Origin of the sequence: Halomonas sp. ALS9, from assembly GCF_001651035.1 — a bacterium.
GTDB lineage: Bacteria > Pseudomonadota > Gammaproteobacteria > Pseudomonadales > Halomonadaceae > Vreelandella.
In genome coordinates, this window is sequence record NZ_LXRG01000076.1 from 1 (window position 1) to 57,671 (window position 57,671).

Sequence of the window (57,671 nt, forward strand, 5' to 3'; positions counted from 1 at the left end):
CAAGTTTATGGGGTCAGTTCAATTTCAGCGGGCTTCGTTTTGCCATGATCAATTACGAATTAAATAGTCGAAAGCACCCAACGATGCCTTGGCACCTTCGCCCATGGCGATGATGATCTGCTTATAGGGCACCGTCGTCACATCGCCTGCGGCGAATACCCCGGGCACGGACGTCATGCCGTGAGCATCAACGATGATCTCGCCGCGTGGCGTCATCTCAATGGGTGAACCTTTCAACCACTCGGTATTAGGCACCAGTCCAATCTGAACAAAGATACCTTCCAGCGCGATAGATTTGCTCTCATCAGACGTGCGGTCTTTATAGTTCAAACCATTGACCCGGCTGCCATCGCCCGTCACTTCAGTGGTTTGTGCGTTGAGAATAATATCGACGTTAGGCAGGCTCTTAAGCTTTTTTTGCAATACCGCGTCGGCGCGCATCTCGCCCATAAACTCTATCAGCGTGACATGGCCGACAATTCCCGCCAGATCAATCGCCGCTTCAACGCCGGAGTTACCGCCGCCAATTACCGCGACCCGCTTACCTTTAAACAGTGGGCCGTCACAGTGGGGGCAGTAGGCAACGCCTTTGTTGCGATACTGCTGTTCGCCGGGCACATTCATTTCGCGCCAGCGGGCACCCGTCGCCAGCACCAGGGTTTTGCTCTTAAGCGTCGCGCCGGACTCAAAAGTGACTTCGTGCAAACCACCTTCCGCCTCGGCAGCTTTAAAGGCGGTGGCAAGCTGCAAGTTCATGACATCGACTTCATACTCTTTTACGTGCTCTTCAAGCGCGCTAACCAGCTTGGGGCCTTCGGTATGGGAAACGGAGATAAAGTTTTCAATCCCCATGGTGTCCGCTACCTGGCCACCGAAGCGCTCAGCGGCAACGCCGGTATTAATACCTTTACGCGCTGAGTAAATCGCTGCTGCGGCGCCTGCCGGGCCGCCACCAATCACCAGCGTATCGAAAGCGGCTTTTTGGCTTAGCTTTTTGGCGTCGCGTTCGGCGGCGCCGGTATCCACCTTGGCCAGAATCTGCTCAAGGGTCATGCGGCCCTGATCGAACGGCTTACCGTTCAGATAGATGCTCGGTACCGACATGATTTCCCGCGACTCGACTTCATCCTGGAACAGTGCACCGTCGATTGCGACGTGGCGCACGTTCGGGTTGAAGATTGCCATCAGGTTTAGCGCTTGAACCACGTCCGGGCAGTTCTGGCATGACAGCGAGTAGTAAGTCTCGAACAGCATTTCGCCGTTAAGGTCTTTGATTTGGTCGAGTAACTCATCAGAGGTTTTGGGCGGATGGCCGCCGACTTGCAGCAGCGCCAACACCAGCGATGTGAACTCGTGACCCATGGGGATACCAGCAAACACCACGCCGGTCTCTTCACCGGGTCGGTTAATCGCAAACGATGGCTTGCGGGCGTCCTGGCCGTCGCTGTGTAGCGTAATCTTATCGCTTAGGCTGCTGATGTCCTCAAGCAGGCCGAGAAGTTCTTGTGACTTGGCACCGTCATCGAGGGAGGCAACAATCTCGAACGGCTGAGTCACTTTTTCCAGATACGCTTTTAACTGGGATTTTAAATTGGCGTCCAGCATGACAGTAGCTTCCTCGCAGGTAACAGACGTATTGAACACACGCGTGTGACGGTGCTAATCATTAATATTTTAAAAACGGTTTTGAAAACTGGTTTAAAACAGAACGCCCGGGCGAAACCCGGGCGTTGAACCTGCACGCGCTTGCGCTACGCACATAAAAGCAAGCGCGTGAAAGCCGTAGGCGGCTTAGATTTTGCCGACAAGATCCAGCGAAGGTGCCAGTGTTTCTTCGCCTTCTTTCCATTTGGCCGGGCATACTTCATTCGGGTTGGCACGCACGTATTGAGCGGCTTTCACTTTACGCAGCAGTTCTTCGGCATTACGGCCAATGTTGCCAGCGTTGATTTCAACAATCTGGATTTTGCCATCGGGGTCGACAACAAAGGTGCCGCGTTCAGCAAGACCTGCATCTTCAATCAACACTTCGAAATTGCGTGAAATACGCAGTGTCGGGTCAGCGATCATCGGGTACTGCAGTTTGCCGATAGTTTCAGAACTGTCGTGCCAAGCTTTGTGAGTAAAGTGGGTATCGGTTGAAACACTGTAGATTTCAACGCCAAGCTTCTTGAACTCAGCGTAGTGATCAGCTAGATCACCAAGCTCAGTCGGGCAAACGAAAGTAAAGTCGGCCGGGTAGAAGAAGAAAATAGACCACTGGCCCTGCAGATCCGCTTCAGTCACATCGACGAACTCGCCATTCAGGTAAGCGGTGGCTTTAAACGGTTTTACTTCAGTGTTGATCAAGGACATTGAGATAGTCTCCTGGTGTGATGGGTTTAGGGTTTATAAAGTATGGCTAATACTAACGGTTAGCGACTAATGTCTAAAATTAAAAAAAACCATCCAGCCAATAGTGTTGCCCTATTGGCGGGTAAAAGAACGTTGGTATCAAAGAACATCGTTTTACACGCTACTTAATGGGGCCGTTAGGGCAAAATACAAGAATTTTTCACATTGGCTTGCGGTAGCCGTCACTGCACCGCAAAATTCGCACGGTCAGCATTATGGCCTACGCTATTGTTAGCCGCTGATGGCAAGCTTTGAAGTGCATTGGGTAAGGCGTACTTGATAAGCAATACTTGGCAAATTATTTGGCTGAATTATTTAGTGAAATAGTTGGGACACCAGTCAGGACAACAGGAGCAGTGATAATGGGGAACATCCACAAACTTTCCGCGGCCGTTGCGGCTATCTCATTCGCCGCAGCGGCTAGCGCTGCCCACGCTGAAGAGGTGCGGGTGTTTAACTGGTCAGACTACATTGCACCGGAAACGCTGGAAAAGTTCACTGAGCGTACCGGCATTGAAGTGACCTATGACGTTTATGATAGCAATGAGATTTTGGATGCCGCACTGCTTGCAGGGCGCTCCGGTTATGATGTGGTAGTACCCTCTACCTACTATTTTACTCGCCAAGTGAAAGCCGGTGTTTTCCAGCCGCTTGACCATGAGTTATTGCCCAATTTAGCCAATCTCAACCCCGAACTGATGGCCAACCTGGAAACCATCGACGCCGGTAGCGAATACTCGGTTCCTTATATGTGGGGCACCAATGGTATTGGTTATAACGTTGAGCGTGTTAAAGAAATTTTGGGTGACGACGCGCCGGTAGATAGCTGGGCACTGCTGTTCGATCCGCAAATAACCGCCGCGTTGAGCGAAGCGGGCTGTGGCCTTTCGATGCTGGATTCCGCCGATGAGATGCTTTCGCCTGCCATGGCTTATCTAGGGCTAGATCCATTGAGTGAGAATATTGACGACATAGAAGCCGCGGGTGAACTGATTGCCAAGGTTCGCGACGACATGACTTATTTCCACTCTTCGCGCTATGTGTCCGATCTCGCTAACGGCAATATCTGCGTGGCAGCAGGCTATTCTGGCGATATTTTCCAAGCCGCCGAACGTGCTGAAGAAGCTGGCAGAGACTTCTCCATTGGTTACAGCATACCTAAAGAGGGCGCAGCGCTCTGGTTCGATATGATGGCTGTGCCCGCTGACGCACCAAATACTGACAACGCCCACGCCTTTATTAACTTTATTCTCGATCCTGAAATCGCCGCTGAAATTACCGAGTACGTGCGTTATGCCAACCCTAACGCAGCGGCCGATGAGTATCTTTCCGAAGAGATCCTCAATGACCCGGCTATCTACCCGGAAACCGAGGTCATGCAAAACCTATACGTCCAGGCCGAAAAGCCTCAAGATGTGCTGCGCGCCCGCACGCGTATATGGAATCGCGTTAAGTCGGGTCGTTAAACCGACCTTTATCTGACGGCGAGCCTGGGGTTGATACCCAGGCTCGTTGTTCGTCTTTTTAATGCCCGGCTTGCCGGGCCTTTTGATGGGAGTGGCGAATGGTCACTACGCCCCTGTCGAACGAGCCTTCATCTGCTTCACCCATCACGCCTTCTACGTCGCGGCCCCTGGGCAAAACCCCGCGGTTTGCTGAAGATGTGGTGCTGGAAGTTAAACGCTTAAGCAAGCGGTTTGATGATGCGCTGGCGGTGGATGATGTCAATTTGCAGGTTAAACGCGGGGAAATCTTCGCGCTACTGGGCGGTTCTGGGTCGGGTAAATCAACCCTATTGCGGATGCTGGCGGGCTTTGAAACCCCAACAGAAGGCCGCATTTTATTAGACGGTGAAAATATCACCGCGATGCCCCCGCACAAGCGGCCTATCAATATGATGTTCCAATCCTATGCGCTATTTCCGCATATGACCGTGGCGCAAAATATTGCCTTTGGCTTAAAGCAGGACAAGCTCCCCAAAGCGGATATCGACGCTCGTGTCGAGCAAATGCTCAAGCTGGTGCATATGCAGCGCTTTGCCAAGCGCAAGCCGCACCAGCTGTCTGGTGGCCAGCGCCAGCGGGTGGCACTGGCGCGATCACTCGCTAAGCGCCCCAAGTTGCTGCTGTTAGACGAGCCCATGGGCGCGCTGGATAAAAAGCTGCGCACGGAAATGCAGCTAGAGGTGGTGGAGATCATCGAGCAGGTCGGCGTTACCTGTATTATGGTCACCCACGATCAGGAAGAGGCCATGACCATGGCCGACCGAGTGGCGATTATGGCCGATGGCTGGATCGAACAGATAGGCTCGCCCATCGATATTTATGAAAGCCCGGTGAGCCGCATGGTGGCGGAATTTGTCGGCACGGTAAATCTGTTCGAAGGGGAGATTATCGAAGACGCCGCCGACCACTGTCGCATCACCGCTCCCGCGCTTGAACGCCCCATTTATATTGATCACGGTATTACTACTCAGGCGTCGAATCGTCGGGTTTGGGTCGCGCTGCGTCCTGAAAAGATCTGGCTGACCCGAGAAAAACCCACCACAGAGTATAACTGGGCGGAAGGCAAGGTGGATGATATTGCCTACTTAGGTGGTTTCTCGCTCTATTACGTGCGCACACCGTCGGGCCAGATCATTAAGGTCAGTATGGCCAATACCGAGCGTCGCGGTGATCGTCCCACTTGGGAAGACAGTGTCTATGTCTACTGGGAAGATCACAGCACGATTGTGCTCAATCGCTGATGGCCGAGTTTCTAAAGACTGAGTTTCTAAAGGCTGGGTTTTTAAAGACTGGTTACTTTCTAGGAGGAGACTGTCTTAAATGATGCCATCTCGTGTTTCAGCGTTGTTCAAGCGCTGGCAATTGGGGCGAAGGGCGGTGATAGCGTTTCCATTAGTGTGGTTAACGCTGTTTTTTTTGCTGCCCTTTGCACTGGTACTTAAAATCAGCCTCTCCGAGGCGGCGATTGCTATACCTCCTTATGGCCCGCTGCTTGAGTATGCCGACCAGACGCTGCATGTCTTTCTTAATTTAGGCAATTACCTTTTTCTACTCTCAGACTCGCTGTATATCGCTGCCTACTGGGGCTCGGTGAAGACGGCGTTTACCGCTACACTGGTCTGTTTGTTGTTGGGTTACCCGATGGCCTATGCCATGGCAAGAGCACCGGCGCGCTGGCAGTTGCTGCTACTGCTGCTGGTGATGTTGCCGTCGTGGACGTCTTTTCTTATTCGAGTCTACGCTTGGATGGGAATTCTCAGTAACAGCGGCTTAATCAATAACCTCTTGCTCGGGCTAGGCCTGATCAATTCGCCGCTGCGTATGATGAATACCCAGTTCGCGGTCACCATTGGCATTGTCTACGCCTACCTGCCGTTTATGGTGTTGCCGCTATACGCCCACCTGACCCGGATGGATAACTCGCTACTTGAGGCCGCTGCAGACCTTGGCTCGCGCAAGCTCAATACGTTTATTAAAGTCACTTTGCCGCTCTCAATGGGGGGCATCGTCGCAGGTTCAATGCTGGTTTTTATCCCGGCGGTAGGGGAGTTTGTGATTCCTGAGCTGCTGGGTGGCCCTGACACGCTAATGATCGGCAAAGTGCTATGGGAGGAGTTTTTCCTCAACCGCGACTGGCCGGTGGCATCAGCGCTGGCCATGGTGATGCTGCTGCTGTTATTGGTGCCGATTGTTTGGTTCCACCGTTACCAGTCCAGGGAGCTTGAATAATGAGCATGCGACGGCCGAACTTTTCGACGGTTATGCTGGTACTTGGCCTGCTGTTTCTTTACCTGCCTATGTTTGTGCTGGTGGTGTATTCGTTTAACGCCTCGAAACTGGTCACGGTGTGGGCGGGGTTTTCTACCCAGTGGTACGGTGAGCTGTTTCGTGATCAGCAGATATTGTCGGCGGTGTGGACGAGTCTGCGCATCGCCTTTTTTGCGGCCAGTATGGCGGTTTGCTTGGGTACCGTGGCCGCCTTTGTGATGACTCGCTACGGGCATTTCCGGGGCAAAACAGCTCTCTCTAGCATGGTGACAGCGCCGCTGGTCATGCCCGAAGTCATAACGGGTCTGTCGCTACTGCTGCTATTTGTGCAGATGGCGCAAATTACCGGCTGGCCAGCTGACCGGGGCATGGCAACCATTTGGATTGCCCACACTACCTTTTGCAGTGCCTATGTGGCGGTAGTGGTGGCCGCGCGCCTGCGTGAAGTGGATCGCTCCATAGAAGAAGCAGCCATGGATCTAGGCTCTCCGCCGCTTAAAACTTTCTTTTCGATAACCCTGCCGATCATCACGCCCGCGCTGGCTGCTGGCTGGCTGCTGGCGTTTACGCTCTCCCTTGACGATCTAGTGATTGCTAGCTTTGTCTCTGGCCCTGGGGCGAATACGCTGCCCATGGTAGTGTTCTCGTCGGTGCGGATGGGGGTGTCGCCGAAGATTAACGCGCTGGCTACGCTGATTATTTTGATCGTATCCCTGGCGACGTTGTTGGCGTGGTTTTTTATGCGTCGCAGCGAAACCAAGCGCAAGGCTGCCTTGCGAGACGTTTAACTCTAGACATTTAACTCAAGACGTTAAATTCAAGGCTAGAGAACGTCATCGTCCCGACCGGCAACGACGCTGTCGAGTTCGCCGGTGACGGGAGAGACAATAATTTGTAGTTGGATGGGCGCGCAGCACTGATGACAATCTTCCCAGGTGTCGTGACTACCTTGGGAAGTATCAATCAGGAAGGTTAATGGCGAATCGCAGTAAGGGCAGTAGAAGTCATAATTGACCAGAGCGTCGTCTTGCATGGTTGGCTTCCTTGTATAGCGGGTGCGCTGAATTAGCTGCTTATTCGTTCAGTGTAGCAGTGTGGTCGTTGGGTAGGGCATCGTGTGGTTGAATCAGGTAGGATAGCTAGGCTCTAAATTCCTAAAGCAACGCAGTGAGAGTAGCGATGATGTTACGTAACATGGCAGTAGCGGCCCTAGTGGCCTTTCCGATGGTCGCGTTGGCTGAAACCCCTAATGTGACCCCTGGCGAGTGGGAGTTTGTCAGTAAAACCAGCGTCACCGGTGAGATGGAAATTCCAGATCAAACGGAAACCGAGCGCCAGTGTATTAGTCAGGAAGAGCTTGATGATGCCGCATTCGGTTTCATCGAGGAAGAAGAAGGCTGTGAGCTGCTTGACCAAGACATGAAGGCGGATGGCCTAAGCTACAGCATGGTATGCCGCGCTGAAGGTGGCGAAGCGACTATCGATGGCGAAATGCGCTTTATGGGCGAGCGTATCGAAGGCAGCGTCGATATCCTTACCCAGTCGCCCATGGGTGAGCTAAGCATGAATACCGTGATTGAAGGCGAGTATCTTGGCGAGTGTGAGTAATCGCTGCTTGTTAGTTAACACCAGTTTTGTTGATAACTGCTCAGTTAAAAAATGGTTTAGCTAACAAATGGTTTAGCTAACAAATAGCATAGTTAACAGTTAACAGTTAACAGTTAACAGTTAACAGTTAACAGTTAACAGTTAACAGTTAGCCCGGTAGTTCATCAAAGGGGCGCTCCATTGGGGCGCCCCTTTGGTTTGCTGTCTTTAATTGTCGGATGTTCCCCCCGGTGCGTTAGCTATTTCCTCCTCTAACTGTCGCTTCACCGCTCCAGGTGAGCCGGTGTGGCGCGCTAGCAAGTCGTATGCCACAGGCACGACAAACAGCGTAAATAGCGTTGCCGAGCCTACCCCCGCCATAATCACGGTGCCGATGACCAGGCGCGACTCAGCCCCCGGGCCGGTCGAGACAATCAATGTAATGGCGCCGGCCATGGTCGTCACGGCGGTCATTAAAATGGGCCTTAACCGCGTCACGGAGGCTTCAATTAGCGCCGCTCGAAACGCTTTACCCTCGTCGCGCAATTGGTTGGCAAATTCGACGATAAGAATGCCGTTTTTAGCGGCTAGGCCAATTAGCAGTACCAGCCCCACTTGGCTGTAGATATTCAGTGATTGACCGCTAAGCAGTAGCGCCAGTAGAGCGCCGCTCATCGCTAGCGGCACCGTGAGCATAATCACAAAGGGGTGAATCAGGCTCTCAAACTGCGCGGCTAGCACTAAAAAGACCACCAGCGCGCCAAGTATCAGCAGAAAAGCGGTGGCGCCGCTGGCCTGCTGGAAATCTCGCGAGGCGCCTGCAACATTGGTTTGCGCTTCCTCCGGCAGGAGCTCCACGGCGCTCTGCTCTAAATACGTCAAGGCTTCGCCGAGGGGATAGCCATCCGCGAGATTGGCTTCAATGGTAATCGCCCTTATACGGTCAAAGCGGTTCAGGGTGCTGGCACCCGCAAAGTCGGAGAGGGTGACCAAGCTTGCCAGGGGAATCAGTTCACCTGTGCGTGCAGAGCGAACCTGTATGTTATCTAGCGTTCTCGGGCTGTTTTGGCTGGCGCGATCGCCTTCCAAAATTACGTCGTACTCTTCACCGTCATCCACGTAGCGAGTGACATTACGGCCACCCAGTAGGACTTCCAACGTTCTGCCGATCTCGGTCACGGTAACGCCTAGCGAAGCCGCTCGTTCGTAGTTTATATCGACCCGCAGCTGTGGCTGGGTTTCGTTATAGTTGCTTTCCAATGCCATTAGGCGTGGGTTATTTTCGCGCACATGATCAATCAAAATGTCGCGCCACTGGGCGATTTCTTCGTAACTGCCGCCGCCCAGGACAAACTGCACCGGCTTCTCTGTACGTTGACCAAACCCTTGGCGCATCACCGGGAAAGCCTGCACACCTGGCAGGGTGCTAAGACTTTGGCGTACCTCCGCCATAATCTCCCAAGCGCTACGTCGGCTGCCCCAGTCGGCCATATTGACGATAATAAAGCCGCTATTAAAATTCTCGATGTTGCCGTAGCCACGTGGGGCGCGAACGACCACGCGCTCCAACTCGCCGCTCTCTATTAGTGGGTTCATGCGCGCTTCGATTTCATCCATATAATCCATCATGTAGTCGAAGGTGGCGCCTTCTGGGCCGTTGACGAGCACGATGAAGTTACCGCGATCCTCTTGGGGGGTGTATTCGTTGGGTAGCACAGTGGCGAGCCAAGCGGTAGCCGCAATCAGCAATGCAAACGTGGTCACCACTAGCCAGCGCATTTTGAGCATCCACTCTAACACTGCCTGATAACGGCGCTGGGTGCCGCTGAGAAGCCACTGCACCGCTTTGCCAATACGGCTGTCGTGCATGCCCGGCTTAAGGATTTTTGACGCCATCATCGGCGTAAGCGTCAGCGCTAGCAGGGTAGAGACCACTACCGCGGCGGCCATGGTCAGCGCGAACTCGGAAAATAGCCGACCAATATCGCCTTGCAACATACTGAGTGGCACGAAGACCGCCACCAACACCAGGGTGGTGGCGATGACGGCAAAGGCGATCTGTCGAGTACCGCGAAAGGCGGCGACTAGGGGTGTTTCGCCGTAGTCGTGCATACGCCGGTTAATGTTTTCAAGCACCACGATGGCATCATCGACAATCAGGCCGATCGCCAGCACCAGTGCTAGCAGCGTCAGTAGGTTGATCGAGAAATTCATCGCCGCCAGAGCGGTAAAGGCGCCGATAACGGCAATCGGAACGGTCACCGCAGGTACCAGGGTGGTGCGCAAATTGCCTAGAAACATAAAGATCACCAGCACGACCAGCCCCATGGCGATGAACAGCGTCATAACGACCTGCTCAATGGCACCGGAGACGAATAGTGAGGCGTCGTAGTTCAGGCTCAATGACATGCCTTCTGGCAGCGTGCCCTGCAGGCGTTCAAGCTCCCCCTGCACCGCTTCGGAAAGTTCTATCACATTGGCCGTGGACTGCATGATCATCCCCAGCCCAACCATGGGTATGCCGTTGGAGCGGAATACCGAGCGGTCCTCTACCGCGCCCACTTCGACCCTGGCCACATCAGCAAGGCGCACCAGATAGCCATTTTCGCCCTGATTGGGGGAGGCGTTGCGGGGAGAATTGAGGGCGAGGCGCTGAAAATCTTCGGCACTGGCAAAACTGCGCGGGAGGCGCACAATAAACTGACGATCTTCAGATTCAATCGAACCAGCAGGCAGTTCAACGTTCTCGGCCCGTAGCGCATCTTCAATATCGCTGACGGTGAGCCCGCGTGCGGCTAAGGCGTTCCGGTCTAGCCACACGCGCATAGCGTAGTCGCTGCCGCCGCCGACACGCACCCTTGCCACCCCAGGCTGGACGGAGAGGCTGTCGACCAGAAAACGGTTGGCGTAGTCGGTCAGCTCGGTGATCGAGTAGTCTTCGCCAGAAAGGCTGAGCCACACGACGATCTCTTCGCTGCTATCGGCTTTGGTGACCTCGGGGTTATCGGCGTCGTCGGGCAGGTTGCGCAGCGCGCCGGATATGCGGTCGCGAATATCGTTGGCGGCGGCATTAATATCCATATCAATGCTAAATTCGATTTCAATCTGAGAGCGGCCATCCTCGCTTTCCGAGGTAATCAACTCAATGCCTTCAACGCCTGCAATACGGTCTTCTAACACTTGGGTAATGCGGGTTTCGACGACACTTGCCGAGGCGCCGGGGTAGCGGGTATCGATGGTGACCACTGGAGGGTCGATGGTGGGGTACTCTTGCAGCGGCAGGCGATTGAGCGCTAGCAGGCCAAAGGCAATAATCAGGGCTGCGATCACCATCGCGAGGACGGGGCGCTGAACAGAGATATCCGATAAGCGCATTAGCGGTCGGCCTCCAGCAGCGCACGTATGCCGGTCTCGTCATCGGCAATCCCGATTAACCTCGCCTCTTGCCCATCGCGAGCAAGCTGTAGGCCGTGAAAGACAATTAAATCATCCTGGGCTAACCCTTCAAGAATTTCCACCTCGCCATTACGCCGCTCGCCAATCTTGACCTCATGTTGGGCTAGGCGCGTAGTGCCAGCTTGTTGCTCAATCAACATAACGAAATGCCGATCACCGCTAGGCTCAATGGCCGCTTCAGGGATAACAATGGTGTCGCGTACGCGCTGCTGAACGATCACCTCCATCAGCATTCCAGGGCGCAAAAGCCCATCGGCGTTATCGAGCTCCGCACGAACGCTTACGCTACGTGTTAGCGGATCTACCCGCGTGCCGATGGTAGCAATTTCACCGCTAAACAGGTCGTCAGGGTAGGCGGCAGTGGTGGCATTGAGCATTAAACCTGGCGAGAGACGGCCCAGAAATACTTCGGGTACGCTGAAATCGAGTTGCATAACATCCAACTTATCGAGCGTCACCAAGTCCATCCCTGGAGTGACCAGAGCACCGATACTGATATTACGAAAACCAACGCGGCCGCTGAAAGGCGCTTTTATGCGGTAATTGGATAGCTCAGCTTCAATTGCCTGAATATCGGCGTCCGCCTGGCGCAGCCGTGATCGACTGTCTTCTACGTCGGCTCGTGCCGCAAGGTTGCGCTCTTGCAGCTGAGAAGCGCGATTTGACGCATTGAGCCGCTCTTCGCGTAGCGCTTGGGATGCCCTTAGCTGCGCCTGCTCTTCTGCGTCTTCTAAGCGAATAAGCAGACGTCCCTCTTCGACCTGCTCCCCATCGCGGAAATTGATCTCGGCAACAATATCCGTGACGGTAGCAGATAACGTAACACTCTCATCAGCACTAAGCGTTCCCAAAGCTTCCAGTGGATCCGACCACGTGGTCATGACCACCCGCGTGCCGATGACCGACGGCGCCGTTTGGGCGATTGTCACATTGGATAGCAGCAGGGTGAGCGGCACAAGCGCGAGTCGCAGTAGACATCGTCGATGAATAGGCAAAAGCATAGTGTTCTCAACGTTAGATATTATTTATACAATTATTGTATAGGATGATTTTGTCATATAGTAATTTTTAAGCCTGACCCTGTTAGAATGCCTGATTTTTACAGCGGGAGTCGCCCTCAACATGAGCTGTCCATTATGATCTATGACGTCGTCATCATCGGTGCTGGCGCCGCGGGCTTAATGTGCGCGGCGCAAGCGGGCTATACCGGCAAGCGGGTGTTAGTGCTTGATCATGCTAACAAAGCGGGCAAGAAGATTTTGATGTCAGGGGGCGGTCGATGCAACTTTACCCATCTTGGCACGACGCCACAGCATTTTTACTCGTCAAACCCTCACTTTTGTATATCGGCGCTCAAACGCTACCGGCCTGAGCACTTTGTCGAGCTGGTTGAGCGTCATGGTGTTGAACATGTCGAGAAAACACCGGGGCAGCTATTTTGTGCAACCTCGGCCAAAGAGATCGTCCGCACGTTGCTTACTGAATGCGAGTGGGCAGGGGCTGAAATAAAACTCAGCACACAGATTACTCGCCTGGAGCAGCAGGGCAGTGCCATGCGGCTAACCACCTCGATCGGTAACATTGATGCGGGGGTGGTGGTGGTGGCGAGTGGTGGGCTTTCTATTCCGAGTATGGGCGCGACGGGATTTGGCTACGCCATAGCACGTCAATTTGGCCTTGAGGTATTCGATACCCGCCCAGGATTGGTTCCCTTTACCTTGAGCGATACGTGGAAGGCGCGCGCAGCAGAGCTTTCAGGCGTCAGCCTGCCCGTGGCCGTAAGCGCTGGCAGTCGCCGCTTTGTGGATCCGATGCTGTTTACCCATCGCGGCTTATCAGGCCCTGCGATGCTGCAGATATCCAGCGTTTGGCAGCCTGGAGAGGCGATTAGCATAGATCTGCTGCCCGGTGAGAAGGTGGCGGAATCGCTGCGCGAAGCGCGCCAAGAAACCCCCAAACGCCAATTATCTACCTGGCTTGGCGAACGCTTCCCCAAACGATTGGCGCAGGCGCTGCTGGAGTGGTACCCCGACAGTGACCCGGCTAGACCACTGGCCCAATATGCCAACGCAGCGCTGGATGAGTGGGCGGGAAGGCTTAACGCTTGGCAACTGAAACCAGCGGGCACCGAAGGCTGGCGAACCGCAGAGGTGACCATGGGTGGGGTCAATACCGAAGCGCTATCGTCCAAGACTTTTGAAGTTAAAGGCCTGCCGCAACTACGTTTTATCGGAGAGGTATTGGATGTGACAGGTGAGCTAGGCGGGTATAACTTCCAGTGGGCGTGGGCGAGTGGGGTCGCCTGCGGGCAGTCCTGTTAGGCTAGGATGTACATTTCACATACATCCTAGCCTCGTACAAAAAACAGTGCAAAAAAGCCCAGTGCAAAAAAACTCAGTGCAAAAAAGCTTTAACCTAATTAGCTACAATCTAAGTAGCCACTTTGGCTAATAACTTAAGCTTTTTAAATAGCATATAGCCCGCAAGCGCTTTTCTACCTGCTGCCATGGCGCCACTTGGGTGGCGTGCTAGCTTATAAGCAGCAAAGCCGCCGACGGCGTAGAGCGGCAATTTGAAGCTTTGCCAGCTTTGGTCTAGCGGCGAGGCTGCCTGCTGCAAATATTCGCTATCCACCAAAATATCTACACGCTGCTGCTCTAATTCTGCTAGCAGCAGCGCTTTTCGCTCAGCGCGACTCAAAGGTTTTGCTGGCGGTTTAGCGGTGTCTGCGGATGGTTTCATCACTTGGCTCCTCAAGCAGTGCTCGATCAGCGGCAAGCTGTTTGAGTGTTTCTTTTAAAAGCGAGTGACGCTTTGACTGGCGAATCGCGATAACCGCGAGTAGCAAACTGGCGCCTATCAACACACCAGCACTGATTGCAATGGCGGTTAAGCGATAGGTATCCCAGAAGAGAACCACTACCAATGCCGTCAGCGTGGCAATACCTAACAAGAGCAGCAGTAAACTTGCTCCTGCTAGAAGCAGTAGAACCAGTAAGCGAGCACGCTCTTCTTCTAACTCAAACACCGCCAAACGCAGGCGGGTTTCGCTATTAGCAATCAGCGATTTCAGTAGGCGTTTGGCGGCAGAGAAGACGCGTTGGGTTGGACCCAAAGCCATTAGCGACGACCGAGCAGCATACCCACAACCATACCAGCTGCGGCACCGATGCCAATGCTCGTCCAGGGGTTTTCATGCACGTAGCGATCGCACGCATCGGCTTGGTTGGTCAACGTATCGCGGGTTTCGTCATAAATACGCTCACCGCGAGCTTCAAGACGTGCACGAGTGTCTTTCAGGCGGCGCTCGGCACGTGAACGTAGATCGTTCATCTCTCCGCTGGCGTCTTTAGCGGTCGCATTGACCAGCTCTTCAACGGTTTCACTCAAGTGACGCAGATCATCTTTGAGTTGATCGGCTTGAGTAGAGTAAGTGGGTTGACGTTTAGCCATGGAGTCTTCCTTTGACGAGTGAATGATAGGCTGTGGCCTGATACACGTATAAGCATAGCAGCCACTGATTAACAGACAAGCGAATGCGCCTATCGGTTCAGCCCTGTAGCACTAAATAAGGGATTTAAACTAAACCCAAGGCTTAAGCGGTGCACGCGATGATCATAATCGATCATGCTTTCACCATATCCGTAGTAGTACTGGACATGCGCCCGCAAGCTGTTGAAAGCTGGCCAGCTGTAATCAATCTGGGTGCCTATATTGCCTGCACTGGGGTTGCCGCGTAATTGACCACTTACCTCATGATTATTATTGAGGCGTTTGGCAAGGCGAATATCGCCGTATCCCATGTAGCGTTCGATATCTGGGTTGTCGTCATTTCCTGTGGATTCTGGTATGCGCCAATGCGGTGCCAGGGTAAATGCCCAGTCCCCGCGTTGAAAAATACTTTCAAGATAAACCCGGTTCCAGCTACGTGAGAGAGGATCTGAGCGTCCATTAGACTGGTGATTAAGGGATATTCGATTGCGAGTATTCACCCAGCCGAGCGCCTCCCAGGCATTATCAAAGTCAATAAATACTTCAGGCTCGTAGTTGGTTTCCCGAAAGGGGGACGAGGCGTCGGTGTTATAAGCCTGCCACCAACTGCGCTGGGTGTAGCCAAAGTAGACATCACCATAGTTACCGAATACCTGCTCCGCGAGATTAACTTTGGCGCTGAACTGGAATTTCAACTCGACGCTATCTGCAGGGGTGCCGTTAGCCACAGTGCGAAAGCTTTCACGGTTTTTGTTGGCATTATAACTAACTGGAAACAGGTAGTTGGTGCGGTGGGTTGTGATTGAGAACGGGTTTCGGCTTGATTCCTGTTCAAGCTCACGGCGCTCGCTTAAATCTTCCCGTGCAACTTCTTCCGGCAACTGTTCAAGCGGTAAGCCCTGCGCGGCATCTTCGGGGCTCTCAATCTGCTGTAACTGTTGATGCAGATCATACAGCTCGGCGTTGAGGGCACGGATACGTGCCTCAATCTCTTGTTGAGACTCGGCGATGGCACTCGCACTAAAAGTAGCAAGACTCAGCAGGACAAGAAGTTTCGTCAACGGCAGTTTTCGGGGGACCATCAAGGTGACTCGCAAAATGAATGAATAGGCAAATGCCAAGCTTGTTTCTATCACGCCGACTGTGGAAGTCAACAGCTCTGATTGCGCTGACTATCAGAACGCCTGACAATAACCTCATTCTCCGTCTCTGCGGAGCATTTGATGTCAGCGAGGCCCTAAGTAACGTGTTGATACGTAACGTGGTGAGATGCGCCTGTAAGTGGAGTATAACCTGTTTGTTGCTGTTGCTCATGATTAGCAGCGGCGGCGCATTTAATTCAGCCAACGCTGCACTTCAGGCCAGCATGCTTGAGCGGGTGCCTGAACAGGCTGAACTGGCATCAAGGCTTGCTCAGTTAGAAGCGCTTGAGGGAACCTTGACCGCTCAGCAGGTAAGCGATAAAGAGGCTCTGGAAGCGGCGCTTGAGGCCTATGAACGGCTTGCCTCTATCGATGAGCGCCTTGCTGCGTTAGACACCCGTGTAGAACAAGCCCCTGAAATGCTAGCACGCCTGCAGCGTGAGTTGAGTGAAGCTGAAGAAGCCTCGCAGCAGCTAAGCGTTGACGACTTGAGCGATCGCCCCCTCGACGAGTTGCAAACCAACGCCGTGGTCGAGCTACAGCAATTGCAAAGCCAACTGGCGGAAGTGAACTCGCAGCTGCTGGCCGCCCAAACACTGCCTGAACGTGCCCAACAATCCATCGCAGAAACCCTTCAGCGCACGGAGAGTTTACGTCGACAGCACGATGAGCGAGAGGCACTGCTGGCGGATCGGCAACTCTCTGCACTGAGCGATGCTCGGCTTATTCAGCTGCGCCTGGAACGGGCACTTGCCGAACGCGAAATAAGTTTTTATCAGCGCGAGCTAAGCGCTAATAGCCGCCTGCGTGAATTAGCGCAAGAGCGCCGTGATGTGCTGATGGTGCAGATCGATTATCAAGAGCAGCAGCTAACGATGTTGCAAGGGGTGATTGATCGGCAGCGTCGGTTGGCCTCTGAGCAAGCCATTGCCGATGCTGCCAGGGATAACCCATTAATCGCTGCGGGCCATCCGGTGGTGGTGCAAGCACAGCAAACCAACCAGACACTGAGCCTGGAGCTATTGCGGGCAACTGACCGCGCTAACAGTATTGTGCGCGAAAATATTGAAGCCCAGCGTCAGTTGGAGAATGTGCGCCAGCTACAGCGTAGTCTTAATGAGCAAATTGAGGCTATCCGCGGCAGCCAACTGCTGTCGCGTATTTTGCGTGAACAGCGCAAGTCACTACCCCCTTTGTCGGCACCACGAGATTTGCAGGACGAAATCGCCGACCTGCGTTTAAAACAGTTTGATTTAGTTCGCCAGCGCGACCAGCTACGCCAAAGCGAACAGTATGCCACTACGCGTTTGGCGGAGGCGGGCATAGAGGCGACGCCGGGGCTGGTCGATTCACTTTCACAGCTTTATCAATCACGCCGTGAGCTGGTCGAGCAACTAGAACAGTCTTACGGCAGCTTATTAAGCGCGGCGATTGAGTTGCAGCTCAACCAGCAGCAGCTCATAACGACGACCAGCGAGTTGCGCAAAACCATCGATGAGCAGTTGTTTTGGGTAGCCAATAGCCGCCCATTGGATCTTAATTGGGTGCGCCAATTGCCCCGCAACCTGCAGCTAGAGTGGCAAGAAGGGGAGTGGCGCGCGATTTTACCGACTCATTGGCAAGGGTTTTCATGGCAAGTGCTCAGAGGAGCACCGCTGGTGATGTTAAGCCTAGTATTAATTGTCTTGCGTCGGCGAATTAAGGCCCGCTTGGCCAAGCTGCATTCGCAAATTGGTCGATTGAAAAGCGATACCCAGCTGCATACCCCTAAGGCGGTGCTGCTCAACGCGCTGCTGGCGCTTCCAGGGCCGCTGGCATTAGCAGGTGTTGGCGTTGGGTTGCTTGGGGCGGCGGGGTCGTTGGCAAATAGTGTTGCCCCGTCGCTGCTTCAATTAGCGCTTAGCTGGGCAGCTGTCGCCTGGCTGCGTAGGTTGTTGGTCGCCGATGGCGTGGCTGAACGCCACTTTACCTGGTCGACGCACTACAATGCCCGGTTGCGTCAGCTGTTAGGCGGGTTGGGCATCGCCCTAATGCCGGTGATTGCTATTGCGGCGATGTCTGGAGAGATGGATACACCGCTGGCCTTGCGTCCTGTTGCCTTGGGGTTGTTGTCGTGTGGTCTGATGGCGATGAGCTGGTGGTTGGCACAGTTGATACTGGCGCATATCCCCATTTTTGGCGTGCGCCTGTTTCGCTTACTGTTGGGGCTAGCAATGGCGTTGGTGCCATTGATGCTGCTGGGGTTGGTCGTCTGGGGCTATGAATACACCGCGTTACGCTTGGTGGGGCGATTTGCGATTACCCTGTACTTGCTGGGTCTATGGGTCGTGGTAGAGGCCACATTGGTGAGAAGTCTCGCGGTAGCCGCACGACGACTCGCTTATCGTCGTGCGCTGGCGCGCCGTCGCGCTCAGGTGCAAGAGGGTGCGGAGGGTGGGCTCGAAGTAGTAGAAGAGCCCCCACTTGATATGGAGCAGATCAACAGCCAGTCGCTGCGCCTTTCTAAACTGATTGTGTTGATTGGCTTTAGCGCTCTGCTCTACTTGGTGTGGGCGGATCTGATTTCGGTGCTTGGCTATTTGGACAACGTATCGTTGTGGGAGTCCCAGAGTGGGGAACTGGTCGATAATGCGCTAACAATATCAGATACCTTTGCGGCCCTGCTGATTGTTGCTATTACGTTTATTATGGCGGGTAATTTACCCGGCCTACTGGAAGTGATGGTGCTATCCAGGCTGTCATTGAAACAGGGTAGCGCCTATGCCATTAGCTCATTGCTCTCCTATATCATTGTGGGCACGGGGATTGTCATGGGGCTGTCGACCCTTGGTGTTTCCTGGGACAAATTGCAGTGGCTGGTGGCTGCTCTGAGTGTGGGGTTGGGGTTTGGATTGCAGGAGATTTTTGCCAACTTTATATCGGGCTTGATCATTCTGTTTGAACGCCCGATTCGGATCGGCGATACCATCACGATTGGCAATTTGCACGGCACCGTCAGCCGTATCCGTATCCGCGCGACTACCGTCACTGATTTTGACCGCAAAGAAATTATTATCCCCAATAAAACCTTTGTGACCGATCAACTAATAAACTGGTCTTTGTCGGATAATATCACCCGTGTCGTGCTCACCTACGGCGTGGCACACGGCTCTGATATGGCCAAGGTGCACCAACTATTACGTAAGGTGGCGGATGAAAACCCGCGCGTGCTAACCGATCCTGAGCCCCAAGTTTTCTGTTTAAGCTATGGGCAGCACAGCCTCAATTTTGAGCTGCGTATTTTCGTCAACGATCTACTAGATCGCCTGTTTGCCGCCGATGAAATTAACTGCCGAGTGGATGCACTGTTTCGCGAAGCGGGCGTACGCGTGGCGTTTGAGCAGATGGATGTGTGGTTGCACCCTGATCAGGGCGAAGCGATAAAAGTGCAATCCGCTAATCAACTGACGCCCCCCACATCATCGACTTAGTCCTTTTTTTAGGCCTCTTTAATGGCGTGCAGGAGAAACTCGCGGTTGCCATCGCTGCCTGTAATCGGGCTCTCCTGCCAGTGGCGGATGGTTAGCCCGCAGACGCCGCAGGCGCTGCGAATGTTGGCTTCCACTGCTGAAAAGTGCTTAGTGTCACGTACCACACCGCGTTTATTAAGGGCGTCGGGGGATAGCTCAAACTGCGGTTTAACTAGCGAAATCAACTCTCCCCCCAGTGGTAGTAGAGCAGCAATTTCGGGCAGAATCAGCGTTTGAGATATAAATGAAACATCCATAATGGCGCTATCAATGGGCTGAACGGAGAGCACGCGGTTGAGAACCTCGCTGCTACTCATTGAGCGCGCATTTAACCCTTCCAGGCAGGTGACGCGTGGGTCGTCGCGCAGCTCAGATGCAAGTTGCCCATGGCCAACTTCTACACCAATAACATGGCGAGCGCCAAACCGCAGCGCGCAGTCGCTAAAGCCGCCGGTTGATTGACCAATATCGAGCACGACGCAGCCGTCAAATCGCAGTTCAAGCGTTGTGAGCACCGCCTCCAACTTCAAGCCCGCCCGTGACACATAACGCTCTTCGGGATCGTCTTCTACTGCAAAACGGGTATCTTCGGGCCATTTTTCGGACGCTTTGATTAACGGCTTGCCATTATCTGCAAGGCTTATTCGTCCGTGACGAATAAGCCTTTGGGCGCGTGTGCGCGAGTTGGCCAGCCCCTGGCTGACCAACAGTTGATCGAGTCGCATCATTGTGGTTTGAAAGTGTCGTGGTTCAAAATGTCGTAGTTGAAAATATCGTGGTTGAAAATATCGTAGTTGAAAGGGCCGCTAAGCGTGTCTGTTGTTACCCTTCGTTTGGGGGCGTATTGGGCAGTGATGAATCGGGCACCGATGAATTGGAGCCTTGATCCGCCTGCAGTTCAGTAGGTGGTAGGCGTGAGGCCCCCCAGCTACGGTGCAGGTAGTGTTTAACATTTTCCACCTCTTCGTTTGTTACGTCGGCTATGTCGACGCGCTCAAGAGGATCGTAGTGATAAATATACAGCCGCGATGCAAAGCGATCGAAAGGCAGCGAGGCCTCGCCAAAGCGTTCACCATTGCCCGATGTGCTGACAATCACGTCATCGCCCCAATCCTGTCCACTATCATTGTTAGGGTTATAGAAATACACCCGCATTACATCCGACGGGTCTAGGGATGCCCGCAAAATGGTAATCGCGTGCCAACCGATAAAGCGCGCTGCGCTGTCGGTGACCGCAATGCCCGCCGGTTGAGGATGAATCAGCGGCTGATTGCCATTGTAGTAGGGGTGATAGTAGGCGAAAAAGTGGCGTATAAAATCATCCACATCGCTTAGTTGGCCAGTGGCCACGTCGACGTTGATGCGAAAGCCGCGGCCTGACCACCAGCCATGAAATTCGGGATTCACCCAGCGATGTGGATCACCTTCTCGGCCAATGCAGCGCCGACCCATTTCGGCATAAATGCGATCCAAATGGGGCACCACAATCAGCGAAACCGGGTCGAGATCGATGGGCAACTGCGTCGCCACGCCTGATAGGCTCGCCATAGATGAGATGGCCTGGCCTTCAAAATGCATAATGATTTCGTCGTCGCGGGCTGCCCAAGCCACCATCTGCAGCAAATAGTCTGGATCGTTGTACGCCCACATGGAGAGCGCTCGGGCCGACTGGCAGGTGGGGTTATTGCCCTGGCCAACGCCTAGCGGCAAGCCCAACATGCAGAGCACGCCTTCAATCAAGCGTGCGCGGGGAGAAACGGTGTCGCCATAAGCCAAGGATAGCCGCGACTGCGCCCATTCTGAGAGCGGCAGATTAAGTTGACGCCACATCGCGGGGGCTACCGGCGGCTGATAGAGAATGCCGCGCTCGAGCATCAGTGCCAGGCCATACACTGCTTGCGCAGTGGCGGGATAAACGCCGCCACGAATAAGCGCTTGAACTAACTCGCGATAGCAGAGTAGACAGTCACGGCCGGTAGATGAAAGGCCCAACGCCTCGGAGAGTAAGTGGTCACCCTCTTCAAGTAGATGACGCAACAGCACGGCGTGATACGGTGATACTAGGCCGGTATCATGCATTGCCCGGGCGAAGCCGGTAGATTCAGCCTGTAGCGCCGCCTGATCCATATGCTCTAACCGTTCACGATAAATATCTACACCGGGGTCTTCGCGACAGGCTTGGGTAGGCCCGTAAAGCGAGCTGACAAGACGGTCAGCGCCCTGGCCGCTCGCGCCAAGATCAATCGTCGGGTTAGCCTGACACAGCGCAATTTGGGTGATCATCTGTTTGATCGAATCAACCTGAATAGGGCGCTGTTTCAAAATGCGCCAAATCTCATCAATGAGTTGATCAACAATATGTTCGTAGCCAATGCGATCGGCTAAATGTTGGAAGAGATAGCGAGGAATGGTCGCCAGTCGCCCTTGGGTTTCCCGCTCGGCTTCGCTGGGCGGCAAAAACAGCAGCCATAAATTAATCGCCATTACCTGGGTAAGGTAGTGGTGTGAGTGCTCTGAGGAAACCAGCGAGTGCTCAAAATTGCCTTTAGCGACGGCTAGGAGTCGAAGCTCGCTTAATGCCTCAATGACGACCACATTGGCATCCGCGCTTTTCAACGCGAAGGTTGTTAGGGTAGGCACCAAAAATTGCGGTGTTTCCCAATCGGAGCCCAAAAAAACACCAGCTTCCTCAAACGCTTGGGCGCGGGACTCCAGTGCTTCACAGCCGCCATCCTGAAGCAGTACGCGTCGTGCGGTATCCATTACTCGCGGCAGCTTGGCGGGCTTCGAGAAGGCTGGCGCCTGCGTAAGCAGGCGCACGGCATCATCAAAGTTGCTCAACAGTACATTGAGCTTGCTATCTTCTTGAGAAGACGTTGCTTGATCTGTCTCCACGGTGACTCCTTATCCCAGCATCAGCGGGGATTATACATAGAAGTCGAGATCTTCTTGGCGTTTTAGCAGATCGCGAATCGTATGCGCATCCTCGCCTTTAAAGTAGATCAGACCCCAATGGGTACCAAACGCGGTGCGTTTAGTAACGGTTTCTTCTACTGGTGAGGTTAGCTCATGAGACTCAAAATAGGCATGATCTTCGGTCTCTTCGGGAATTTCCAAGCGGCTGACCACACGACGGCGGGGGTAAACGCCAAAGCAACCGGCAAAACCATCGGCATCAACCACTTCTTTCGGGAAGAATTTAGCCACTTCTTCTTTCGTGGTTTTCGGGTCGAACACTAACATTGACGCTTGATAAGCATTAAAACCGTAAACACGCTCAAGCAGTTCAAATACTTTGAAGCCGGGCGGGCGATAAGCTACTTCGCCAAAGTACATCTCACCATCGCTGGTGACAAAGTATTCTGGGTGAATCAAGCCAAATTCAATATCAAAGGCTTTAACCAGCTTCTCGATTTGCTGAGTGATCTGTTCGCGGTAAATCTCAAGTTCAGGTGAGGCGGGCACAAACACCGAGTAACCTAGCGTCACGTATTCGGAGATGTTCAAGAAGGCAATTTTGCCATCGTGAATCCACGCTTCAACGGCAAATTCCCAGCCATCCAGGTGCGACTCCATCAACACCGGGAACTCTTCCTCCGGTATGGTATCGACTTCATCTGGGGTACGGATAACACGGTGGCCAAGGCAGCCCGCTTTATCAAACGCTTTAAGGTGAATCGGGTCGTTGGGGTCACCGTCCAGTTTGAGCAGCGTCTGGTTAACCCGCTTCAGGAAGCGCACCACATCCTCTTTATCGTGGGCTTCTTCAAAAATACCCACGCGGATACCGCCTAGCTGGGCGCGGCGCTTCATCAATGCTTTATCGCGCAACAGCAGCGACTGGCCGTAAAGGCGTGGGTTATCCAGTAGTACAGAGTTGATGGCCCCGGCCCACTCAACGGTCTCTTCGTAGAGCGGAATGGCGACATCAACGCCTTTCTCTTTGAGTGTCTCGGCAATTTCCATCGAGCGGTCATTGAGTCGCTCGAAATTCCAAGGCACATAGGGAATGTCATGTTTTTGGCAATACTCTTCCGCCCAATCAGGTGCAACGACAATGTAGCGACGGTCAAAATTTTCGGCCGCTTCAATCGCATTGAGACTCCAGCCTAGCAGGGCAATATAGCCCTTATTGGGATCTTTCTGCATGTTGATGACTCCTACCTGGTGAAAAAGCACTATTGCCAAACTTCGCTGACTACCATACACGAGGGGGACATGCCCGGCTAATAAGCGCATTATCTAAGCGCATTATCCGCCGCCTTAACGCTAAGCCTTCTAAGGGGGTAAGCCTAAAGGCGCAGCGGCAGGAATATGGTAAGCTTGGCGGTTCAACTTAATGTACGAATGGCAAGAGGATTAGGCCAAGATGGCGGCCAAGCCGATCTACCGTGTGGTGGTTCACCAGCAGGGTGAAATTTGGGATTTATACGTCCGAGAGATCTTTCAAAGCGAACTCTGGGGCTTTATTGAAGTCGAGGAGTTTGTCTTTGACGATGCTTCACGGGTAGTGGTTGACCCTGCGACTGAAAAATTGCAACGAACCTTCGATGGTGTCAAGCGTAGCTACCTGCCCTTAAATGCGATTGTGCGCATTGATGAAGTAGAGCGCGAAGGGCCATTGAAGGCGGTCAAAACCGATGCCCGGGTTGCGGAGTTCCCCCGTCCCTTTCCGTTGCCCCCGCGCGGAGAAGGGTAAGCGTATGAGACAAGCGCACCGCTAAGCTAAGCGATAAGCGCTGTTGGCTTCGTCCGCCTTGCAGCGTTTTTAATCAGGACATGATGTCATGCTAGTAAACAGAACTCGTTATCGAAATTACGCCGCTGCGGCTGGCCTTTTACTCAGTGTTACCAGCTTCAATGCCACGGCCCAATCCGCTAACCAAGCGTGGGTGACCGATGAGTTGAGCACCTATGTGCGCAGCGGCCCCACCGATGGATATCGGATCATCGGTACGCTCAACGCAGGTGAGCAGGTGGAGGTGCTGGAAACCAGCGGTGACTACACCCGTGTGCGCAACAGCGACGGCAATGCGGTCTGGGTGTTGAGCAATGAGCTTCAGCAAACGCCGAGTGCGGTGGAGCAGCTACCCGCGTTAGAAGCGCAGGTAGAAGAGTTAACCGCCGAGCTTGAGGGTATCAATGAAACCTGGGAGCAGCGTACTGCCTCAATGACGGAAACGCTTGAAGTTCGCGAACGCCGTATTGCCGAGCTCGAAGCGAGCAATCAGGCGTTAGATAGCCAGGCAGAGCAGTCGCGCCAGCAGGTTAGAGGGCTTCAGGCTCGTTTGGAAACCCAGGAAGAAGACCTACTGATGCGTTACTTTATGTATGGCGGCGGTGTCGCTGGCGCGGGCTTGTTGGTGGGGCTGATTGTGCCGCATCTGCCGCGTCGGCGTAAAAAGCGTGACCGTTGGTTCTAAAAGCGCGGTAAGCCCTATCTGCGTGTAAACCCTATCCGCAGATAGCGCAAGCGATGACAAGGTGGTTAGACAATGAGCGATCAATGGCGCAAGCGCTGGCAAGAAGGGCGTATTGGCTTTCACTTGCAGCAGGCGCACCCGGCACTGTTGCGCCATTGGGCGTCCCTTGGCGTTGCTAATCGCACCAAGGTGCTGGTGCCGCTGTGCGGTAAAAGCCTGGATATGCGCTGGCTGGCGGATAAAGGGTATCCCGTGTTGGGGATTGAGTTTGCCCCTGAAGCCATTGAGCAGTTTTTGGCCCAGCGCAGCGCGCCAGTTTCTCGTTACCGTCAGGCAGGGTTTACGATCTCCCGTCAGGGCAGTGTGGAATTATGGTGCGGGGACTTTTTTCACCTGCATATACAACAGGCCGCTGAGATTGGCGCGTTTTATGATCGCGCCTCGCTGATAGCGTTGCCGCCAGCCACTCGGCAGCGCTATGCGTTTCACCTTGCGCAATTGGTGCCGCCCGGTGCCAAAGGCCTGCTGATTAGTCTATCGCATACCGATGGTAATGCCGGGCCGCCCTATAGCGTGCCCGCTAGCGAGATCGAAAGCTTGTTTACCGCTAACTTCACGTTAACGTTTCTGGAAGAGGGTGCACCCGATGAGCGCGGGCGCACAGAGAGCGTATGGGCGCTAGAACGACGCGGGCCGCGCCTTTAAAACGTTAACAATAGCGTTATAAAGGTGCAGCCCTGTGTTGCTGCGGTAAGGAGGGATACCTTAGCGTGCGAGTAAACGGCCCAACTCTGGGTCGCTAAAAGCACGGTTCATGCCATCGCTAAGTAGATCGCTCAGCATGCGCGTATTGCTGTCGGCATCGGGCTTTAGAGCGTAGCCCTGAGTACGGCGTGAGGTGTAGGTGCCGGTATAGGTGGTACCCTTGTTTTGAGCGATAGCGCGGAAAACACCTTCAAGACGCGCTTCATCGACCAGTGGCTGGCCGCTGTCGCCACGGGCGTAGTTCAGGCTGGCAAGTTCCAGCGTTAAGCTCGGGCGGCCCTCGGCCTGCTCAGTGGTAGGGCTAAAGCCCATATCCCGCACGGCGCGCTCAGCCTCTTCCTGCAGACGTGGAATTAGCTCGTGGCTGCTAACGGTAATATGTGCCGTCGACATGCCGCCGCCAGCACGATTGCCGATAATGTCGCTCTCGCGGCCATCTTGGGCAATAACAGTAACCTGCTGGCCTGAGCCAACTTGCGGCACCTGTGCGCTGCGCTCAGGACTGAGCTGCAAGTATTGGGGGCTGGCGCAACCAGCAAGCCATGCACTGGCAAGCAGTACACCTGAAATCCGTAAAAAGTGACGCCGAAGCATGGTCTTCCTCCGCTATGGCTAAAACACCAGTATAACGCGGGTGACGCGTTGGCGGTATGTTCCAGGGCTTGTTTTGCGCTACGCCACTGTGATGGTTGAAGAGTGAAGCTAACGGGGGCTTCAGGCTGCTTTTTTCGAATCGGATCCCACGATTAGCCAGACTGACAGTAAAACGATCAATGAACCAAGTAAAAATCCGCTGGAAATTGTTTCATCAAGAACTAAAAAGCCCCACAACACAGCGAAGGGCGGCACTAAGAATGTAACGGTGAGCGACCTTAACGGCCCAATGTCGGCGACCAGTCGAAAATAAAGAATATAAGCGAGGGAGGTGCATAAAAAGCCGACAGCTAGCAGACTGAACCACACATCACCTTGGAGCCAATCAATGCTGGGGCCAGATGAAATGTTCCAAAGCAAAAAGGGAGTGAGAAAAGCGGTAGCGCCTATTTGGCTGCCAAACGCAACCAGGGTTGAATCCAGGCCGCCCTGTTGGGTTATCCACTTTCGGGTAAGAAAGCCCGCAAAGCCGTAACCAATAGTGGCTATGATACAGGCAGCAACGCCAATATAGATGTTGCCAACAATATTTGAATCACCCACGGTGGTAATAACGGTAATGCCAATAATACCTAGCGTTACACCCAGCCATTTTTTTATAGTTAATCTCTCGCTAAAGATAAAAAAGCCGATCATGGCACCCGTTAAAGGCGTTGTCGCATTTAAAATCGCTGAATAGCCAGCAGGTAGTAACGTGGCGGCTATGCTGTACATAAGAAATGGAATACCTGAGTTTATGGCACCCAAAATCAAAATTTTGCCTAGTTTGCCTCTGAACGCAAGGCTTTTACGTATGATAACGATGATTACAGCCAAACCCATGAGCCCAAAAAAGACTCTAAAAAACGCTGTGTTGATCGGGCCTATCGCCGGGGAGGCGATTCGCATAAAGAGAAAGCTTGCTCCCCAGATAGCGGCTAGCGACAGTAGGCGTAAATAGTCTATTGTTCTCATTTTATGCCCTTTTCAAGGTTTCTATTAGTCAAATGGCGATTGGGTTGGCACAGTGAGACATAGTATTGCCTTCTTAATGGTGTGGAAAACCCGTTTCTTGCTGTCTTTGTAGTGAGCACAAAATAGGCACAGCTATGACGTTTACAGATCTGTTTGAAAACGATGATATGAAGTTGATTAATCTGCTTCCACACGATGGTTTTGCTTATTATTATGGCAAAATCTCAGACTTAGCTACCGCCGATAGTTATTTAATCAAGTGCTTAAGCGAACTAAGCTGGGAGCATGATCGCGCGTTTATTTACGGGAAAGAGATCGTTACAAAGAGGAAAATAGCTTGGTATGCGGATGAGCCGGTCTCCTATACCTACTCCGGGTATACCAAGAAGGCGTTGGTATGGCCGGACTTCCTGCGCGAAATTAAGCAGCGGGTGGAGAGCGACTGTGGAGAGACGTTTAATTCGTGCCTGTGCAATTTTTATAGTTCAGGCGAGGAAGGCATGAGTTGGCACAGTGATGCCGAGAAAGACCTTGTCGAGAATGGGGTCATCGGGGCATTGACCTTAGGCGGAGAAAGGAAGTTTTCGTTTAAACATAGACAAACAGGGGAGAGTGTTTCGCTTACGTTAGAGCACGGTAGCCTGTTGATTATGAAAGGCCATACGCAAAAAAATTGGTTACACAGTCTGCCCAAAACCAAGAAAAATGTTGAGCCACGAGTGAGCTTAACCTTTAGGCAAATGCGTTGCTGAGCTAATCCGATGAAATGCTAACGCTAGCTACCCCTCCTCGGGCGCGCTAGCGCTTCTGCTGCGTTATGCAACGCGGGTTTGTTCCGCCGCTTCTGCTTCTACTTTAGGAAAACGACGCCAGTGGCGGGGGTGAGCGAATAAGCGCTGCCCACGTTGTAGCGCCAAGTGTTCAAAATCGGTATGACGTATGGTGGCCAGCCACGGCTGGGCGAGCCAATCAGCTTCAAGCTCCACGCGCACTTCAGCACCGACTGGTGAGATCGCTGTGATCGTGACCGGCAGGTGGCTCTCAGCGGTAGGCTGCTCGGTGAGGCGCACTTCGTGGGGGCGTAGCAATAGCTCCTGATGGCCGTTGGGCAGGTCAACGTGCCAATAGGCGTCTCCGCAGGTTAAAACGCCGTTGCTTACCTTGCCTTCGAGATGATTCACATCGCCCAGAAACTCAAACACAAAGCGATTTTTGGGAGTGCGGTAGAGGTCATCGGGGGTATCGATCTGCTCAATACGGCCATTGCTCATTACCACCACGCGGTCAGATAACTCCAGCGCTTCTTCCTGATCGTGAGTCACAAACACGCTGGTAAAGTTAAGTTCGTCATGGAGATGGCGCAGCCAGCGGCGTAGCTCTTGGCGTACCTTGGCATCGAGTGCACCAAATGGTTCGTCCAGTAGCAGTACTTCAGGCTCCACGGCTAAGGCGCGAGCCAGAGAGACCCGCTGCTGCTGGCCACCTGATAGCTGAGCAGGATAGCGATTGGCAAGGTGCTCTAACTTAACCATTTCCAGCAGCCTAAATACCCGGGCACGAATTTCGCCGCTACTGGGACGACGCTTTCGCGACAGTACGGTCAGCCCAAAGGCCACGTTGTCGTAGACGCTCATATGGCGAAACAGCGCGTAGTGCTGAAAGACGAAGCCGATACGCCGGTCGCGCACATGTACGTTGGTAACATCGCGATCGCCAAACAGAATCTTACCCGGCTTAGGAGATCGGTCTGCATTTTCCAGGCCCGCAATAATCCGCAATAGGGTGGTTTTGCCCGAACCCGAAGGGCCGAGTAGGCCGACCAACTCGCCTTCGTGAATATCCAGATTGATCGGCTCTAACGCCTGGGTATTGCCGAAGTGCTTAGCGATATTGTGTAAGCGAATGCTCATGCAAATGCCTCCCGGCGCGCTGCGCGCCATTCCAGCCCGGCCTTGGCGGCGAGCGTCAGTAGGGCAATCAATGCGAGTAGGGCCGCGCAGGCAAACGCCCCCACGGCATTATAATCCTGATAAAGCTGCTCAAGGTGCAGAGGCAGCGTATTGGTCTTGCCGCGTATAGCGCCAGAGACCACTGATACGGCACCAAATTCACCCACTGCACGGGCGTTGGTAAGAATCACACCATACAGGAGTGCCCAGCGAATGTTGGGCAGCGTGACGCGACGAAAGGTTGTCCAGCCGGATGCGCCCAGCGTCACGGCTGCCTCCTCTTCACGAGAACCTTGCGCCTGCATCAATGGAATCAGTTCACGGGCAACAAAGGGGCAGGTCACAAAAATGGTCACCATCAGAATGCCCGGCCAGGAGAACATTAGCTGGATATCGTAAGTATCCAGCCATCCGCCGATCCAGCCGTTGCGGCCGTATAGCAGGAGGTAGATAAGACCAGCCACAACGGGGGATACCGCAAAAGGAATATCGATTAGCGTTTGCAGAATGCGCCGTCCGGGAAAGCTGAAACGCGTAACCAGCCATGCCAGGGCAACGCCAAACACCAAACATACTGGAATGGTTAACAGCGCGATCACCAACGTTAAGCCAATTGCATGCAGGGTAAAGGTATTACTCACGTTGACCCAGAAGACCATAACGCCCTGAGAGAATGCTTGAGCAAAAATGGCCACTAGCGGCAGCAGTAAAAAAAGCGCTGATAGCACCAGGGCGACACCTATCAGCAGACGCCGTATAAGCGGCGCATCACCAATTCGACGCATTACCCCTTACCTCCATGCAGACGGCGCACAAAGCGGCCCTGCCAAATGTTGATCGCCAGCAGCAGCGCCAGGGAGACAAACAGCACTACCGAGGCAATCGCTGATGCCCCGGCATAGTCATATTCTTGCAGCTTGACGAAAATCATCAGTGCGGTGATTTCCGTTTCGTAAGGCATATTGCCGGCGATAAAGATAATTGCGCCGAACTCGCCCAGCGAACGCACAAACGCAAGCCCAGTACCGGTCACCAAAGCAGGCCAGATATGCGGCAGGATGACACGGCGAAATGCCACACCGTCGGTAGCACCGAGCGACATGGCGGCTTCGTCGACCTCCGCGGGCAGGTCTTCCAGCACCGGCTGCACCGTGCGCACCACAAATGGGATGCTGGTAAAGGCCATGGCTAGGGCAATACCTACCCAGGTGTAAGCGACTTGAAAACCTAACGGCTCCAGCAATCTACCCATCCAGCCGCTGCTGGCGTAAAGCGTTGCCAGCGTAATGCCTGCCACGGCCGTGGGCAGCGCGAAAGGGAGATCCATCAGCGCGTCGAGCAGCCGTTTGCCGGGGAACTCATAGCGCACCAATACCCACGCCAGTAATAGCCCAAAGATAGCGTTGATGATGGCGGCCACCGCCGCCGCGCCAATGGTGACCATATAGCTGGCGACGACGCGACCTTCGGTGATGATCGCCCAGTACTCGGCAAAGCTAAGCCCCGCTAACTGGCCAAACAGGCCGGTTATCGGCAGCAGCAGTACCAGCGAGATAAACAGCACGCTGATACCCATAGAAAGGCCAAAACCCGGCAGCACGCGTGTGCTGCCGGATCGCCAGGTGGCAAGTTGACTCATAGTTCAGGTTGGCTCATAGGTGAATATTAGCGACGCTGTAACTGGTCGAGAAGGCCACCACTGCCAAAGTGAGTTTCCATTGCCTCGTCCCAGCTGCCGAACACATCGTCAACTTCGAGCAATTCGGTTTCCGGGAAGTGATCAGCAAACTCTTCAACTACCGCTTCGTTATGCACCCGGTAGTTGAAGCCCGCCAGCAGTCGCTGGGTCTCTTCGGTATAGAGGTACTCAAGATAGCTCTGGGCCAAGTCGCTGTTACCGTTGCGTTCAGCGTTCTCGCCGACAACCGCCACCGGGAACTCGGCCAGAATGCTAACGGGTGGGACAATCACTTCGTAATCATCGCTACCGTATTCGCTACGAATATTGTTGACTTCCGACTCAAAGCTAATCAGCACATCGCCAATTTCACGCTCGATAAAGCTGGTGGTTGCCCCACGACCGCCGGTATCAAATACCGCTACGTTGGCCAAGAAGGTGCGCATAAAGTCTTCGATTTGCGCTTCATCGCCGTCGAATTCGTTTTCGGCAAAGCCCCAGGCAGCTAAGTAGGTATAGCGTCCATTACCCGAGGTTTTGGGGTTGGGGAACACCATCTCGACATCTTCTTTAACCAGGTCGTCCCAGCTCTCGATGCCTTTAGGGTTGCCTTTACGCACTAAGAAGGCGGTGGTGGAGTAGTAAGGTGAGGCGTTGTTCTCAAACGCATCCTGCCAATCTTCAGCCACTAGCCCTGCATCGGCGAGTACCTGCACATCGGTGACTTGGTTGAAGGTCACCACATCGGCCCGAAGGCCCTGCAAAATGGCGCGCGCTTGGGCAGAGGAGCCGCCGTGTGATTGGCTGATCTCAATCTCTTCGCCGTGCTCCTCCTGCCACCAGGCTTGAAATTCAGGGTTTATCGCCGCAAATAGCTCGCGAGCAATATCGTAAGATGAGTTGAGCAGTTCCCGCTCTTGGGCGGCGGCGGTTCCACTTACCGTAACGCCTAGTGCCATCGCAATCAGGCTGCGGCGGAAAATTGTGGGCAGTGCCATAAAAGACTCCTTAAAACAGTAAGCGTGTTGTGTCGCAATACTGGCAAGGTTAAATCTATCAATGTGGAATTACAATCATGTTTTATATTCTATTTAAGAATATGGGTGTGCATCGATGCACAATGTAAGAGCCTCTGAGTGATGGGGCTTAGCGGGTGGCTCTGGTAACATAGCGGACTCATTCCCTTGTTAATTTAGGAACCTGTTATGACCGCTGCGCAGGACTTTTTGATTGCCCCCTCTATTCTTTCCGCTAACTTTGCGCGGCTTGGCGAGGAAGTCGACAACGTGCTGGCGGCTGGCGCGGATGTGGTGCATTTCGATGTCATGGACAATCACTATGTGCCCAACCTCACCATTGGCCCCATGGTATGCAAAGCGCTGCGCCAGCACGGGGTGACGGCACCGATTGACGTGCATTTAATGGTCAAGCCGGTAGACCGTATGATCAGTGATTTTATCGAAGCGGGTGCCAGCTACATTACTTTTCACCCGGAAGCCTCGGAGCACGTTGACCGTTCGCTGCAGTTAATCCGTGATGGTGGTTGTAAAGCAGGCTTAGTGTTTAACCCCGCCACGCCGCTCTCTTACCTCGACTATGTGATGGATAAAGTCGATATGGTACTGCTGATGAGCGTTAACCCTGGTTTTGGCGGGCAGTCCTTTATTCCCGGCACGCTAAACAAACTACGCGAAGCGCGGGCGCGTATTGATGCCTCAGGACGTCCGATTCGCCTGGAAATCGACGGTGGGGTGAAAGTGGATAATATCGCTGAAATCGCCGCCGCGGGCGCCGATATGTTCGTGGCGGGCTCAGCTATATTCAGCGCCCACCAAGCCAGCGACCCACACGGCTATGACACGGTAATCAAGCAGATGCGTGCGGCGCTGGCTAAGTAAAGGGTCTCTAAGTGTCGCTTAGTGAAGCTTCATGCGCGGTTTTAAGTAACGATTAAGTTTATCAACCAGCCACGCGAGTCCCGTCTTCGGCGCCCCATGAATAGAGAGCTGGTGCATGCGGTAGAGCGATGCATAGGCTTGGCGAGCCAGCCAGCCCTCTAAAAACAGCCCCTTGGAGGCGGAACTACGCATTAAATTGCCCACCGCATCAAAGCGGGCCAGCGATACCAGCGAGCCGTGATCGCGGTAGCGGAAATCGGCGAGCGGTTTGCCTTCCAGTTGGTTGACCAAGTTTTTGGCCAGTAGCTTAGCCTGTTGATGAGCCGCCTGGGCGCGAGGCGGCACGCTGCTATCCTCACCCATTGGGCAACTGGCGCAGTCGCCCAGGGCAAAAATCTTCTCATCATCAATGCTTTGCAGGGTTCTGTTCACTTCAATTTGGTTTTTCTTATTCGTTGTCAGGCCAAGTTCGGTCAAGAACGGTGGCGCTTTAATCCCCGCTGCCCAAACGTTTATGTCGGTTTCAATCACTTCATCTGTACCGGTGACCAACTGGTGCGCCTGGGCCTCCTTAATGGCGGTGTCGATGTGGACGGTCACGCCCAAACTTTCAAGTTCTGTTTTGACGGTTTGACTAATACGTTCGGAGAGCCCTGGGAGCAGGCGAGGGGCGGCTTCAATCAAATGAACGCTAATCGTTTGGTGATCTTCCGCCGTCACGCCGTAGGCGTTGAGCATTCGCGAGGCATCAAACAATTCAGCCGCAAGCTCTACGCCCGTCGCACCGCCGCCGACGATGCCAATGGTCAACTGGGTATGCTGGCGCAGGTTAGGGTCGGTATAGCGTAGGAAGGTATTGATCATATCGCGCTGAAACGCTTTAGCCTGCTGGGGCGAGTCAATAAAATGGCAGTGCTCCGCCACGCCGGGCGTGCCGAAATCGTTGGAAACGCTGCCTATTGCCATGACCAGGTAGTCATAGGCAAGCTCCCGGGCGGGCAGCACTTCTTGCCCATCCTCATCATGGATCGGCGCTAATTGCAGCGTCTGCTGCTCACGATTGATGCCGGTTAGCGAACCGCGCTGATAGCGATAGAAGTGAGCAGATGAATGCCCGCGAAGATCCACCTCGTCCATGCTCGAATTCAGCACGCCGGTGGCCAGTTCGTGGAGCAGCGGTTTCCAGACATGGGTGGTATTGCGATCCAGCAGCACAATTTCTGCGCGTTTGCGCTTACCTAAGGTGCGACCTAACCGGGTGGCGAGGGCTAAGCCACCCGCGCCGCCGCCAACAATCACGATTCTGGGAGTGGGCATATCACTACCTCCTTAACTAAAATAGCCCTAGCATAGAAGGTTCTCACGCGTCTGACTAATGCGAACGTTTGCTTTGAGAGGGTAAACTGATGTTTAAATTAAAACGAGGTAGAGAGTATTGAAGATTCACCCAATAGATGATTCAGCGCTACACGCTGTACTTCAGGGTAAGCGGCTGATTGCCTTCGATTTAGACAGCACCCTGATCGATTCAGTGCCGGATCTTGCCGCTGCCGTGGCGCGCACATTAAAAGAGTTAGCTCTGCCCGAGCCAGACGATACAAAAGTACGCGACTGGGTCGGCAACGGTGCGCCAGTGTTAGTCGAAAGAGCCTTGAATTGGGCGTTAAGCGCGACACCTGATCCCATGCTTCAGCAGCGCGCCTACGAGGCTTTTATGCGCCACTATGGCGCTGCACCCAATACTCTGACGACGCTCTACCCGGGGGCTCAGCAGACGCTTAAGGCACTGCATCAACACGGTTTGATGCTGGTGTTGATCACCAATAAACCCGAGCGCTTTATTGAGCCTCTGTTAAAGCACTTCGAACTGCTGAGCTACTTTACCCTATGGATCGGCGGTGATTCACTGGCCGAAAAGAAACCCCACCCTATACCGCTGCTGCATGCCGCTCAACACTGCCAAATACCGCCAGCTGAGTGTGTGATGGTTGGCGATTCACGGCATGATATGGCTGCCGGTAAGGCGGCGGGTTTTACTACCCTTGCGCTACCCTACGGTTATAACCATGGTGAGCCGATTGAAAACAGTCACCCCGATCTAGTGCTCAATTCGTTAACCGAATTGCTAATAACTGCTCCCAAATGACCCAGGCGACTGATTGATCGCCAAGATCCTACTGAGCCGTAGCGCCTCCCAGGGCAGTGTGCATAACCTCAGCGTTATGGTGCAGCATGGCAGAGTAGTTGGCAGCGGGCCCATCTGCACCGCTCAGCGAGTCGACATACAGCGGGCCTGCCAGGGGGAGCGATGCTTCCCGTGACAGGGCGTCCATATGAATACTGGGCGTGGTGCTTTCAAAAAAAAGCGCTGGTGGGCGTGGGCGATTATTAGCAAGGTATTCGCTCATTTTGGCCATGGCCTGGGCACTGCCTTGGGTCTCATGGTTAACTCCCCATACGCCTTGCGCTTCAAATGCGTAAGCGCGGGCGAAATAGCCAAAACCTGCTTCGCTGGTCACTAATGTACGGTTAGTTTGTGGAATGCCTTCGAGTCGCTCTTTCACCGCTAGGTTTAGAGTGTTCAGCGCCTTGCGTGCCTCTTCAGCGCGGGTATAAAACGCCTCAGCCTGATCCGGGAGATGCTCCGCTAGGGTCTCGGCAATGACATCGATGTAGGCCGCAGCTCCCTCTGGATCCATCCACATGTGTGGGTCTAATTCACCTTTGTACTGGCCGGTCGAGATCATTAGCGGTGCATAGTCGGCCTTTTTAGCCACTTCCACTAGAGTAAGCTGGTCGTGAGACATCGCCTCAACGTGGCGTATCCATGGCTCCAGCCCCAGCCCGTTGTAAAACACGATATGGGTCTCTTCTAAGGCCAGCACATTGGGCGGGGTTAACTCCCAGCGGTGGACATCTTCTCCCCGTGGAACAATGACGTTAACGCTGACCGTATCGCCAGCCACTCGTTTGACCAACTCCTCCATGACTGAAAACGAGGCAATAACGCGAAGCGTTGAGCTGGCATAGGCTGGCGCAGCGCTTATCAGCGCGACGAATAAGAGCGTACATACCCAGGTAACCCACTTTGACATCCCACGCTCCTAACTGGCTAAAAAAGCTATCGAAAAAGACCGCTGATAATAAAGACTGCGGTGGCCCGTTGCCAGTTTCAAAGCAACGGCAGGCCAAAAGAAGTATTGCCCAAGGGAGGATTCCCTCTAGGGGAAAGTGCCACTATGCTGGATAGTATTACACTCCTGAGCATAGCGTGTCTTATGACTGACCGAATGGTTTCTTCTTTGCGGCGTCGGCGTGGCCATCCCCAAGGCCGCGATCTATCCCCCGTGGCGCTGGTGTCGTTAAGAGCGCTACTGGGTGACGAGCGAAAGCAGCCCAGTATGCGTCAACACGATCAGTTGCTGGAGCATTTGCACGCTATTCAGGACGCCCATGGCCATTTGTCGCTGGTTGAACTGCGGGCTTTAGCGGCCTATATGAACCTGCCTATGGCGACAGTGTACGAAACCGCCACCTTTTATGCCCACTTTGATGTGCTGCACGACGGACAAACGGCGCCCCCAGACACCACCGTGCGAGTGTGTGACTCGCTCTCTTGCCAGTTAGCCGGAGCGGCCCAGCTTAAAGCTAAATTGGAGGCAGGCTTAGATCCATACAGGGTGCGAGTGCTGCGCGCGCCCTGTATGGGGCGTTGCGATAGCGCGCCGGTGGTTGAAGTGGGCCACCACCATGTGAAGTTTGCTACCGCCGAAGGCGTTGCTGCGGTAGTGGATACGGGACATTTTCACCCCGAAGCGATTTTATGGCAGCGTCTGGAAGCATATCAGCAGGCGGGTGGCTATCAACTGCTGGCCGACTGTCATGCGGGCAACGTCAGCGTTGACGCACTAATGGCGACGTTGGAAGGAGCGGGCTTAAGAGGGCTCGGCGGCGCGGGGTTCCCCACCTTTAAAAAGTGGCACTTTGTTCGCCAAGAGCCTGGGCCGCGCTACTGCGTCATCAATGCTGATGAAGGAGAGCCCGGTACCTTTAAAGATCGTTACCACCTCGAAAAATCACCTCATCAGTTTTTAGAAGGTGCACTGATCAGCGCCTGGGCGGTAGAAGCCAAGGCGCTGTATATCTATCTGCGCGACGAGTACCCTGGGCTTCACCGTGTGCTGGGTGAAGCGATTGAAGAGCTTGAGTATGCAGGGTGGGTAGATGCTGGATTTATCGTGCTACGTCGAGGAGCAGGCGCCTACATTTGCGGTGAAGAGTCGGCGCTGATTGAGTCGCTGGAGGGCAAACCAGGCAAGCCTCGCCATCGTCCGCCCTACGTGGCGCAACAGGGGCTGTTTGGCTGCCCGACGTTGGTCAATAACGTTGAGACGGTATACTGGATCGCGCCGATTTGGCAGAAGGGCGCCGAATGGTTTGCCGGCCAAGGCCGCAATGGTCGCTCAGGGCTACGCAGCTTTTCGGTCTCTGGTCGGGTCAAACATCCAGGGGTTTACCTTGCCCCTGCGGGCATTACCCTGCGCGAATTAGTTGACGAGTATTGTGGCGGTATGGCGGAGGGGCATCAGTTGGCGGCCTATCTACCCGGCGGTGCCTCGGGGGGGATTTTGCCCGCCAGCAAAGCGGATATCCCGCTGGATTTTGATACGCTTCAGGCTCACGGTTGTTTTATCGGTTCTGCGGCGGTAATCGTGTTGTCTCAGCAGGATAATTTGCAAGCGGTGGCGACCAACTTGCTGGCGTTTTTTGCCGATGAATCCTGCGGCCAGTGCACACCTTGTCGAGTGGGCACTGAAAAAATGCTTACCCTGCTAGAGCGAAACGACTGGGACGTTGGCCAGTTAACCCGGCTGGCCCAGGTGATGCAGGACGCTTCTATCTGTGGTCTGGGCCAGGCGGCGCCTAATCCGGTGTTGGGGCTGCTAAAAGATTTTCGCACTGAGCTGAGTCAGCAACAGATTATTGTCAGTGATGCGGCAAAAGGAGATGCGCTGTGACCGCCCCGTTTACGCTCACCTTGGACGGTGCCGAAATAAGCGCCTACGCTGGCGAAACCCTGTGGCAGGTTGCCAAGCGTGCCGGGGAAACCATCCCCCACCTGTGCTTTAAAGACGCCCCTGGCTACCGCGCCGATGGCAACTGCCGCGTGTGTATGGTCGAGGTGGAGGGCGAGCGCGCCCTAACGGCCAGTTGCCTGCGTGAGGCCATGCCTAATATGGTGGTGCATAGTGCAAGCTCTGAGCGCGTTAAAGTGGCTAGGGAAGGGGTATTAGAGCTACTGATGGCGGATCAGCCCTCGCGTCAACAAAGCCCGGATCGCTCCAGCCATTTTTGGGCGATGGCCGACCAGCTAGGCGTTGAGGAGAATGCTGTGAAAGCCTGGCTACCGCCTCGGCGTGAAGAGGCGCTGAGTCCAGATCAAACGGTGGACACCAGCCATCCTGCCATGCAGGTTAATTTAGATGCCTGCATTGAGTGTACCCTCTGTGTGCGTGCCTGCCGTGAAGTACAAAGCAATGATGTGATTGGTGTTGCTCATCGCGGTGCAGCGTCCAAAATAATCTTCGACTTTGACGACCCCATGGGGGCAAGCACCTGCGTGGGCTGCGGCGAGTGTGTGCAGGCCTGTCCGACGGGGGCGTTAATGCCGGCGACGCTGATGAACGCTGTGGGGCAGGGCGACTCAAAGGCCGTTGATCGCCAAGTTGATTCAGTTTGCCCCTACTGTGGTGTGGGCTGTCAGCTTACCTACCATATTAAAGACGAGACTATCGCCTACGTAGAAGGGCGCGACGGCCCCTCTAATCACAACCGGTTGTGCGTGAAAGGTCGCTTTGGTTTTGATTACCCCAGTCATCCAGCGCGTTTAAAGACGCCGCTGATTCGTAAGCCCGGCGTTCCGAAAAGCTTGGATCCTAGTTTTGATCCTGCTCAGCCGCTCACGCATTTTCGTGCAGCGACTTGGGAAGAAGCGTTAAGCGCTGCGTCGGACGGCTTGGCTAAGTTAAAACACCAGTATGGCCCAAGCGCGCTAGCGGGGTTGGGCAGTGCCAAGTGCTCCAATGAAGAGGCCTGGCTATTTCAGAAACTGGTACGCACCGGCTTTGGCAACAACAACGTCGACCACTGTACGCGGCTGTGTCACGCCAGCTCCGTTGCCGCGCTGATGGAGTGTTTGGGTTCGGGGGCGGTGACCGCCTCGTTTATGCAGGCATTGGAAGCAGACGTGGTGATTCTCACTGGCTGCAACCCCGCCGTGAATCACCCTGTGGCGGCGACGTTTTTTAAGCAGGCCGCCAAGCGCGGCACCGAAATCATTATTCTCGACCCCCGCGGCCAGGCGCTGGACGCCTACGCCACCCTGAGCGTGCGTTTTAAACCAGGGGCGGACGTAGCGCTGTTCAACGCTATCCTTCACGTGATTATTGCTGAAGCGCTCTACGACGAGACGTATATTGCTGAGCATACCGAAGGATTCGAAGCGCTGAAGCAGAGCGTAGCGATGAGCACACCCGAATCGATGAGCGAGCTATGCGGCGTTGCGCCCAGCATGATTCGCGACATTGCCCGCCGCTACGCCAATGCAGAAAAGGCCATGATCTTCTGGGGCATGGGTATCTCCCAGCATACCCACGGCACCGACAACGCCCGCTGCTTAATCTCCTTGGCGCTGGCCTGTGGCCACACCGGGCGTCCTGGCACTGGCCTGCATCCACTGCGCGGCCAGAATAACGTACAGGGGGCGTCGGATGCGGGCCTGATACCCATGGTATTACCGGACTATCAGCCGGTAGGCGATGCTCAGCTGCGCGCCGCCTTTGAAGAACTATGGAGCACGTCGTTAGATGCCGAACCAGGCCTGACGGTGGTAGAAATCATGGATGCCATTCACGCGGGTCAGGTGCGCGGTATGTATATTTTGGGCGAAAATCCGGCGATGTCTGACCCTGATCTACACCACGCCCGGGCGGCGCTGGGCAAGTTGGAACATTTGGTGGTGCAGGATCTGTTTGTCACCGAAACCGCTCAGTTTGCCGACGTGATTTTGCCCGCATCCGCGTGGCCGGAAAAAGAGGGCACGGTGACCAATACTAATCGCCAGGTTCAATTGGGGCGCATTGCACTGCCGCTCCCCGGCGAGGCCAAACCCGACTGGTGGATTATTCAACAGATTGCCAACCGCTTTGGTTTGGCATGGAATTATACCCACCCCCAAGAAGTGTTTGCTGAGATGCAGCAGGGTATGGCTTCCCTAAATCACATCAGTTGGGAGCGCTTGGTGCGAGAGGGCTCGGTCACTTATCCCTGTGCATCTGAAGATGCCCCCGGCCAAGACGTGGTATTTAGCGACGCTTTTCCCCGCGCCGGAGGGCGCGCCAAATTTGCCCCCACGCGTCCCTTGCCGCCCGACGAACCAGTGGATGACGATTATCCAACAGTACTCACCACCGGGCGACAGCTGGAGCATTGGCATACGGGCTCTATGACCCGGCGCAGCATGGTATTGGACGCCCTAGAGCCCGAGGCCGTAGCCAGTCTTTCAGCTGGGGAACTCAATCGTTTGGGCGTGGCGCCGGGAGATCCGCTGACCATCACCACTCGTCGCGGCACGATTACGCTGGCCGCACGGGTGGATCCGAAAATTCCCGATGGCATGGTGTTTGTGCCCTTCGCCTACGCGGAAGCCGCCGCCAATCTGCTCACCAACCCGGCGCTCGATCCATACGGCAAAATCCCCGAGTTCAAGTATGCCGCCTGTCGGCTAACGCGGGGTGGCGCGCGAGTCGGCACTTAACCCCTGCAAGGGAGTGCTCGGTTGCGGTATCATCACCGCATTAGTGGTTTTATCTGTGGTCGAAATGACGCAATGGAGTAAATGGGGTAATGGCGCAAGCTCAGTCGGTGCGAAAGCAGTCAGCGCGTAAAGTCCTCATGCTGGATAATTACGACAGCTTCACGTTTAACATCGTGCAGTACCTGGGTGAGCTGGGCGCGGAAGTGATCACTCACCTCAATGACGACATCACCATTGAGCAAATTGAAGCGCTGGCGCCAACGCACTTGGTGGTATCGCCAGGGCCATGCACGCCCAACGAAGCGGGGATCTCCATGGCCGCCATCAAACACTTTGCAGGCAGGCTGCCTATTTTAGGCGTCTGCCTGGGCCATCAGGCGATTGGCCAAGTTTATGGTGGCAAGGTCGTTCACGCTCCGCAGGTCATGCACGGAAAAACCTCGGCAGTGCTGCACGCTAATCAGGGTCTGTTTGAGGGACTGGATAATCCTGTTGAGGTTACCCGCTATCACTCTTTGGTCGTCGATAAAGCTAGCCTGCCCGATTGTTTAGAAGTCACTGCCTGGACAGGCGATGACGACATAACCCCAGGGTTAGTCATGGGGTTTCGTCACCGCGAGCTGGATATTGAAGGGGTGCAGTTTCACCCCGAGTCGATTCTTACCCGCCAAGGCCATGAACTGTTGGCCAACTTTTTAAAACGCGGCTGATGGCCGGTTTCACACGCTTTTAGGGGCCCCTCTGCTCATGCAAATGCGAGATGCGATTAATGCGGTGATGCGCCGCGAAGACCTCTCTTTCGATGCCATGCACACCTTGATGCGCCAGATCATGACTGGCGATGCTACGGATGCGCAAATTGGTGGCCTGCTGGTTGGTTTAGCCATGAAAGGCGAAAGTGCGGTAGAGATCAGCGCCGCCGCTCAGGTAATGCGAGAGCTGATGAAGCGCGTTGAGCTGGATGCAGAAAACATTGTGGACATCGTCGGCACCGGTGGCGATGGCGCCAACCTGTTTAATGTATCCACCGCCGCCAGTTTTGTCGCCGCTGCTGCTGGCGCCCATGTGGCCAAACACGGTAACCGCAGCGTTTCGTCGTCGTCGGGTAGTGCGGATCTGTTCGATGTGGCGGGTATCTACCTGGATCTCAAGCCGGATCAAGTAGCGCGCTGTATTGAACAGGTAGGCGTCGGTTTTATGTTTGCCCCCAATCACCACCCGGCGATGCGCTATGCCATTGGGCCCCGCCGTGAAATGGGCGTGCGCACGCTATTTAATATTTTAGGCCCGCTGACCAACCCGGCTGGCGCACCCAACCAAGTGCTGGGCGTTTACGCCCCAGAACTGGTGCCGCTGATGGCGGAAGTGCTGAAAACTTTGGGTAGCCGCCACGTGATGGTGGTGCACTCAGAAGACGGCCTGGATGAAATATCCCTGGCCAGCCCCACCTTGGTGGCTGAACTCAAAGAGGGTGAGATTACCCAGTACACCATTACACCCGAAGAGCTGGGCATAGAGCGCCAGAGCCTGGCAACGCTGAAAGCTAATAGTGCAGAAGATAGCCTGCGCCTGGTCAAGGCAGCGCTTTCCGGTGAGGGCGCCGCTGCCGATATGGTCGCGCTAAACGCGGGGGCTGCGCTTTATTGTTCAGGCGTTGCAGATACCTTGAAAGAGGGCGTGATGGTGGCCCAGGACGCACAAGCCTCCAAACTGCCGCTCGAAAAACTCAAAGAGCTTTCGCACTTTACCAGCGTTTTTAAGCAGTAGGCTGTTAAAAAAGATAAGTATTTAAACAAGACGAGATCATCATGACTCAACAGGCAACGCCGACTATTTTAACGCGCATTCTGGCTCGCAAAGAGCAGGAAGTGGCCGAGCGCCGTCAGGCCGTTTCAGAGGCAGATCTGCTCGCCCTCGGGAAGCAGCAAAGCGCACCGCGTGGCTTTATCGATGCGCTCAACACGCGCATTGCGGAGGGGGATCCGGCCATCATCGCCGAGGTGAAAAAAGCCTCGCCCTCAAAGGGAGTGATTCGTGAAGAGTTTCATCCTTCGGATATTGCCAAAAGCTATGCCCAGGGCGGCGCGGCCTGTTTGTCGGTACTCACCGACGCGGACTTTTTTCAGGGACACGAAGACTATTTGATTGCTGCCCGTGATGTCTGCACGCTGCCGGTGATTCGCAAAGACTTTATCACCCACGGCTACCAGGTCAGTGAAGCGAGAGCGATTGGCGCGGACTGCATTTTGCTGATCGTGGCTGCACTGGACGACGCACAGCTACGCGACCTGAACCAGCAGGCTATTGCGTTGGGTATGGATGTACTGGTCGAAGTCCACGATGCGGACGAACTAGAGCGGGCCTTCGCGCTTGATCTAAAGCTAGTGGGTATCAATAACCGTAACCTGCACACCTTTGACACCAGCCTGAATACCACCCTTGATTTGCTGCCACGTATTCCCGAAGGCGTCACGGTGATTACCGAATCCGGCATTCATACCCGCGATGACGTTGAACTGATGCGCGACCATAACGTCAATGGCTTCCTGGTTGGCGAAGCCTTTATGCGCGAAAGCGATCCCGGCCTAGCGCTTAAGCGGCTGTTTTTCTAACCCACAGCTTTTAGTTCGCCTTTTTGGTTTTCCAACTGAGCACGGCAACCGTAAGGGCGGGCAGAAAAGTAACGGTGACGATAGCCGTGCCGAGTAGTCCGAATAGCACAATGGCACCGACGCCGCGGTAAAGCTCGGTGCCTTCCCCCGGTAGAAATACCAGCGGTGAAAGGCCGCACAGGGTAGTGAGAGTGGTCATGGCGATAGGCCGTAGGCGGCTTTCCACTGCCTGCTGAACGGCTTCACGAACCCCCATGTTCGCCGTGCGTAGATTCTCCCTCGCCTGATGCACCACCAGTATCGGGTTGTTGACCACCGTGCCCATCAAAATCAAAAAGCCCAGCATAGTAATCATATCGAACGGCTGACTGATGGCATTTAAGCCTATTTTTGGCAGCTGAGCGCCTACGCTGTTCATCAGCCAGAGCCCGACAATCCCGCCCGCAGCGCCTAACGGAATGGTGGCCAGAATCAGTAGCGGGTAACCCCAATGGGCAAAAATTGCCACCAGCAGCAGATACACAATCGCCAGCGCAATCAGCGCATTACCGGTCAGCGCCTGGCGAGTGGCGTCTAACTGATCGCCCGCACCGCTCACGGTGACATTGATGTTGGCGGGCAGCTCGCCTTCATCGCCTAAGTAGTCGATCACCTCACGCTGCATCCGCTCGATGCCGGCTTCCAGCGCCACGCTGCGCGGTGGAATAACGTCCAGGGTGACACTGCGGCGACCATCTACTCGGCGTAGCGTGGCGGTGCCGACCGTTTCGCGGATTTCAGCGAGGGTATTGAGAGGAACGTTAATGCCCGACGGGGTGTGAATTGGCAGAGTAGCCAGGGCATCCAGGTCAATATCGCCTGCTTCGGGGCCGTACCCGTAAAGATCGATTTTCTCGTCGTCGAGATAAAAATCATCCAGGTAGGCGCCGTTGGTAAGCACCGCCACGGTGGTGCCCAGCTCGCCGGTATCTATGCCAACTTCGGCGGCGCGCTCCCAGTCAGGGTAAATTTCAATCAGCGGCTGGCCAAGGTCTAACGCAGAGGGGCGCGACTGAATGCGCGGGTTGTCGAAAACCGTCTGGGCGCGCTGGTAAATCGCATTGGCGGTAGTATAAAGCTCGTCTAAATCATTGCCCGCGATATCCAGGGTAATACTGCGCGTCCCACCATCATTGCTGGAGATAATCGAGCCGCGGGCGGCGAAAGCGCGCATATCCGGGTACTGTTCATAGCGCTGGGTGAGGGCGTCCATCAAAGCGTCGATATGGGTGGGGTCGATGGTTTCCGCAATAATGCGCAGGCTCTGGGCTTCGGCCTGAATGCCCATGGTGCGAATCGGTGGAACATCGGTGTCGCCACGCTCGAAGCCTTCAGGATCGGCGCCTACATGGGGTTCAAGCTCACGCTGCAGGGTTTGGGCAATGGCATCCATGGTCGCCAGGTTATAGCTCGCCGGGGCGTTCATGCTGGCAAAGGTCTTGGCCTCTTCACCTTCGGGCAGGTACTCCGCGGGAGGCGTTAGCCAGATAAAAATCGCAAAGCCCCCGGCAATCCCCATTACGATAGCGAGAAAACGCCGAGCAGCCGTACGAACCATGTTATCCACTACCCACAAGCAGCCGCGTACCCAGCGTGGAGACGACGTCGAAGCGCTCTCCTTGCCGCGAAAATCGATATGCGCACCGAGAGTGGGAATTACCGTGATCGCCACTACCATCGAGACAATAATCGAGGTCGAGATGGCCACGGCGATATCGGAGTAGAGCTGACCAGCCTCCTGCTGGATAAAGAAGATCGGCACAAAGACTAAAATAGTCGTCAGCGTAGAAGCCAGCACGGCGGGCCATACTTGCTTAACGCCCTCCAGAGCCGCTTCAAAGCGGGCCAGCCCACGGCGGCGCTGAGTCTCGATGCTCTCCAGTACCACGATGGTGTTATCAATGGTCATGCCAATGGCAAAAGCAACGCCCGCCAGGGAGATAACGTTGAGCGTGCGGCCTGCCAGTAGCAGGCCTAGAAAAGCAGCGATGGTGCAGATTGGGATACCGATCACACCAGCAAACGTGGCGCGCGCCGAGCGTAGAAAAGCGTACATCACTAGGGTGGCAAACAGCGCACCCAGGCCCAGGTTGACCCACACATTGGCAATGGAGGACTCCACGTAGCGCACGTCGTCGTTGGAGAGCGTCATACGCATACCCTGCTCCAACAGCAGCCCGTCGTTCAACGCTTCTACTTCTTCCAGCATGGCGCGCTTGATATCGATGACATTGGCGCCTGGCTCCCGGCGAACCTGCACGCTAAGCACCGGGTCGCCATCCGAGTTGTACGCTCGCGAGGTGAGTTCGGCATAGGATTGGCGCACCTCGGCGACATCGCTCAGTCGGGTGACCGCGTCGCCTTCGCGGCTGAGGATCAGCGCTTCTAGGCTTTCAACATCCTCAAAGCGGCCCACGGTACGCAGTAAGTAGCGGCGCTTGCCACTCTCTAAGTTGCCGCCAGAAACATCCTGGTTGCGCGCCTGCAGGGCCGCTTGAATATCGCTAATGCTCAACGCGCGAGCGGCGAGCGCCTCTGGGTCGATAAGAAGCTGCATTTGCCGTTCGGCGCCACCGGACACCGTGACCTCCGATACGCCCGCAACGCTCTCCATGCGTGGGCGCACGTTATCTTCCAGGTAGTCGCGCATGGCCGGCATATCGAGCTGGCGCGGGTTGCCTTCCCGTGGGCCAACGTTAAAGTACATAAAGGCGTTAGCGGAAAAAGAGTTGGCGACAATGCGCGGTTGATCGACGTTGTTGGGATAGGAGGGTACTTGGCTAAGCGCATTGTTTACCCGAATCAAGGTTTCGGTGAGATCCACTCCGAACGGGAACTCCAGCTCGATTTCGGCGCTGCCGCTGCTGGCGGTGGACTCCATACGCTGCAGGTTGGGCACATTGCGCAGGAACTCCTCCTGCTCGATCAAGATGTCTTTTTCAATATCCTGCGGTGTCGCACCCGGCCACTGGGTCTCGATGCCCACTACGCGGGTTTCCAGGTCGGGGATCATCTGCACCGGAATACGCCAGATGGCAGCGATACCTAGAATCAACAGGATCAGCGTAATCACGCTAACCAAGATGCCGTGACGGATAATAGCGGCAAACATAGCTGAGGGCGGCTCCTTTAGTCGTCGCTCAGGGACACGTTTTGCCCCTCTTCAAGGCGTTCGTTGCCGACGACAATGACACGGTCACCCGCCGATAGGCCCTCGTTGATAGCGACTTCGCCCTGGTGGCTGCTACCGATCTCAACCCGCTGTTCAAACGCCCGCCAAGTGTCCTCTTCTTGACGGGCGTCTTGACGGGCGTTTTGGCGGGCGATCCAAACGCTGACACTGCCATCCGGGCGGCGGATTAACGCATCCCGCGGCACGCTGGGGCCACTTTCGCCGTTGAGCTGCAAGCGGCCTTCCACCGCCATGCCCGGTAGCATTTCCAGTGGCTTTTCAGGTACAGCACGGAGCAGAAACTGCCGTGAACTGGCATCAAGCGGAATGCGTGCAACGGTTCGTGCCGAGAGCCATTCATCACTGCCTTCCAAACGCACCTCTAGCTGTGAGCCCTCAAAGCGCTGATAGGCGGAGAGCGGTACCGAGAAATCTAAGCGAAGAGACACTAAATCGACCAGGGTGAGCAGGGTGTCGCCAGGGCTAACCCACTCACCGATATTGCTCTCCCGCTGAGTGACCATGCCGTCAAAGGGCGCACGGACTTGATGACGCTCAAGCTGTAGCTGAGTAAGGGCGTAATCCGCTCGGCGGGCTTCAAGAGTGGCCTGCGCCGCTGCTAATCGGCTTTCACGCTGGCGGCGCTCGCTGGCGGCAAAGTTTTGCGCTGAAAGTTGATTGGCCTCGCTCACCAAACGTTGGGCTTCGTTGCGATCGACTTCTGCTTGAGCCAAATCGGCGCGGGCGCGCTGGCTTTCTAGCGTGATATCGCGGGTATCAAGTGAGAGCAACGACTGGCCTTGAGTCACCCTGTCGCCTATTTCAGCCGTTAATTCAATGACTTGGCCTTCTTCAGCGCTCGACAGCTGTGAGGTTTGCGGGGCGCTGACGCTGCCGGTGAGCGGCAATACGTCTACTCGGGGAGTATCTTCAACCACCTTGGTTTCAACGCGGCTTTGCTGAGCGAGGGCCGTGGCCACGAGGCTTAGCATTAGGGTTATTATTAGCACAACGCCAGCGCCCAGGCGGGCCAGGGTGGGGGAGAGAGGCAACAAGAAGGCTCCTGAAAACGAATCAATAAGTCGGGCGACAGTTTTAACACTATCGCCCGTTAGTCATGTCAACGTTATACAAGGTTCAATGTGTGTACAAATTTTAGCGGCGCTTTAACGCTAACAACAGGGCTTGTAGTGGGTGAGGCAGCACTTGATTCGAGAAACGCTTTACCTGACTGCGGCAGGAGTAGCCGGTCGCCAACAGCTTGTCCGCGTTGGCATCGGCCTCTACCTGGGGCTGCCAGGATTGGGCGTAGATCTTTTTTGAGGTGGCGGCGTTGCGGGTTTCGTGGCCGTAGGTGCCGGACATACCGCAGCAGCCAGTGGCCATTAGCTCAAGCTCTAAACCAAACGCCGCAAAGACTTGCTGCCACGCTTTGGGGCTGCCCGGCGCGTTGGTCTTCTCGGTGCAGTGGGAAAGCAGCTTAAAGCCCGGGTCGGTGAGCTTAAGCTGACTGGGCGTCAGGATATTGATGCGCGTCGCCAGCCACTCCTGCAGCATGAATACTTCTGGTACGGCCTCATTGCCAAGCGCTTTAACGTACTCCTGGCGATAGGTCAGCGTCATCGCCGGGTCGATACCCACCATGGGAATATCAAAACGGGCCAGGGTGCGCAGCCGCTCGGCCTGCTTGGCAGCGGTGCGCTCGAAGGCGCCCAAGAAGCCCTGCACTTGAAGCGGTTTGCCGTTCGCGGAGAAGGGCATCACAAACACGCGCAGATTGAGGCGTGACAGCAGTTCTACCACGTCCATCACCAGCTTGGCTTCAAAGTGGGTTGTAAAGGCGTCCTGAACAATAATCACGCTGTTGGCGCGCTGTTGTTCGGTTAATAGCGCCAGCGAGAGCGGCGTTGCCTCGGCAATGCCCCAGGCCTTCAGCTGTTTCTTAACGCTGGCACGAGAGAGGGCGGGGGAATCGCTCATGCCTAAGGTGCTGCGCATTAGTTTTTCCACCCAGCGCTGACCAATCACCGCGTTATATAGCGGCACGGCCTTGGCCAGGGTGGGCAGCATAAACTCGGTGCCGCCAATCACGTAGTCGCGCAGCGGGCGCAGGTAGCGGCCGTGGTAGACCTCTAAAAACTGCGAACGGAACTGGGGCACGTTGACCTTGATGGGGCACTGACCTGCGCAGGATTTACACGCCAGGCAGCCCGCCATGGCGTCGTAAACCTCGTGGGAGTAGTCATGGTGTTGCTGGCGACTTAGCGTGTTCGCCACCCGCAGCGGAAAGCGTTTAATAAAGCCCCAGCCGCCTTCGGCTTTCTTCTTGCGTGACTCTTCTACCACATCAATCCCCGCCTGGGACTGCAGGCGCAGCCATTCGCGGATCAGGCTGGCGCGGCCTTTGGGCGAGTGGCGGCGATCCCGGGTGGCCTTCCATGAGGGGCACATGGGGTCGTCAAGGTCGTAGTTATAGCAAGCGCCGTTGCCATTACAGTAGACCGCGGCGTCGTAGGCTTGCCAAGCGCGCTCGTCGATGGTGCGGTCGAGCTGGCCGCGCATGGGTACGCCGTCAATGGTCAACAGATCAGGGTCACTATCCTTGGCAATGAGGTCACTGCTCTCGGAAGGCGTTGCGATCTTGCCGGGATTAAGCTGGTTAAACGGATCAAAGGCGGCTTTGACCCGCTGTAGGCTGGGGTAGAGTTCGCCAAAGAACTTGGGCGCGTACTCCGAGCGCACGCCCTTACCGTGTTCGCCCCACAGCAAACCGCCGTATTTTTGGGTAAGCGCTGCCACTTCGTCAGAGACCGCGCGAATCAGTTTCTCCTGTTCGGGATCCTTCATATCGATGGCCGGGCGAACGTGCAATACCCCCGCATCTACATGGCCAAACATGCCGTAAGAGAGCCCGCGGGCATCCAGCGCGGCGCGGAACTCGGCGATAAAGTCCGCCAGATGCTCAGGCGGCACGGCGGTATCTTCCACAAACGGTATCGGGCGCTTCTCACCCTGGACGTTGCCGAGCAGGCCCACCGAGCGTTTGCGCATGGCGTAGACTTTCTGAATCTGCCCGCGCCCTTCGGCCAGGGTGTAGCCCAGCCGCTCGACGCTGGTGTCTTGGCTCAGTTGTTCGATAAATGACGTTACCCGTTCGGCGAGGGCGCTTTCATCGTCGTCATTAAACTCGATCAGGTTGATGCCGCGAATCGGCGCGTTTTCGGTTGCCGGAAAGAATTCCGCCACGCTGTCCCAAACAAAGTCCTCTATCGCCAGTTGCAGCACGGTGTCGTCGATGGTTTCGATAGAGGTGGGCCGAGCGCTGGCGGTTTTCAGCGTTTTGGCATCGCGTAGCGCGTCCATAAAGCTGGTATAGCGCACATTGACCAGCGTCGAGTGCTTGGGAATCGGCAGCACATTCAGCACCGCTTCGTTCAAAAAGCCCAATGAGCCTTCCGAGCCGCACAGCAAGCTGTTGAGATTAAGCTGGCCTTCATCAGTGCGCAGGTGTGCTAAATCGTAGCCGGTTAAACAGCGGTTGAGCGGCGGGAATGTTGCCGCAATCAGCTCGCGCTGCTGATCGATAATCTCGGCGGCAGTGGTATGCACACGGCCTAGAATCCCTTCCTGCTGGCGTTCGGTCTGCTCTTCGTCCGAGGTTAAAGCGCGGCTGTGCAAGTGCTGGCCGCCGATCAGAACGGTATCGAGTTCCAGTACATGGTCGCGGGTTTTGCCGTATTCGCAGCTGCCCTGGCCGCTGGCATCGGTGGAGATCATGCCGCCAAGGGTGGCGCGATTGGAGGTGGAGAGTTCTGGGGCGAAAAACAGCCCATGGGGTTTTAGCGCAGCGTTGAGCTGGTCTTTGATCACCCCGGCCTGGACGCGTACCCGACGGTTTTCAACATCAATGTTAAGGATTTGGTTCATATGGCGGGAGATGTCCACCACAATGCCGTCTGTCAGCGACTGACCGTTAGTGCCGGTGCCGCCGCCGCGGGGCGTTAACACAATCCCTCGATGGGTGGTTTGCGCGGCCAGCCGGGTCAGGCGCTCAAGATCTTCTGCGTGCTTGGGGTAAACCGCCGCCTGGGGCAAGCGCTGGTAAATCGAGTTGTCGGTTGCCAGCACCGTGCGGTTGGCATAATCGGGGGCTATTTCGCCCTCAAAGCCGCGGGTTTTGAGGGCTTGCAGAAATCGCAGGTAATCTTTGCCCAAACGTTCAAACGGGGCGGTACGGGTATCCAAGGATGCAATCATAGTTGATCAAGCCGTCAGTGCCGGGGGCGCAATAAAAGAAGACCGCTACTTTACCGCAGCGGCTGCCCGGCTGCATCTCACGCTAGCGCTTTACTCCACACCTTATTCCGCCCCCAGGGCCTCTTTTACCAGTGCTAATGAGGCGTCAGTCATTGGCAGGGTTAGGGCCAACTCGTGGGCGCGGGGTGACATTTTGCGCCAGGTCATCTGCACAATACGTACCATGTGGTCGTGCTCAATCTTGCGCGAGAAGTCGGCAAAGTAGTTCTCTAGAAACACTAGGCAGGCACAATCTTCCAGCGCCTGCACGTCGGGGTCGCGGCCCAAGCCTTTTTTGCCAATCATTGTTTTGGCTCGGTTGGCGTCTTCGTCACTGTAGCCAGCCTCCCGCATCAACTGGGCGGTGGTATCTCCAGCGCGCTTGCCCTGGTCGCGCCGCCAGGTTAAATAACCCACGCGTCCTTCAGGATACTCTTCCCGCGGCACCAGCCAGCGCTGCAAGTGCTGGGCGCGAACGGCTAAGCGCAGCACTTCATCCGGTGCGTTATGCACATGGTCTAGCCAGCCGCTCATGCGCTGAGCATAGGCCAGTTCCTGGGGCATGGACGTGCCATCAGCAAGCATCGTGGAACGTGGATCTTCAGCATGCAGGGCATCGATGGCGTCGAGCGTTTGATCAAAAGCGGTAGGCATGGCAGCGGTGCTCGGCTAGAAAGTGGTCGACAATAGAGACTAGGTTGCCGAGAAACCGCGCGAATCACAACTGCTGTATTAGAAGAAAAGGGTATCAAGGAGGGTAGCAGCGCCTGCTGCTATTCACTGCTCGCAGCAGGCGCCTGTTCACATGCTTAAATGCTAGCGTTAGCGACGATTGTAGATTTCTTCGTTGAGCTCACCCTCGCTTTTACCCACCAGGGTCGTCACCATTAAATCGCCGGCGACGTTGACGCTGGTGCGTGCCATATCAAGAATACGGTCAATCCCAGCGACCACCGCGATGGCTTCTAACGGCAGGCCAACCTGCGCCATCACAATCGAGAGCATAATCAAGCCCGCGCCCGGTACGCCCGCCGTGCCAATGGAAGCCAGCGTGCCGGTGGCAACAATCATGCCGTAATCCATCATGCTTAAATCCGTGCCGGTCATTTGGGCAATAAATAGCACCACTACGCCCTGATAAAGCGCGGTGCCGTCCATATTGATAGTGGCGCCCACGGGTAGCACGAACCCGGAAACCCCTTCGGACACGCCTAGGTTCTTCTGCGCACAGCGGATAGAGACCGGCAGAGTGCCCGCAGAAGAGGCGGACGAGAACGCCACCACAATAGCGTCCAGGCTGCCCTGTAAATAGCGCATAGGATTTAGCCGACCCAGTAGCGAGATAAAGCCTGAGTAGATTACTAGCACGTGCAGGATACTGGCCAGGTATGCCACGCCAATCAGTTTGGCCAGCGGTAGCAGTATCTCTAAACCGTACTGGCCGGAGACGTGGGCAATTAAGCCAAAGACGCCGAACGGGGCGAAGGCCATTACAATGCCAGTGAGCTTGTACATCGCCTCGGCAAAGCTATCGAACACCTTCATCACCGGCTCGCCTTTATCGCCAATCAGCGTTAGCGAAATCCCCAGGCCAATGGCAAACACAATGATCTGCATAATGTTGCCGTTGGCCAGGGCGTCCAGCGGGTTGCGCGGCACTAAATTTACCAGGATAGAGACCAGTGATGGTGCTTCGCTGGCGGCCACCTCAGAGTCAAAGCTTAATTCGACGCCCACGCCCGGTTGCAGCAGGGTTGAAAGTACCAGGCCGATGGAAATAGCAAAGGCGGTAGTGATCAGGTAGAGCGTGATTGTACGTGCGCCAATCCGGCCCATTTTCTGAGGGTCGCGCATGGAGGTAATGCCCACCACCAGGGTGGAAAACACCAGCGGCACAATCAGCATCATAATGGCGTTTATAAAAATATCGCCAAGCGGCTTAAACACGCTGGCGGTGTCACCCAGCAGCGCGCCTGCCAAAATACCCAACGCCAAACCCGCGAGAATCTTCTTCCATAGTGCGATTCGTCGCCACCAGGCAAACTTTCCTTGCTGTGCTGTTTCCTGCACGGCCTTTCTCCTGTCAAAAAGTGGGAAAATCTATTATTCAGCGATTCGCTAGTGGAATCGGCGGGCACTCTATCACTTTTGACTAATGGGCGGGGGTGGTTATGCAGAGCAGTCATAGCGCATGCGGTTGATTCGTACATTCTGCTTAGTTAGCGGCTGGCCATGGGTCTTAAAGCGTAGCTATTAAAATGGGGAGTTGAGATGCAGCGTGGTGAAGGGCACGCTTCTCGCCATAGTGATCAATAGAGGATAGCGCCTACTTATACGCTAGAAATATACCTATCTGCAGTCTCGTTGAGTCGATCACTCACTTGGAAATTTCTGTTTCTGATGAAGCACTCGCATGATGCGAATAGTGGGGCCATCGACCCAGTAGGAAATAATTATCGAGATCTCAGGGATGATAAGCAGCCTGCCTGGAATGCCATCTCGCTGCACGCCCATCAACGGTTGCTCAAGTAGGTTTTCAGCTTTAGTTTCAATAAGGTTATCGGTTTTCTCCGCCACCAAAGGGTTAAAGTCGTGAAGAAACTCGAAGATTACCTCCCGATCATTAAGCGATTCTTCTTCCCAAAAAATCATGGTTTAGCTCGGTGACGGATTTTAGCTTTGCGTTCAGCCATCTGTGCTTTTGCGCTTTCATGATCAATAAAGGAAGCTTGTCCCTCATCATATTTCTCAAACGCCTGATTAACTTGCTGTGTCAACCATGTATCGTGAGATAACACCTTGCGCTGTTGCTCAGCCAACTGCTCGGTAAATTCACGGCAGGCATCGCTAAGCGTACGCCCCTGGCTCTCAGCCATTTGTTGGCTTAAGCGTTTTGTTTCCTCATCGACACGAAACTGTATTCTGGTGTCCATGGTGAGCTCCAAACCAATATGTGTGTACGAATGTTAGCACAAGAATAGATAGCCAAGATATTTCAGTGAAGTTATAAACGTAGCTGCAAACTTCCAAGCAGCGCTTTGCGCTGCATCCGCGGGTGCTTACCACGCGCTACTCGGTTAGTGGTGCTACAGAATATCTTACTGATCTAACCTTTAATGCTGCTAAGCAAGTGCTGCGTGGCACCGCCCATAGCCCCCACCCGCGCTTTTGCCTACAATAGCTGCCTTTACGCACGCGCATCTGCGCGCTGCTTTTATTGTTTTCAGGCCAAGGGACAGGATTCATGCTCGATCCGAAACTGCTGCGTGGTGATCTTGACACGGTTGCTCATCAACTGGCCCGCCGGGGCTTTGTGCTTGATAAGGCGGTGCTACAGGCGCTGGAGTCGCGTCGCCGTGAGCTGCAAACGCAAACCGAGCAGCTGCAAAACGAGCGTAATATGCGCTCCAAAGCGATTGGTAAGGCCAAGGCTAACGGTGAAGATATTCAGCCGCTGCTGGACGAAGTCAGCGATTTAGGCGATCGCCTGGATAACGCCAAGAAAGAACTGGCCGAGGTGCAGGAAGAGTGGGACGACGCCATCAGCGGTATTCCCAACCTGCCCCACGAAAGCGTGCCGGAAGGCAAAAGCGAAGACGATAACGTTGAACTGCACCGCTGGGGCACGCCGCGGGCATTCGATTTCACGGTGCTGGATCACGTTGATTTGGGAAAGAAGTCGGGCTATCTCGATTTTGAGCTGGCGGCTAAAATCACCGGTGCTCGCTTTGCGGTTATGCGTGGGCCGATTGCGCGCCTGCACCGGGCGCTGGCCCAGTTTATGCTGGATACCCAAACCGAGCAGCACGGTTATGAAGAGTGCTACGTGCCGTATATGGTCAACCGTGATTCGCTCATGGGTACCGGCCAACTGCCGAAGTTTGGCGAAGATCTGTTTAGGCTGGACGATGAGCGCGAATACCACCTGATTCCCACCTCGGAAGTGCCGCTGACTAACTTTGTGCGCGATGAAATTGTTGAGCTGTCGGCCTTGCCTATGAAGCTTACCGCCCATACGCCGTGTTTCCGTAGTGAGGCAGGCTCCCACGGGCGCGATACCCGCGGCATGATCCGTCAGCACCAGTTCGATAAAGTCGAAATGGTACAGATCGTAGAGCCGGAGAAGAGCTACGCAGCGCTGGAAGAGATGCGCGGCCATGCGGAGGCGATCCTGCAGGCGCTGGATCTGCCGTATCGAGTGGTAACGCTATGCACGGGGGATATGGGCTTTGGGGCGACGAAAACTTACGATTTGGAAGTGTGGCTGCCCAGCCAGGAGACCTACCGGGAGATTTCTTCGGTGTCTAACTGCGAAGATTTTCAGGCTCGGCGCATGCAGGCACGTTACCGCCATCCGGATGCTAAAAAGCCGCAGTTGCTGCATACCTTGAATGGTTCAGGGTTGGCGGTAGGCCGTTGCCTGCTGGCGGTGCTTGAAAACCACCAGCAGGCGGATGGCTCGGTAACTATTCCTGAGCCGCTACGTCGCTACCTGGGCGGCGTGGAGCGTCTGGCCCTTTAAGCGCCCACTCAACGCTAACCCCGGCATCAATGCGAATGGTGCCGGGGCTGTAATCACTGGCGGCACCTGATTGGTTGGCAGCAGAATCGCTTTCTGCCCGCATTGCCATCATGCGTGGTTGGAAAATAGGCGATTGGGTCTCTTCAATGCGCTGCACATGGCCAAGTTCGGCCTCTAAGCTGTCAGCCATCAAGTTGGCCTTGTGCTGCGCTTTCTCTAGCGCTTTAACCAGTGCTTCGTCGGTGGCTGCATCACGGTCTTGCAGGTCAAACTGAACACCGTCCAGTGAGTTAACACCGGCGGCTATTAGCGCGTCTAATACTTGGCTTAACTGATCCAGGTCGGTGAGTTCGACGGTGATTGGGCGCTCAAGGCGCGTGCGCTGCAGGGTTTCATGCTCCCCGTCTTCTTTGCGTGGCCCTTGAACATGTTCAGGATAGACATTCAGTGAGCCCGCATTAATAGCGTTGCGTTCAAGGCCGGTGGCTTCCATCTGTTCGATTAATTCGCTGGCGCGGCTCTCCAAACGCTCGCGGGCATCGCTAAGTGCGCTACTATCGCTCTCTTCCAAGGTGGAAAGAGCGGGAGTATTCTCCCATAGCCGTGCATTTAAAGTGGCTTTGTCAGGCTCTACCTCCACCCATGACTGCGCTTGAACATGTAGGCTGGGTTGTGGCGGAGGGGGCGGTGAAGCGTGTGCTAAAGGCGCGCTTAGGAGTGCCAGCAGGGCACTGCCAAGCAGGCCGTAGCTTAGAAATTGAGAGCGCAGCCGCGGAGAGATAGGTGATATTGCTTTCATAGATGGCTTCCTTAATGAGCGGACAATCGTGCCGCTAGGTTAATACCCGATTTTAAAAAGCGGTTTCAAGAAGTTAGGGCAGACGAAGTTTGGAAGCCTAGAGGAAGAGAAAGTTCAGCACGGAAGAGTGGACGTAAAACAGTTGCTTATTATTTGCACGGTTTGTGCAATATGCCGAATACAGCCATTATATATGGACAACAAACTAGGGATAGGTTATGTCGAAATTGTCGGATGAAAATTACCGCAGCGTTCCGCTCCATGCCACCTTGGCCCTCGCCGCGCTGGTAGTGATTATTGCGGGCATGAAGGTAGGCGCGGACTTATTGGTGCCGCTGTTACTGGCGATTTTTATCGCAGTAGTGTGCACCTCACCTGTGCAGTGGCTACATCGGTGTGGCCTGAGCATGAGGGTATCGGCATTCCTGACCTTAATGGTGTTGCTAGGTTTTATATCGCTGATTGGCCTGTTGGTGGTCAATAGTTTCAGTACCTTTGTAACTGCCTTGCCCGATATTGAGTCGCGGCTTTACGAACAGTATTGGAATTTGCTCAATGCACTGTCTTCGCGGGGGCTGGCGATTAATCCTGATCAGATCAACTCGCTCTTCGAAGGGGAGGACGAAGGCTCCTGGATGCCCGCGCTATTGAGCCAGCTTGGCAACCTCTTCATGCAGAGCATTATTGTTGGGCTGCTGGTCATCTTCATGTTGTTTGAAACACTCAATGTGCGTGACAAGGTCTCTCGAGCATTGGAAAACCCCGCACCCAGCTTGAAACGCTTTAGCGAATTTAGTTTAACGTTGAAGCGTTATTTGGCCGTGAAAACAGCTATTAGCCTTGTTACGGGAATATTGGTTTGGCTCTCTTGCCTGATTATTGGCGTAGAGTTTGCGTTGCTGTGGGGGGTGTTAGCGTTTGCGCTAAATTTTATTCCCAATATTGGCTCAGCGCTGGCAGCGATACCGCCAGTACTGTTGTTACTGATTGCGCCGGATGGTGGCGCATTTCAGGCGATGCTGTTGGCTTCTGCCTATCTGGTGATCAACTTTTTGCTTGGAAATTTGATTGAGCCACGGGTAATGGGGCAGGCGCTAGGGCTATCTACCTTTGTAGCATTTTTATCACTAGTGGTATGGGGGTGGATCTTTGGGGCGGCGGGGATGCTGCTTTCAGTGATGCTGACAATGACGCTGAAAATTGCCTTGGATAGTCACCCAGAAACGCGTTGGATCGCGCGGCTGTTAGGGCCGGGAAAGCGTCGCGTTAAAGATGGTCAAGCAAGTGATGCTAGTCTGCCGCCGTGGAAGCGCTAAAGTGAAGGTAGCTGAAGTTCAGATAACTGAAAGTTAAGGTAAAGAGTTGTGAAAAGGCTACCGCCGACAGTGTCGGCGGTAGTTGTATTTTCTAGCTGCATTCATCAAGCATTTTGTTCGATGAACTGCGTCAGTTGTGATTTAGACTGCGCGCCAACCAGTGAAGCGACTTTGGTACCGGACTTAAACAGCATGACGGTAGGTACACCGCGCACGCCCTGTTCGGCAGCAATTTCAGGTGCGTCGTCGACATTGACGCTAACGACTTTCAGGCTATCTTGACGCTCGGAAGCCACTTCATCAACGACTGGGGCCATCACTTTGCACGGGCCACACCACGGCGCCCAGAATTTCATTAGCACAGGCTGGTCAGCGTTGAGGACTTCTTGCTCAAAATTGGCGTTGGTGACATCAACATTATTAGC

The 57,671-nt window shown here is 54.8% G+C and carries 49 protein-coding genes (1 of these 49 running past the window's edge); 20 read left to right on the forward strand and 29 right to left on the reverse strand.

Annotated elements, in window-relative coordinates; genetic code table 11:
- Positions 1-48: 48 nt before the first annotated feature.
- Together ahpF and ahpC are read right to left on the reverse strand one after the other, a co-directional pair.
- Positions 49-1,605, reverse strand: coding sequence for an alkyl hydroperoxide reductase subunit F (gene ahpF, locus A6R74_RS06190; RefSeq protein ID WP_064233588.1), 1,557 nt, complete (start codon positions 1,603-1,605; stop codon positions 49-51).
- A gap of 186 nt (positions 1,606-1,791) precedes the next feature.
- A complete protein-coding gene (gene ahpC / locus A6R74_RS06195; protein ID WP_064233589.1) occupies positions 1,792-2,355 on the reverse strand; it encodes an alkyl hydroperoxide reductase subunit C in 564 nt (187 codons plus the stop codon).
- 401 nt (positions 2,356-2,756) lie between these two features.
- On the opposite strand from ahpC, the gene A6R74_RS06200 reads away from it, so the two are divergent.
- From A6R74_RS06200 to A6R74_RS06215, 4 genes are all read left to right on the forward strand, one after another.
- Complete coding sequence (locus A6R74_RS06200) at positions 2,757-3,860, forward strand: polyamine ABC transporter substrate-binding protein (RefSeq protein WP_064233590.1); 1,104 nt, start codon at positions 2,757-2,759, stop codon at positions 3,858-3,860.
- 98 nt (positions 3,861-3,958) lie between these two features.
- Entirely contained in the window at positions 3,959-5,140 is a 1,182-nt protein-coding gene (locus tag A6R74_RS06205) for an ABC transporter ATP-binding protein (protein WP_064233591.1), read from the forward strand.
- A gap of 79 nt (positions 5,141-5,219) precedes the next feature.
- Positions 5,220-6,128, forward strand: a complete 909-nt coding sequence (locus A6R74_RS06210) for an ABC transporter permease subunit (protein ID WP_064233592.1) — start codon at positions 5,220-5,222, stop codon at positions 6,126-6,128.
- Positions 6,128-6,955, forward strand: a complete 828-nt coding sequence (locus A6R74_RS06215; RefSeq protein WP_121499359.1) for an ABC transporter permease subunit — start codon at positions 6,128-6,130, stop codon at positions 6,953-6,955. Before A6R74_RS06210 ends, A6R74_RS06215 begins: the two co-directional genes overlap by 1 nt.
- Before the next feature lie 35 nt (positions 6,956-6,990).
- Here the strand turns inward: A6R74_RS06215 and A6R74_RS06220 are convergent, their stop codons facing one another.
- Positions 6,991-7,200, reverse strand: coding sequence for a CPXCG motif-containing cysteine-rich protein (locus A6R74_RS06220; protein WP_064233594.1), 210 nt, complete (start codon positions 7,198-7,200; stop codon positions 6,991-6,993).
- A gap of 146 nt (positions 7,201-7,346) precedes the next feature.
- On the opposite strand from A6R74_RS06220, the gene A6R74_RS06225 reads away from it, so the two are divergent.
- Entirely contained in the window at positions 7,347-7,775 is a 429-nt protein-coding gene (locus A6R74_RS06225; RefSeq protein WP_064233595.1) for a DUF3617 domain-containing protein, read from the forward strand.
- A gap of 207 nt (positions 7,776-7,982) precedes the next feature.
- Here the strand turns inward: A6R74_RS06225 and A6R74_RS06230 are convergent, their stop codons facing one another.
- Together A6R74_RS06230 and A6R74_RS06235 are read right to left on the reverse strand one after the other, a co-directional pair.
- Complete coding sequence (locus A6R74_RS06230) at positions 7,983-11,129, reverse strand: efflux RND transporter permease subunit (protein ID WP_064233596.1); 3,147 nt, start codon at positions 11,127-11,129, stop codon at positions 7,983-7,985.
- A complete protein-coding gene (locus tag A6R74_RS06235) occupies positions 11,129-12,211 on the reverse strand; it encodes an efflux RND transporter periplasmic adaptor subunit (protein ID WP_064233597.1) in 1,083 nt (360 codons plus the stop codon). The genes A6R74_RS06230 and A6R74_RS06235 overlap by 1 nt, the downstream gene beginning before the upstream one ends.
- A gap of 135 nt (positions 12,212-12,346) precedes the next feature.
- Here A6R74_RS06235 and A6R74_RS06240 point away from each other — a divergent pair, with 135 nt between their 5' ends.
- The gene (locus tag A6R74_RS06240) at positions 12,347-13,531 is read left to right on the forward strand and encodes an NAD(P)/FAD-dependent oxidoreductase (RefSeq protein ID WP_064233598.1); all 1,185 of its coding nucleotides are present in this window, start codon (positions 12,347-12,349) and stop codon (positions 13,529-13,531) included.
- 109 nt (positions 13,532-13,640) lie between these two features.
- On the opposite strand, the gene A6R74_RS06245 is transcribed toward A6R74_RS06240, so the two are convergent.
- The 4 genes from A6R74_RS06245 to A6R74_RS06260 all read right to left on the reverse strand — a co-directional run bounded on the left by A6R74_RS06245 (position 13,641) and on the right by A6R74_RS06260 (position 15,784).
- Positions 13,641-13,952: a YqjK family protein gene (locus A6R74_RS06245; RefSeq protein WP_064233599.1), complete on the reverse strand. Its 312-nt coding sequence runs from the start codon at positions 13,950-13,952 to the stop codon at positions 13,641-13,643.
- Entirely contained in the window at positions 13,927-14,331 is a 405-nt protein-coding gene (locus tag A6R74_RS06250; protein ID WP_035583981.1) for a phage holin family protein, read from the reverse strand. The genes A6R74_RS06245 and A6R74_RS06250 overlap by 26 nt, the downstream gene beginning before the upstream one ends.
- Complete coding sequence (locus A6R74_RS06255) at positions 14,331-14,663, reverse strand: DUF883 family protein (protein WP_064233600.1); 333 nt, start codon at positions 14,661-14,663, stop codon at positions 14,331-14,333. The genes A6R74_RS06250 and A6R74_RS06255 overlap by 1 nt, the downstream gene beginning before the upstream one ends.
- An 89-nt stretch (positions 14,664-14,752) precedes the next feature.
- Positions 14,753-15,784, reverse strand: a complete 1,032-nt coding sequence (locus tag A6R74_RS06260; RefSeq protein ID WP_064233601.1) for a phospholipase A — start codon at positions 15,782-15,784, stop codon at positions 14,753-14,755.
- A gap of 230 nt (positions 15,785-16,014) precedes the next feature.
- On the opposite strand from A6R74_RS06260, the gene mscK reads away from it, so the two are divergent.
- Positions 16,015-19,314 (forward strand): mechanosensitive channel MscK, encoded by a 3,300-nt coding sequence (gene mscK / locus A6R74_RS06265; RefSeq protein ID WP_064233697.1) that lies wholly within the window; start codon positions 16,015-16,017, stop codon positions 19,312-19,314.
- Positions 19,315-19,322: 8 nt separating this feature from the next.
- On the opposite strand, the gene A6R74_RS06270 is transcribed toward mscK, so the two are convergent.
- The 3 genes from A6R74_RS06270 to A6R74_RS06280 all read right to left on the reverse strand — a co-directional run bounded on the left by A6R74_RS06270 (position 19,323) and on the right by A6R74_RS06280 (position 23,502).
- Positions 19,323-20,081: a TlyA family RNA methyltransferase gene (locus A6R74_RS06270; RefSeq protein WP_064233602.1), complete on the reverse strand. Its 759-nt coding sequence runs from the start codon at positions 20,079-20,081 to the stop codon at positions 19,323-19,325.
- A 94-nt stretch (positions 20,082-20,175) separates the two neighbouring features.
- Positions 20,176-22,248 (reverse strand): hypothetical protein, encoded by a 2,073-nt coding sequence (locus tag A6R74_RS06275; protein ID WP_064233603.1) that lies wholly within the window; start codon positions 22,246-22,248, stop codon positions 20,176-20,178.
- Positions 22,249-22,278: 30 nt separating this feature from the next.
- Positions 22,279-23,502 carry an ATP-grasp domain-containing protein gene (locus A6R74_RS06280; RefSeq protein WP_064233604.1) on the reverse strand — a complete coding sequence of 408 codons (1,224 nt, stop codon included), beginning with the start codon at positions 23,500-23,502 and terminating at the stop codon, positions 22,279-22,281.
- 220 nt (positions 23,503-23,722) lie between these two features.
- Here A6R74_RS06280 and A6R74_RS06285 point away from each other — a divergent pair, with 220 nt between their 5' ends.
- The 3 genes from A6R74_RS06285 to A6R74_RS06295 all read left to right on the forward strand — a co-directional run bounded on the left by A6R74_RS06285 (position 23,723) and on the right by A6R74_RS06295 (position 25,481).
- Positions 23,723-24,052 (forward strand): DUF1820 family protein, encoded by a 330-nt coding sequence (locus A6R74_RS06285; protein WP_007113264.1) that lies wholly within the window; start codon positions 23,723-23,725, stop codon positions 24,050-24,052.
- An 88-nt stretch (positions 24,053-24,140) separates the two neighbouring features.
- Positions 24,141-24,776: a TIGR04211 family SH3 domain-containing protein gene (locus A6R74_RS06290; RefSeq protein WP_064233605.1), complete on the forward strand. Its 636-nt coding sequence runs from the start codon at positions 24,141-24,143 to the stop codon at positions 24,774-24,776.
- A gap of 72 nt (positions 24,777-24,848) precedes the next feature.
- Positions 24,849-25,481, forward strand: a complete 633-nt coding sequence (locus A6R74_RS06295) for a thiopurine S-methyltransferase (RefSeq protein WP_064233606.1) — start codon at positions 24,849-24,851, stop codon at positions 25,479-25,481.
- Between the two features lie 60 nt (positions 25,482-25,541).
- On the opposite strand, the gene A6R74_RS06300 is transcribed toward A6R74_RS06295, so the two are convergent.
- Both A6R74_RS06300 and A6R74_RS06305 read right to left on the reverse strand, forming a co-directional pair.
- Positions 25,542-26,135: a YajG family lipoprotein gene (locus A6R74_RS06300; RefSeq protein WP_064233607.1), complete on the reverse strand. Its 594-nt coding sequence runs from the start codon at positions 26,133-26,135 to the stop codon at positions 25,542-25,544.
- 120 nt (positions 26,136-26,255) lie between these two features.
- On the reverse strand, positions 26,256-27,149 hold the full coding sequence (locus A6R74_RS06305; RefSeq protein ID WP_064233608.1) for a DMT family transporter: 894 nt from the start codon (positions 27,147-27,149) through the stop codon (positions 26,256-26,258).
- 134 nt (positions 27,150-27,283) lie between these two features.
- On the opposite strand from A6R74_RS06305, the gene A6R74_RS06310 reads away from it, so the two are divergent.
- A complete protein-coding gene (locus A6R74_RS06310) occupies positions 27,284-27,901 on the forward strand; it encodes an alpha-ketoglutarate-dependent dioxygenase AlkB family protein (protein ID WP_064233609.1) in 618 nt (205 codons plus the stop codon).
- 63 nt (positions 27,902-27,964) lie between these two features.
- Here the strand turns inward: A6R74_RS06310 and A6R74_RS06315 are convergent, their stop codons facing one another.
- From A6R74_RS06315 to cysP, 4 genes are read right to left on the reverse strand one after another with little or no spacing between them, the layout of a single operon-like run.
- A complete protein-coding gene (locus tag A6R74_RS06315) occupies positions 27,965-29,059 on the reverse strand; it encodes a sulfate/molybdate ABC transporter ATP-binding protein (protein WP_064233610.1) in 1,095 nt (364 codons plus the stop codon).
- Complete coding sequence (gene cysW, locus A6R74_RS06320) at positions 29,056-29,883, reverse strand: sulfate ABC transporter permease subunit CysW (RefSeq protein WP_064233611.1); 828 nt, start codon at positions 29,881-29,883, stop codon at positions 29,056-29,058. Before cysW ends, A6R74_RS06315 begins: the two co-directional genes overlap by 4 nt.
- On the reverse strand, positions 29,883-30,737 hold the full coding sequence (gene cysT, locus A6R74_RS06325; protein ID WP_064233612.1) for a sulfate ABC transporter permease subunit CysT: 855 nt from the start codon (positions 30,735-30,737) through the stop codon (positions 29,883-29,885). Before cysT ends, cysW begins: the two co-directional genes overlap by 1 nt.
- Positions 30,738-30,763: 26 nt before the next feature.
- Positions 30,764-31,774 (reverse strand): thiosulfate ABC transporter substrate-binding protein CysP, encoded by a 1,011-nt coding sequence (cysP, locus tag A6R74_RS06330; RefSeq protein ID WP_064233613.1) that lies wholly within the window; start codon positions 31,772-31,774, stop codon positions 30,764-30,766.
- Positions 31,775-31,981: 207 nt separating this feature from the next.
- On the opposite strand from cysP, the gene rpe reads away from it, so the two are divergent.
- Positions 31,982-32,674, forward strand: coding sequence for a ribulose-phosphate 3-epimerase (gene rpe, locus A6R74_RS06335; RefSeq protein WP_064233614.1), 693 nt, complete (start codon positions 31,982-31,984; stop codon positions 32,672-32,674).
- Between the two features lie 18 nt (positions 32,675-32,692).
- Here the strand turns inward: rpe and A6R74_RS06340 are convergent, their stop codons facing one another.
- Entirely contained in the window at positions 32,693-33,991 is a 1,299-nt protein-coding gene (locus A6R74_RS06340; protein ID WP_064233615.1) for an NAD(P)/FAD-dependent oxidoreductase, read from the reverse strand.
- 118 nt (positions 33,992-34,109) lie between these two features.
- Here A6R74_RS06340 and A6R74_RS06345 point away from each other — a divergent pair, with 118 nt between their 5' ends.
- A complete protein-coding gene (locus A6R74_RS06345; RefSeq protein WP_064233616.1) occupies positions 34,110-34,820 on the forward strand; it encodes a phosphoglycolate phosphatase in 711 nt (236 codons plus the stop codon).
- Between the two features lie 28 nt (positions 34,821-34,848).
- On the opposite strand, the gene A6R74_RS06350 is transcribed toward A6R74_RS06345, so the two are convergent.
- On the reverse strand, positions 34,849-35,769 hold the full coding sequence (locus A6R74_RS06350) for a metal ABC transporter substrate-binding protein (protein ID WP_064233617.1): 921 nt from the start codon (positions 35,767-35,769) through the stop codon (positions 34,849-34,851).
- 183 nt (positions 35,770-35,952) lie between these two features.
- Between A6R74_RS06350 and A6R74_RS06355 the strand changes: the two genes are divergently transcribed.
- From A6R74_RS06355 to trpC, 5 genes are all read left to right on the forward strand, one after another.
- Positions 35,953-37,692: an NADH-ubiquinone oxidoreductase-F iron-sulfur binding region domain-containing protein gene (locus A6R74_RS06355; protein WP_121499360.1), complete on the forward strand. Its 1,740-nt coding sequence runs from the start codon at positions 35,953-35,955 to the stop codon at positions 37,690-37,692.
- Positions 37,689-40,490, forward strand: coding sequence for a formate dehydrogenase subunit alpha (gene fdhF / locus A6R74_RS06360; protein WP_064233619.1), 2,802 nt, complete (start codon positions 37,689-37,691; stop codon positions 40,488-40,490). Before A6R74_RS06355 ends, fdhF begins: the two co-directional genes overlap by 4 nt.
- Positions 40,491-40,579: 89 nt before the next feature.
- Positions 40,580-41,200, forward strand: coding sequence for an anthranilate synthase component II (locus A6R74_RS06365; RefSeq protein WP_064233620.1), 621 nt, complete (start codon positions 40,580-40,582; stop codon positions 41,198-41,200).
- Positions 41,201-41,237: 37 nt separating this feature from the next.
- Positions 41,238-42,257 (forward strand): anthranilate phosphoribosyltransferase, encoded by a 1,020-nt coding sequence (gene trpD, locus A6R74_RS06370; RefSeq protein WP_064233621.1) that lies wholly within the window; start codon positions 41,238-41,240, stop codon positions 42,255-42,257.
- Positions 42,258-42,298: 41 nt separating this feature from the next.
- On the forward strand, positions 42,299-43,102 hold the full coding sequence (trpC, locus tag A6R74_RS06375) for an indole-3-glycerol phosphate synthase TrpC (RefSeq protein ID WP_064233622.1): 804 nt from the start codon (positions 42,299-42,301) through the stop codon (positions 43,100-43,102).
- A 10-nt stretch (positions 43,103-43,112) separates the two neighbouring features.
- Here trpC and A6R74_RS06380 read toward each other — a convergent pair whose 3' ends face one another.
- The 7 genes from A6R74_RS06380 to A6R74_RS06410 form a co-directional block, all read right to left on the reverse strand.
- Positions 43,113-46,253 (reverse strand): efflux RND transporter permease subunit, encoded by a 3,141-nt coding sequence (locus A6R74_RS06380; protein WP_064233623.1) that lies wholly within the window; start codon positions 46,251-46,253, stop codon positions 43,113-43,115.
- A 17-nt stretch (positions 46,254-46,270) separates the two neighbouring features.
- Positions 46,271-47,365, reverse strand: a complete 1,095-nt coding sequence (locus tag A6R74_RS06385; RefSeq protein ID WP_064233698.1) for an efflux RND transporter periplasmic adaptor subunit — start codon at positions 47,363-47,365, stop codon at positions 46,271-46,273.
- Between the two features lie 103 nt (positions 47,366-47,468).
- Positions 47,469-50,570: a D-2-hydroxyglutarate dehydrogenase YdiJ gene (ydiJ, locus tag A6R74_RS06390; RefSeq protein WP_064233624.1), complete on the reverse strand. Its 3,102-nt coding sequence runs from the start codon at positions 50,568-50,570 to the stop codon at positions 47,469-47,471.
- A gap of 102 nt (positions 50,571-50,672) precedes the next feature.
- The gene (locus A6R74_RS06395) at positions 50,673-51,263 is read right to left on the reverse strand and encodes a DUF4202 domain-containing protein (protein WP_064233625.1); all 591 of its coding nucleotides are present in this window, start codon (positions 51,261-51,263) and stop codon (positions 50,673-50,675) included.
- 168 nt (positions 51,264-51,431) lie between these two features.
- Positions 51,432-52,679: a dicarboxylate/amino acid:cation symporter gene (locus A6R74_RS06400; protein WP_064233626.1), complete on the reverse strand. Its 1,248-nt coding sequence runs from the start codon at positions 52,677-52,679 to the stop codon at positions 51,432-51,434.
- A 303-nt stretch (positions 52,680-52,982) separates the two neighbouring features.
- Entirely contained in the window at positions 52,983-53,261 is a 279-nt protein-coding gene (locus A6R74_RS06405) for a type II toxin-antitoxin system RelE/ParE family toxin (RefSeq protein ID WP_064233627.1), read from the reverse strand.
- On the reverse strand, positions 53,258-53,542 hold the full coding sequence (locus A6R74_RS06410) for a type II toxin-antitoxin system RelB/DinJ family antitoxin (protein WP_064233628.1): 285 nt from the start codon (positions 53,540-53,542) through the stop codon (positions 53,258-53,260). The genes A6R74_RS06405 and A6R74_RS06410 overlap by 4 nt, the downstream gene beginning before the upstream one ends.
- Before the next feature lie 311 nt (positions 53,543-53,853).
- Between A6R74_RS06410 and serS the strand changes: the two genes are divergently transcribed.
- Positions 53,854-55,131, forward strand: a complete 1,278-nt coding sequence (gene serS, locus A6R74_RS06415; RefSeq protein WP_064233629.1) for a serine--tRNA ligase — start codon at positions 53,854-53,856, stop codon at positions 55,129-55,131.
- Here the strand turns inward: serS and A6R74_RS06420 are convergent.
- Positions 55,076-55,930, reverse strand: a complete 855-nt coding sequence (locus tag A6R74_RS06420; RefSeq protein ID WP_064233630.1) for an SIMPL domain-containing protein — start codon at positions 55,928-55,930, stop codon at positions 55,076-55,078. The genes serS and A6R74_RS06420 overlap by 56 nt on opposite strands.
- Before the next feature lie 218 nt (positions 55,931-56,148).
- Here A6R74_RS06420 and A6R74_RS06425 point away from each other — a divergent pair, with 218 nt between their 5' ends.
- Entirely contained in the window at positions 56,149-57,246 is a 1,098-nt protein-coding gene (locus A6R74_RS06425; protein ID WP_064233631.1) for an AI-2E family transporter, read from the forward strand.
- 104 nt (positions 57,247-57,350) lie between these two features.
- Here A6R74_RS06425 and trxA read toward each other — a convergent pair whose 3' ends face one another.
- Positions 57,351-57,671: the 3' portion of a thioredoxin gene (trxA, locus tag A6R74_RS06430; RefSeq protein ID WP_064233632.1), read on the reverse strand. It continues 3 nt past the right edge of the window; only the last 321 of its 324 coding nucleotides appear in the window; its start codon lies beyond the right edge, outside the window; the stop codon is at positions 57,351-57,353.

What these genes read in the sequence shown, in the direction of transcription:
- A6R74_RS06280 (WP_064233604.1), bottom strand. Translation starts at nt 23,502, where the DNA reads ATGCAGAAAGATCCCAATAAGGGCTATATTGCCCTGCTAGGCTGGAGT.
- A6R74_RS06250 (WP_035583981.1), bottom strand. Translation starts at nt 14,331, where the DNA reads ATGGCTTTGGGTCCAACCCAACGCGTCTTCTCTGCCGCCAAACGCCTA.
- cysT (WP_064233612.1), bottom strand. Translation starts at nt 30,737, where the DNA reads ATGAGTCAACTTGCCACCTGGCGATCCGGCAGCACACGCGTGCTGCCG.
- A6R74_RS06215 (WP_121499359.1), top strand. Translation starts at nt 6,128, where the DNA reads ATGAGCATGCGACGGCCGAACTTTTCGACGGTTATGCTGGTACTTGGC.
- A6R74_RS06270 (WP_064233602.1), bottom strand. Translation starts at nt 20,081, where the DNA reads ATGATGCGACTCGATCAACTGTTGGTCAGCCAGGGGCTGGCCAACTCG.
- A6R74_RS06425 (WP_064233631.1), top strand. Translation starts at nt 56,149, where the DNA reads ATGTCGAAATTGTCGGATGAAAATTACCGCAGCGTTCCGCTCCATGCC.
- A6R74_RS06310 (WP_064233609.1), top strand. Translation starts at nt 27,284, where the DNA reads ATGACGTTTACAGATCTGTTTGAAAACGATGATATGAAGTTGATTAAT.
- rpe (WP_064233614.1), top strand. Translation starts at nt 31,982, where the DNA reads ATGACCGCTGCGCAGGACTTTTTGATTGCCCCCTCTATTCTTTCCGCT.
- serS (WP_064233629.1), top strand. Translation starts at nt 53,854, where the DNA reads ATGCTCGATCCGAAACTGCTGCGTGGTGATCTTGACACGGTTGCTCAT.
- A6R74_RS06305 (WP_064233608.1), bottom strand. Translation starts at nt 27,149, where the DNA reads ATGAGAACAATAGACTATTTACGCCTACTGTCGCTAGCCGCTATCTGG.
- A6R74_RS06240 (WP_064233598.1), top strand. Translation starts at nt 12,347, where the DNA reads ATGATCTATGACGTCGTCATCATCGGTGCTGGCGCCGCGGGCTTAATG.
- A6R74_RS06290 (WP_064233605.1), top strand. Translation starts at nt 24,141, where the DNA reads ATGCTAGTAAACAGAACTCGTTATCGAAATTACGCCGCTGCGGCTGGC.
- cysP (WP_064233613.1), bottom strand. Translation starts at nt 31,774, where the DNA reads ATGGCACTGCCCACAATTTTCCGCCGCAGCCTGATTGCGATGGCACTA.
- A6R74_RS06340 (WP_064233615.1), bottom strand. Translation starts at nt 33,991, where the DNA reads ATGCCCACTCCCAGAATCGTGATTGTTGGCGGCGGCGCGGGTGGCTTA.
- A6R74_RS06210 (WP_064233592.1), top strand. Translation starts at nt 5,220, where the DNA reads ATGATGCCATCTCGTGTTTCAGCGTTGTTCAAGCGCTGGCAATTGGGG.
- A6R74_RS06355 (WP_121499360.1), top strand. Translation starts at nt 35,953, where the DNA reads ATGACTGACCGAATGGTTTCTTCTTTGCGGCGTCGGCGTGGCCATCCC.
- ahpF (WP_064233588.1), bottom strand. Translation starts at nt 1,605, where the DNA reads ATGCTGGACGCCAATTTAAAATCCCAGTTAAAAGCGTATCTGGAAAAA.
- A6R74_RS06245 (WP_064233599.1), bottom strand. Translation starts at nt 13,952, where the DNA reads ATGAAACCATCCGCAGACACCGCTAAACCGCCAGCAAAACCTTTGAGT.
- A6R74_RS06200 (WP_064233590.1), top strand. Translation starts at nt 2,757, where the DNA reads ATGGGGAACATCCACAAACTTTCCGCGGCCGTTGCGGCTATCTCATTC.
- A6R74_RS06300 (WP_064233607.1), bottom strand. Translation starts at nt 26,135, where the DNA reads ATGCTTCGGCGTCACTTTTTACGGATTTCAGGTGTACTGCTTGCCAGT.
- A6R74_RS06235 (WP_064233597.1), bottom strand. Translation starts at nt 12,211, where the DNA reads ATGCTTTTGCCTATTCATCGACGATGTCTACTGCGACTCGCGCTTGTG.
- A6R74_RS06260 (WP_064233601.1), bottom strand. Translation starts at nt 15,784, where the DNA reads ATGGTCCCCCGAAAACTGCCGTTGACGAAACTTCTTGTCCTGCTGAGT.
- ahpC (WP_064233589.1), bottom strand. Translation starts at nt 2,355, where the DNA reads ATGTCCTTGATCAACACTGAAGTAAAACCGTTTAAAGCCACCGCTTAC.
- A6R74_RS06225 (WP_064233595.1), top strand. Translation starts at nt 7,347, where the DNA reads ATGATGTTACGTAACATGGCAGTAGCGGCCCTAGTGGCCTTTCCGATG.
- ydiJ (WP_064233624.1), bottom strand. Translation starts at nt 50,570, where the DNA reads ATGATTGCATCCTTGGATACCCGTACCGCCCCGTTTGAACGTTTGGGC.
- A6R74_RS06205 (WP_064233591.1), top strand. Translation starts at nt 3,959, where the DNA reads ATGGTCACTACGCCCCTGTCGAACGAGCCTTCATCTGCTTCACCCATC.
- A6R74_RS06230 (WP_064233596.1), bottom strand. Translation starts at nt 11,129, where the DNA reads ATGCGCTTATCGGATATCTCTGTTCAGCGCCCCGTCCTCGCGATGGTG.
- A6R74_RS06350 (WP_064233617.1), bottom strand. Translation starts at nt 35,769, where the DNA reads ATGTCAAAGTGGGTTACCTGGGTATGTACGCTCTTATTCGTCGCGCTG.
- cysW (WP_064233611.1), bottom strand. Translation starts at nt 29,883, where the DNA reads ATGCGTCGAATTGGTGATGCGCCGCTTATACGGCGTCTGCTGATAGGT.
- A6R74_RS06295 (WP_064233606.1), top strand. Translation starts at nt 24,849, where the DNA reads ATGAGCGATCAATGGCGCAAGCGCTGGCAAGAAGGGCGTATTGGCTTT.
- A6R74_RS06220 (WP_064233594.1), bottom strand. Translation starts at nt 7,200, where the DNA reads ATGCAAGACGACGCTCTGGTCAATTATGACTTCTACTGCCCTTACTGC.
- A6R74_RS06285 (WP_007113264.1), top strand. Translation starts at nt 23,723, where the DNA reads ATGGCGGCCAAGCCGATCTACCGTGTGGTGGTTCACCAGCAGGGTGAA.
- A6R74_RS06255 (WP_064233600.1), bottom strand. Translation starts at nt 14,663, where the DNA reads ATGGCTAAACGTCAACCCACTTACTCTACTCAAGCCGATCAACTCAAA.
- A6R74_RS06315 (WP_064233610.1), bottom strand. Translation starts at nt 29,059, where the DNA reads ATGAGCATTCGCTTACACAATATCGCTAAGCACTTCGGCAATACCCAG.
- A6R74_RS06380 (WP_064233623.1), bottom strand. Translation starts at nt 46,253, where the DNA reads ATGTTTGCCGCTATTATCCGTCACGGCATCTTGGTTAGCGTGATTACG.
- A6R74_RS06420 (WP_064233630.1), bottom strand. Translation starts at nt 55,930, where the DNA reads ATGAAAGCAATATCACCTATCTCTCCGCGGCTGCGCTCTCAATTTCTA.
- A6R74_RS06365 (WP_064233620.1), top strand. Translation starts at nt 40,580, where the DNA reads ATGGCGCAAGCTCAGTCGGTGCGAAAGCAGTCAGCGCGTAAAGTCCTC.
- mscK (WP_064233697.1), top strand. Translation starts at nt 16,015, where the DNA reads ATGATTAGCAGCGGCGGCGCATTTAATTCAGCCAACGCTGCACTTCAG.
- A6R74_RS06410 (WP_064233628.1), bottom strand. Translation starts at nt 53,542, where the DNA reads ATGGACACCAGAATACAGTTTCGTGTCGATGAGGAAACAAAACGCTTA.
- trpD (WP_064233621.1), top strand. Translation starts at nt 41,238, where the DNA reads ATGCAAATGCGAGATGCGATTAATGCGGTGATGCGCCGCGAAGACCTC.
- A6R74_RS06405 (WP_064233627.1), bottom strand. Translation starts at nt 53,261, where the DNA reads ATGATTTTTTGGGAAGAAGAATCGCTTAATGATCGGGAGGTAATCTTC.
- A6R74_RS06395 (WP_064233625.1), bottom strand. Translation starts at nt 51,263, where the DNA reads ATGCCTACCGCTTTTGATCAAACGCTCGACGCCATCGATGCCCTGCAT.
- trpC (WP_064233622.1), top strand. Translation starts at nt 42,299, where the DNA reads ATGACTCAACAGGCAACGCCGACTATTTTAACGCGCATTCTGGCTCGC.